Here is a 49,443-nt window from a genome sequence, read left to right as displayed (position 1 = left end):
CCGATGGATCGATTGCACGATGCCTCGCGAACGGAGCGGATCGCCATGGCGAGCTGATCGACGCGCGCCTCGTTGCTGAGCGTCAGGCCGACGACGCCGAACCATTCGGACGCTACCAAAGCGGCGATCTCTTCCGGGCTGGAGGAGAGCCCGATCGACACCACCCAGCCGGCCCTGTGCAGGAACTGCTCGACGATCCGCACGCCGAACGTGTGCTGCTCTCCGGGTGCGCTCATCAGGAGCAGGCGGCGTTTCCCGTCGCTTGGGACCGCATCCCCGTCCACCCGGAACCGCGACACGAGACACTGTAGGCGGGCGACACCCGTCGTCACCTCGATGAAATCGCACAGATCGTCGTCCCACATGCGGCCCAGGAGGGCCGCGGAGGGCGCCAGCAGATCGAGGAACAGCCGATCGACGGGATGGCCTTCCGCCACCAGGGCCGAGAAAGCCTCGACCATGGGCGCATCATCCTCCGCAAGCGCCAAATCCGTGAAGGCCGCGACCTGCCCCACCTCTGGTTTGAACGTCGGTTTGGGCGCTTCCGAAACGAAACCGCGATGCAGCAGCATCAGCTGAGGGATGATCTCGGACTGGACGACTTGCCCCAGGGCCAGACACCGCTCGCGGGCGGCCGGGGCTGCCCGTTTGCGCGCATAGGTCGGGCGGGCTTCTGGCGTGCGCTTGGTCGCATGGGGGGAACTATCACCCCACGGATATTCAGACGAAGCAAGGTTCTGCATCGCCCCCCCTTTTGGCGTCACTGCGTCGACGGTCTCAATGGCCTGTCGATCGCGGGAAGCCATCAAAGCTGCCCGGGGTGGCAATGTAAAGACATGCGGCTCGCCGCCGCGTTGGTCTGTTGTCGCATCTGTGGCAATGTTCTGCATGTCGAACGACGACTATAAGAATTTATGCCTGCATGTCGAGGTCAGCCGGAGTCTTTACGGACGTCGGCTCTGGGCTTGGTCTATTTATGCTGGCGAGTACGAATACGCTGTCGATCGTTCTTATCCAATGTTTTCTAGCAGCGACCTCGCGATGAAGGTCGGAGTTACAGTAAGAAATTATATATATACCAAGTATGGCGTCAGCACGAGGACGCTACATTAGATATTTTTACATCGATTCAGACCGAATTTATGTATGTGTCCGCGCTAAAGTGACAAATTTGCGGCGCCTAATCTAGTGTTTCGGGGCTTCGAAATGGCCGCCTCGCGACGGAAGCATCGTGCGGCAGGGCAGCCGTGGAAGCAGAACCTGGGGTTTTGGTCCTGGACCCCTTATGCTCAGCACAGCCGGATACGAGAAGCCTGCAGCGGTGATCCGGTCCTACGGGGTGGTCCGGATCGAAAGTTAGTGCGCGGTAGGCAGGGCCACCACGGGTAGCTTGGCCGGCGGAGTTGGTCGGGCAAGCGCAGCTGGCCAAGCGGTAATGGCTGGGATGAACACCTCCAGGGCCGGCGGCCGGTATCCCAACGAGGCATGTAGGCTCACGGTGTTGTAGTGACGTCTCTAGTGCAGTGACGCGGACGAAGGATTCACGCACACGGTGAGACGTGCGAGTCTGGGCAATGGCTCAGACGGTATGCGTGCTCCTCGATGCGACTGAACCGCCCCGGGGTTCCCGGAGGCCATTTGGTTTGGGTCAGGCCGCCAAGGACTGGGCCTCGGCCTGGGCATAATAGCGCGCTTCGGCCTCGGTGGGAGGGACGTTGCCGATGGGTTCGAGTAGCCGGCGGTGATTGAACCAATCGACCCATTCGAGGGTGGCGAACTCGACCGCCTCGAAGGACCGCCACGGCCCGCGCCGATGGATCACCTCGTTCTTTAACAGGCCGATCACCGTCTCGGCCAGAGCATTATCGTACGGGTCGCCGACGCTGCCGACGGAGGGTTCGATGCCTGCCTCGGCGAGGCGCTCGGTGTAGCGGAGGCTCACGTATTGCGATCCGCGGTCCGAGTGACAGACGAGGCCGCTGCCGGCGAAGGGGCGGCGCTCGTGCAAAGCCTGCTCCAGGGCAGCGAGCACGAAGTCCGCTCGGGCCGAACGTGAAACGCGCCAGCCCACGATCCGGCGGGCGAAGACATCGATCACGAAGGCCACGTAGGCGAAGCCGCCCCAGGTCGCGACATACGTAAAATCCGCGACCCACAGACGGTTCGGGCACGCCGCCTTGAACTGCCGGTTGACCCGGTCGCGTGGGCAGGCCGCAGCCGGATCGGGGATCGTCGTCCGGACCGTCTTGCCCCGCACGACGCCCTTCAGGCCCATCGCTCGCATCAGCCGAGCGACGGTGCAGCGGGCGGCCACGACCCCGTCCCGGCCGAGTTGCCGCCAGACCTTGCGCACGCCGTAGACCCGGAAGTTCGCCTCATACACACGCCGGATCTCGATCATGAGCGTCGCGTCCCGCTTGGCGCGGGCCGGCAGCGTCTCGGGCGCAGCCCGTCGTGCGACATGGGCATGGTACGTCGACGGGGCGATCGGCAGGACCTTGCAGATCGGCTCGACCCCGTAGAGCATGCGATGATCGTCGATGAAGGCGATCATGACCGGGATCGGCGGTCGAGCTCCACCATCGCAAAATACGCGCTCGCCTTCCTCAGGATCTCGTTGGCCTGCCAGAGCTCGCGGTTCTCCCGCTCCAGCGCCTTGATCCGCTCGCGCTCGTCCGTGGTCGGTCCGGCCCGCACGTCTCGGTCGCGCTCGGCTTGGCGAACCCAGTTCCTCAGCGTCTCGCCCGAGCAACCGATCTTACCGGCGATCGACTGCATCGCGGCCCACGGCGAGCCGTGCTCGTCCTGATGCTCACGGACCATCCGGACCGCCCGCTCGCGGACCTCAGGAGAAAAAGGTGGGGTATGCTTCGTCATGGCTCCAGTCTCTCAAGAGTTGGAGCCTCCGGGAAACCCGGGGCAGTTCAATCAAGGCGCGCCGGCCCGCCGTGAATAGAGTTAGAGTTCTTGACGTTTCCGGATTCCCCACGATGCCGGGACCAATCCCATAGCAGGAAGGCCGGGAATGGGAGCACGATGGCGAAGAAGATCCAGTCGAACATTTGCGGCATGGTGTGGGCCTCCAATTCACTGGGTAAATGTCGCCCCTCGCCAGCGGTTCGCTTCGCCCCGGATGCAGGATTCGGATCGTGACTACGATCCGGCGATCGCCGGGGCCGAACTCAGCCCGGGCTGCATCGCCTTGGAATGGCATTCCAGTTCGAGCGCCACGATCCGATGGCTACGCGCCACGGCGATCAAGGCATCGGCTTCCTCGATTAAATTGACGGACCGAAGCTCGCTGGAAATTTCAGCGGCCTCGTCGGCGAGGTATCGGTGAACCACGGCGCTCTGTTCGAGCCTCAGCATCATTGACCGCAATGCGTCAGCCATGAACGATCCCCCTATCGTTCGATAACTTTCAAAGATGGGGGAATGTTCAAGTTTGCGTGGAATAATTGGTTGGCGGCTTGCCGACCCTCGTCGCCACGCCAACGGAAAAGGAATTCAACACTACGTCGTTTCGACACAGCTGCGCAGTAAAATGGCTGATCTTGTATGGAAAACAACCTGACCCTGTTGGCGAATTCCGAGCAGTGGTGAGCTGGGTGTAGGGTGGCTGTCCCGCCCGGAGACCGCTCATGTCGCTCCGCCCGCAATCCGTGCTCGCGCCGGTGCCTGAGGACACCTCTCGGATCGCCCAAACCGCGTTCCACCGCGGCAATCCCTACTGGTGCTGCGGGACCACCTCGGTCCCATCTTCGCCGACACGGCCTTTGCCGACCTCTATCCGGCGCGCGGCCAACCCGCCTACGCGCCCTGGCGTCTGGCCCTCGTCACGCTGATGCAGTTCCGCGAAGGCCTGAGCGATCGCCAGGCGGCCGAGGCAGTCCGGGCTCGGATCGACTGGAAGTACCTGCTGGCACTCGACCTCATCGATCCCGGCTTCGACCACAGCCTTCTGTGCGAGTTCCGAGGCCGGCTCCTGCAGCACGCGGCCGGCGAACGCTTGCTGGCCCGCATCCTCGATACCGCGCGCGATCAAGGCCTGCTCAAGGCGCGGGGCCGTCAGCGCACCGACAGCACGCACGTGCTCGCGGCAGTGCGGGATCTCAACCGGGTCGAGCTTCTGGCCGAGACGCTGCGCGCAGCCCTCAATGCCGTCGCGACAGTCGCCCCCGCTTGGCTGCGTGCTCTCGCCCTGCCTGAGTGGCACACACGCTACGATCATCGGGTCGAGGAAACGCGCCTGCCGGAGACCGGCGCGAAGCGCGAGGCTTACGTCCTCCGCGTCGGGGCGGATGGCTATCGCCTGCTCGACGCCGTGGACGACGCAGATGCGCCGCCGTTGTCCACGGCTTTCCCCGCCCTCGCCGTCCTCCGGCGGGTGTGGGCGCGCCACTTCGAGCGGGGGAGCGGCACGGACGGCGAGGCCGGCCTGGTGCGGTTGCGCGACGTGCGGGGTCGTGGTCCCGGCGACCGTGTCGAGTCACCCTACGACATCGACGCCCGGTTCCGGGCCAAGTCCGGAACCGACTGGACCGGGTACATGGTCCATCTGACGGAAACCTGCGACCCCGGCCTGCCGCGGCTGGTCGTCCACACCGACACCACGCCGGCCAACGTGCACGAAGCCGTTCGCACCGGCGCGATCCACGAAGCGCTGTCCGAGGCAGGCCTAGCCCCGTCCGAGCATCTGGTCGATGCCGCGTACGTGAGCGCCGAGCAGCTGGTGGTGGCCAACGCACGGCACGGGATCGCCCTGATCGGCCCGGCGCGGTCCAATCACAGTTGGCAGCGGCGCAATGCCGAGGCGATCCAGGTGGCGGACTTCGCCGTCGACTGGGAACGCCGCCGCGTGTGCTGTCCGGAGGGTCGTGAGAGCACGAGCTGGGGCGTGTACCGAGACACGGCGAGCGCTCGCCCGTTCATCCGAGCCGGCTTCAGCCCTGGCGACTGCCGTCCCTGTCCGGCCAAGCCACGCTGTACGCGGGCGACGAGCCGCCGGCTGACCCTGCACCCGCGTGCCGAGCACGAGGCGTTGGCGGCGGCGCGCCAGCAGCAACATAGCGAGCAGGGCCGACGCCTGTACGAGCAACGGCAGGGCATCGAGGGCACGATCTCGCAGGGCGTGCGCAGCTTCGGCCTGCGCCGAGCCCGCTACCGCGGACTGGCCAAGACGACCTTCCAGGGTGTGGCCACGGCCGCTGCCCTCAACCTGGATCGTCTCGCCGCGTGGTTCGGGCACAGACCGCTGGCTTCGGCGCATACCTCACGCTTCAGCGCTCTCGCCGCATAGCCGCCGACTTCGCCAACAGTGTCCGACCGTTTTCCCGACGATCCCCGGAGACGCGTGTCGGGCCGGCCAAAACGGCCGCAATCGTGTCGGAAAACCGTGTCGGCTGTTCAAGGGTCGGCATAACGTTCATCCCTTTACGGCGGCAGCAAGAATGCTGCGATATCTGGTTTAGCGCATCACGCGCCCGAAACCGGCCAGACGGCTTTCGGCCATACCCAGCCGGCCGGTCTGCGCCCGTTGCGGTCTTGAGAACGAGCTGTGCAGATTGCTGTAAGGGGACAAGGCTGCACCGTTTAGACGTCAGAGCTTTCGAGCGTATTCTTGCTGTCGGCCGGTGTCGGGATTTCACGCCAACCAACCGTCAGGACTGGTCTGCGCTCCTTACCAGTCGGCGCATTTGCCCATCATGCCTGTCGGCAGCCGAGGCCCGAAGGTGAGTGCCATCGGTCGCTCAGCCACCGCCAGTGCGCCGTCGATCCATGCGTAGAGATCGGTCCGCAACGCGGTCGGATCAGCCCCCACATCAGGTACGATGAAGGCTTTCAGACGGGAACCCTCATCCGGGCGCATCTGACGCACCGCCGCGTCGCGAACCCCCAGCCGCTCACGCAGGCGCGCCGCCACTCGGTCCGGGTACACGTTGATGCCGCCCACCTGTACGGCACCATCCTGTCGGCCTGCCAGCTCAAACCGGTTCCCATCTCGCAGCCGGATGCGATCGGGTAATGTGAGACGCCGTCCAGATCGATGGACGACCTCCGGAGCATCCTCGCTGATCGGCTCGACGAAATGCCAGTGCGGCATGAGAACGTACGAAACCTCGGGCCAGCGGCGCACGGCCACGCCGGCCGTCTCAGACGAACCATACACCTCCGTCATCGCCGACAGGCCGCGCTCGCAGAGCGCCGCGATCAAGTCCGGCGGACACGGGGCGGTGGAGACCACGCCAGCGACGTCCTCCGGCCAGCCGGGCAGCGAGCGCTCCAGCCAGCGCCAGCGGTCGGGAAACGTGACGACGAGATCCCCCGGCGCAAGGTAGCGAGTGATCTCAGCAGGGCTGAGCTTCGTCGCGTCGACATGGTCGACCCCCAGCGCATCGGGCAGGAGCGCGGCGAACAAAAAGCCATAGGCGTGGTGAGCCGGCACGAGGGAGACGACGCGCCGCCTGTCCCGGAACAGCTCCCCCAGGAACGCGGTCTCGGTGCGTAGAGCATCGGCCGTGTGCGAGCAGCGCTTCGGTCGCCCGCTCGTCCCAGAGCTCGAGAAGGTGATCGAAGCGACACCGGAGCTCCGGGCTGCCTCTACATGCTCAATCCAAGCCCCGAACGTGGCGTCCGCGAGCAGCCCGTCCTCACCGCCCGCCTCGTAGAGGTGGAACATCTCATTGACCGCGGAGGCCAGCCATAAACGCTCCAACGAGTCGCACCCTAACCCCTCTCCCGCTCCAGAGCTTATCTGCATGGTTTCGGGCCATGCGAGTGGCAGCTGCGCCGGAAGACGCGCGTCAGGATTACCGCGGCCGCGTGCTCTGAGAAGTTCAGTGATGAGCAGGCTTTGCAGGACCCTAGCCAGGGCGCTTCGCGATAGCATCACGGGATTACCAGCGTTCAGGCCGCTGCCTGATCTGAGTTTGACAGAGCGACCCGGTCGCGGCCCGCGCGCTTGGCACTGTACAGCGCACTGTCCGCGGCCGCGAGCAGGCCAGCCAAGGATGCGGCGGGATCGGTATCGAGCGCAGAGCAGCCAAAGCTTGCGGTGATGCACAGCTGGATCTCGCCCACATCGATCGGCTCGCGTGCGAGCGAGGCGCGCAAGCGTTCGGCCACAGCAGAGGCCGCCATCAGCGAGGTGCCTGGCAGAAGCACCACGAACTCCTCGCCGCCCATGCGGGCGAAGATATCCTCTGGACGCAGTTCCGCTTCGCAGCGGCGCGCGACTTCGCGCAGCACCACGTCACCGGCAGCGTGCCCGTGCTCGTCGTTCACGCGCTTGAAGTGATCGACATCGAGGACGACGAGAGCCAACGACCCGCCATCACGGAGTGCTCGTAGGAGTTGGCGTTCCGCTGTCTCGAAGAAGTGGGCGCGGTTGCTCGCGCCCGTGAGATGGTCGAGCGTCAGCATCCTGCGCAAGTCGGCCGCGTCACGCCCTTGGCGGGTCACTGCTCGGATGACGAGGGTATATCCCGCGGCAGCCCCCGCTGCCTCGTCGCGCACGGCAACCAAGCGCTGGCACCAGTAGCGACCGCCATCGGCAAGGGCGTGCCAGCCCTCATGCAGGTACCAGCCATCCCGTTGCGCCACGGCAATTGCCTCACCGGGCAGCGGCATCGCCGACGCGCGGTCCGGACGGTCGAACCACTCGAATGGTTTGCCGATGAGCTCGGCGTCCGTAAAGCCGGTCTGCCGTGCCGCTGAGGATGTGACCGCGTCAATGCACCCGTTCGCGTCGAGTGAGAGCACCGCGACATCATCGACGCCGTCGAGTAGGGAGGCGAACCAGGTCTCAGCTTGCTTCAATCGTCGCTCACGGGCGACCTGCTCGGTCACATCCGAGAGCGTAGCGACATACCGGTCCTGGGTCAGCTTCACGATGCTGCAGGCCAGGACGGTCGAGCGCTCCCCGCGTCCGGTCACGATGCGGTGGCCATCACAGACCGTACCCTGCGGCGGGGAGAAGTGCTGAACCAAGTTGCGCAGTTCCGGCGCGCAGCTGTCCATGACGTCAAATAGGTTGATAACGAAGGGCTTGCCTGCGATCGGCATCAGAAGGCCCATCGCGGCCGGGTTGACCATGCTGATGGCGCCGGCGGCCGAGAACTCGACGAGCCCGGCCGGGCAGGCATAGAGGAACTGCAGCAGGGCCGCATTCTCGGCTTCGAGATCTGTCGTCACCGCGGCCTCGCTCAGCGCTGGATCAGGATGAAGCGGCGATCGGCCCGCGGCGCCTTCATCAGCCGCAGCCGCACGGGTGTCGGACGCATGCGCAGGGTGAGCACGTAGTCGATGATCGCGTCGATCTCCGCCTCGTCCTCGAAGCGCTGCGCCACCATGAAGTTGTTCATGCACTGGGCGGTCACGGAGAAGTAGTGCGTGCCGATCACCCCATCGCGGTGAAGGCCGGCCAGTTGCGCCTCCGTGGCGTTGTAGGTCTCAACGATGCCCTCTGCTGACAGTCCGACGACCCCGAAAGGCAGCGTGTCGAGCTGATCCGCCTCAAGGGTGAGGAGCGTGTCGAGAGAGATGGCTTCGAAAGAGAGCACGGCAGCGCCTTTCAAATCGATCCGATGTTGCTCAGGCCTCAGGCTGCCCGCGTACCAACCTCACCATCCAGGGCAGCCTCAGTCCTTGACCAAGCAGAGCCTCGCTCCGGGAGCCATGCTGCCGGCAAGCTGGCCACGGCCGGTTTTGCGAACAGGTAGCCTTGGAACAGGTGAATGCCGGCCGCGCGTAGAGTGTCCAACTCGGCTTCTGTCTCCACGCCCTCGGCGATCACCTCGATGCCCAACTGGCGTGCAATCGCGACTACACCCGCGACGATGGTCTGGCGAGAGTGCGACACTGCGATGCCGCGGATCAGCTCCATGTCGAGCTTGATGAAGTCGGGCTGGAAGCTCGCGAGCAGGTTGAGCCCGGCGTATCCTGCACCGAAGTCGTCGAGCGCGGTGGCAAAGCCCTGTTTGCGATACTCGGTGACGATGCGCTGAACGTGGGCGACATCGGCCATGCGCTCGTTCTCGGTGAACTCGAACATGATCTTCTGATGTGCGAAGCCGACGCGGCGTGCAGCGTCCAGCGTCGCCCGGATGCACGCGGCTGGTTCGTAGACAGCGTTGGGCATGAAGTTGATGGACAGATGGGTATCAGGTTCGACAAACAGCGAGCTGGCGAGCTCGATCGCCTTCACGCGGCAGGCCTGATCGAACTTGTAGCGGTTTGCCTCATCGACCATCGCGAGGATCTGAGCGGCGCCCTGACCTGAGACGCCTCTGACCAAAGCCTCGTAGCCCCACACGCCATGTCGTTGAAGGTCGAGGATGGGATGGAACGCCATCGTGAACTCGAAGGGCAGCGGCTCACCAGCCTGGCAACCCTGGCATCCCCTTTTCATGGCTTAAGCTTCCCATGACCGCTTGAATCGGAACAAGCTAACAGCTTGACGGTTTCGCTGACGTGAATTTCCAATGAGCATCAAAACCCGAGCTAAGGTTCGCTATCGGGGCGCGCTCGCAAGGCTTTGTGCGTCAGGGTTGGGTCGGTAAAGGGCTGTCCGCTTTTCCGATGGCGCCGCTCCGAAGCAGACCAGCTTCTTTCGGCCAAACCCGGTCGGCGGCTTTGCGCCCTTCCGCGCTGTTCAAACGCTGTCGATCGTAACCCGCAAGCGGACGCCTGATCGATCGATTCAGGCCACCGCAGATCATACTTTCTCACTTTCTCCGACCAGATTTCCAATCAAGCTTCGGACCTGACCCTGCACTAATTTCGAACTCGGACCACCGCATAGGGGCAGGTCAGTTGACCGGGAGAAAGATCAAGACTGCTCCGTCCGACTAACATCGGGTAGATCAATCTATTGCAGTCGGAAGCGATTAACCCTGTCCCACCATACGATCCGCTGCTCGCTCGATCGCCGAATAGTCGATATGGCAGAGGCTTTCATTCAAGGGCCGTTCCAGGCGCGCTCGGCTTCCACCTGTAGGTGGGCGTCCCGCCACGGCGCAAGCGTGCCATGTGGACAATCACGATCGACGGTGGCAATCGTTCTGTTTCTGTTCTAGTGCTGGCTTTCGCCCATGATGAGGGTGAACTCCTGCCGCGACGCCTGCAGAGCATCTCGAAGCATTCGAGCCAGCCGCGTTGCCTTTCGATCCCGATATCCACGCCAGTTGCCGACGCTCATGCGTACGGCTGCGGGAGAAGTCGCATGTTCGTGCCATCGCATGCCATTGCACCATCGATCTCAAGTCCGCCGACCGACGAAGCCTCCGACCAACTCGCTCGCGCCTTCCTGCAGCAACTTGCGCAGGATGAGCGGCGGCGTCTGAAGGCGAATCATCGCTCCAATTCGTATGCACTCGAGGATGACGCTCCGCTGGATGACGGCGATGCCGTAGAGAGGATCGTCGCGCGGGACGAGGCGAACCGGACCGAGACGGCACATGTGCCCGTCCCGGCCGACCTCGCCGCGGTCGCCGTGATGCTCGCACGCGCAGTCGCGGCCGAGACAGGCCTCGTCCGCCGGCTGCGCCGCGAGGCGCCCGTGGTCACGCTCGCGACGAACGTCTCGGACCTCGTCGAGCCGGTCCGGATCGTCGCCGAGAAGTGCCTGTTCCGCTCGCAGACCAAGGTCGTGGACCTCGCCGTCGGGAGAACATGGCGCGAACTGACCCGACGCCATGCCGCTCTTTTCGTGTGCGACGGGATCGGTCGCGACGCTCGGCCGGAAAAAGGCAACGAGGTGATCGGCACCGCCTTGCACGTCCGGATTCCGATCGTCGGCATCGCGCCCGACCCGAAACGGCAGCTTCCGCGAGACCTGATGCGCTCCGCCGAACACCGGATTGCGCTACCCGGGTTGGATCAGGCCGGCCTCGCGCTCGTCGTCGAAGCCGTCGTCGGCGGCCTTCCCTCAAGGATGTTCGATCCGGATCTTCTGCGCATGATCGACATCTCCGACCTGCCCGTCGCGTTCCGCAGAACCGACACGCCGGACGCCTGCCTCGAGGCGCTCGAGCGGATCCTTGCCGCCAAAGCCAACTTTCTCGGCGACGGTCCGGCGCTGGAGGTGCTCGACGGCTATGGCGAGGCCAAGACATGGGGGTTGGCTGCCGCAGCCGATCTGCAAGCCTACCGCGCCGGACGCCTGGAATGGGCGGAGATCGATCATCGCGGGCTGCTCCTATCGGGTCCGCCCGGTGTCGGGAAGACGAGCTTCGCCAGAGCCTTGGCGAAGAGCGCGCGCGTCCCGCTGGTGGCGACGTCCGTCGCCGAGTGGAACGCCTCGGACTACCTGTCCGGGACGTTGCAGGCCATCCGCAAGGTGTTCGCCCAGGCCAAGTCGCAGGCCCCCTGCATCCTGTTCATCGACGAACTGGACGGCATATCCGATCGTGCTCAGATCCGGGGCGACCACGTCCAGTACTGGACGCAGATCGTGAACCTGTTCCTCGAGTTGCTTTCAGGCGTGGACGAGCGCCCGGGCGTCGTGGTCGTCGCCGCGACCAACCATCCAGGGAAGATCGATCCTGCGGTCAAGCGCGCCGGACGTCTGGACCGTGAGATCGAGATCGAGAAGCCTGATACGACCGCGCTGGCCCGTATCTTTCGCCATCATCTGGGCAGCGAAATCCTGTCCGATGCGTCGACGCTTCCGTTGGCGCTGGCCGCGCGCGGCATGACGGGGGCGGACGTCGAGGCCTTCGTCCGACGGGCCAAGGGAACGGCCCGTCGCAGGGACCGGGCTGTGACGATCGATGATCTGCTCGTCGAGATCCGACAGGGGCGTCGTCCGCCGATGGAAGCGGTGAGGCATCGCGTGGCCGTCCACGAAGCCGGCCATGCGGTCGTGGCTCGCGCTTTCGGCCACGGCGAAGTGACGGACCTCTCGCTCTACGACGACGGCGGGGAGGTGTGCCTCGAGTCCGTCGACGACGGTGCGGCGACACTGGAGCGTCTGGAAGCTGCCTTGTCTTTTCTTCTGGCGGGCAGAGTCGCCGAGGAGATCGAACTCGGCGCCGGATCCATCGGTTCGGGAAACGGTGCCGCTTCGGATCTCGCCGTGGCGACCAGGCTCGCTCGCGACATTGAGTTGCGATACGGCCTCGGCCGCCTCGGCAACATCCATCTTGAGACCGTCCCCGGCGAAATGGTCATGATCGCAGGACTTCTTCCGGCCGTGATGGAGCGCCTGCGTCGTGCAGGCGAACGGGCACACGCCGTCCTGGTCGCACACAGGGCTGCCCTGCAGGCGATCGCCCATCAACTCGACGAAAACAGCTACCTTTCGCGCGGCGAAATCGAGGTCACCTTGTCCGCCAATGGACTGGACGCAGTGCCGGGAATTGCCGAATTCCACCTGGATGACGAGGAGATATAGTAATGTTCGCGCTGCCACCATCCGACATGGATGTCGGTGATCTGCGATCACTTTCCGAAGCGATCGACATGCTGTGTGTGGTTCTTGACACCGATCGAGAGGCTCTCATCGAAGGATTGACGGATATCGTGAGGAGACGCGCGGGTTTCGAGGATTGTAGGCAAACGCTGGATCGACGCATTCGTCGCGAGTAGAACCACATCGATTCCCAATTCTTACATCATGCGTCATTCCAGAAAACTCCGTCGCGACCTTTGGACTTATCTGTCGCGACGGAATCGGTGGTCATTTGTTGAAATTTTCTCAGGTTAAGCGGCTTTTTACTGTATTTTACTGTCAAGTTTTATTTAAATATTTAGATATATCGCAATCATTTTGAATATATCGAAATCGGTAGGCGCAAGCTGACCTGCCCCTATGCGGTGGTCCGAGTTCGAAATTAGTGCAGGGTCAAGGTCAGGGTCAAACCCGCCCCTGACGATTCAGCTTGCCTCTGTCTTGACCTGCCGCATGGGACCGAAGGGGACAAATCGATCAGGATCGGGAGTCCCGCCGAGGTAAACACGATCGGCCCCTCAGTACCTCGTATAGGTTTCCGGTAGTTGTGTGCAGCCCCGCTACCCTCCGAGGAAAGAGCATCACCGCTACCGATGGCCGAATGGCGGCTTTCGATCGTCCATCGGATGTCGAGTGTTTCGTTCACATAAAACTAATGAAAGAGGCAAGTCTGGCCGCGATCATCGATCTTCATGCTGGCAGGTCGGCAGTTCTGTGGCTACCGTCCATCCCATGACAGGGATCGTCCATATCAACGAAGGGCTCCTTAGCGAGCGCTTTCGCCGCGCCTGAAGGCCGGTCGACGATCCATGAAAAGATCGCGGCCGGCTCTCGAAGCCCGGTACAGCGCTCTCCGAAGATCCTTCCACAACTTGATCGTCGCCTTTCGCCCGATGGCGTGATGCGTCGGTTCGGAATTCGACATGGAGGAGGCACCAATGACGATCAGCAGTGCAAGCAAGACCCTTCGACCCAGCGAAACGGCCGACGAAATGACTCGCGGTGATCAGACGATTTCGAGGTTGCAGGAGTATCATCATGCATGCGCGTCACCACGCCGATCAGCCGGCGGAGATCAATCGACCCGATAGCGATCGCTCCTGGCCAATGGATCAGGAGGGTCGGGGATTGGGACGAAAGGGTATCTTCCCACCGGCAGGCTCGATGCCGTTCCCGCCGTAATAGCCGTTGCACACCATTCAAGGATCCGGCCAGACGCTTCCGACGGGGCCGGATCCTCCGATCGCAACGCTTCGTTCGCCAAAGTCGAAGCTTGCGGGAAGGCTTAGCGCGCCTGCAAGGAACAGGATGGCATCGAACATGTCGAGAAGGAGCGACAACATCGTTGCCCAACGAAGCGAATGCCCTCAAGCCCGTGCCGCTTCGAGGCGGCCCCTATAATGACGGCGAACCGGCCTACGGGTTGTTCGAGCGGCTGGCCAGGCGCGCCGGCGTGCCTCCCATGGACATGGCGCTCGATCACGAGCTTCGTTGGAAGTCCATACTGAAGGGCAGAGCGGTCGATCAGGTCGCCGCGCTGGCAGACGTCGAACCTGTCCGACTGCGACGCTCGACCCTGGTGCTCTCTTCCCAGCAGACCGTGCAATTGGGTGACACGGTCATGGACCGTCGTCTTTGGGATTATGATCGAAACGTCCATTGTCCCGAATGCTCCCGCCTGGACAGGGCCGCGGACATCGAAAGCATTCCGCTCGGAGCCCGCAGGCGGGTCTGGTGGGACTGCCTGGCGATCCGCTTCTGCCATGACCACCAGCGTCCCCTGGAACCGCGACCGTCTTCCGATGAAGAATTCAAGGCCGCAGAACTCATTGCATCGACTCCCCCGGATGCTTCGGTCGATGCCACGTGGGAGGCCTATCTCGTCGGCCGGCTGGGCTTCGGGCCGAGTATTCCAAAACGGTTGCTAGACGAACTGACCGTTGTCGACGCCTTGGTTTCGGCGGCACTCTTCGGATGGATCGCGCTGCATGGAAAAAGGGAGCACTTCGACAAGACCGTGGCCTTCCGCGACGCCGACGTGTTCCGTCGTGGATTCGAGATCCTCGAAAGCGAAGGCAGCCTGTCGACCTTCCTGGACGCACGGTGGCTGGAGACGAGCATCGAGAGCGCACGTCTGTCGTTGAAGGCCATCTACGGCGAACTTCACACCTACTATCTCGAGGGTGTCAAACGGCCTCTCGGGTTCTGCGGCGAAGACCACGCACCGCTTCGCGACAGGATCGTCGAACACGCGCTTTCCAGACTACCTCTAGGCCCCGATCCGAAAATCTTCCGAACCATATATCCCGGACGGGGCCTGCCGCCGATGCCGGCATCCCGCGACAAGAACTATGCCTGGGAGCTGCCCTTTTTCAGAATCGCGGTTGCGCTGGGTCTTCTAGATCCTGCGTGGGCGTATATGGAGTGGCGGATGATCGGAGTGCCGATCCATGTGATCGAACAGGTCGACGCCTTCACTGCGTCGACCGACACGTCAGCTAAGGTCGGTTCGATGCTCGGCCTCAGCGGCGACGAGATGGATCGGCTCGTCGCAAAGAGGCAGATCGTCCCAGTCCTGCGAACCAATCTCATGCATTACAATGAGTTCTACTTCGAGAAATCGGTTGTCGCACATTTCCTCGACAGGCTTACGAGAATGGCACCGGTGATATCGGACATTCCCGCGAACAGCCTACTATTCGAAAAGTGGCGACGCCTACGGCGGATGTCACGAATCCGCGTCGTCGAGGAGCTACTCGCAGGACACATCTCCGCCGTCGGTAGACTCTCGGGAGCCAACGGACTGGACGGCATCATCATGCCGGACAGCTGTTAGCTGGTCAAAATGTACGACTGTTGTAATCCGCCCTCTAATGTCAATTTTCATGCCCATCCCTCACAACGCATTGCATTCGCGCAGTGTAACGCTGTTTAATTCTTATGAAATCATTCGAAATGATATCGATCATATCTTGGCATAACCAGGCATTTCCGCAGATTGCGATCCTTAAAACGTAGATTGTAATGCAAAATCGTTGTTGAACGTCTCTCTGTCCTAATCCTGGCCTACCCTGGCAATCGTCGCACGCTCGAAGAATCTCGGTCCGATCCGACCTGCTCTCTCAAATTCGATTGCTGGAAGACAGTTCGCGGCGCGCATCCGCTCAAGCACGACCGTAGTACTCGTCCGCCATATCCGGGCAACCTCCGAAGCTGAGACGTATCGTGCCGCGAATGCCTCGACGATGTCGGATCGGACGAGCTTGCGGTTTCCCTTCACGCTTTCCGACGGGATATGACCTCCGGCGATGAGGCCTGCCATCGTGGCTTCCCGAAGTCCGAGCCGACGCCTGGCGGCCGACACGGTCAGATGCGAATCTCGGTACGCATCATCGAACGATCGATGTATGTCCGCTCCGAGGACGATGGCTTTCAGTCCGGTCTCTCCGACGATCACCGCGCAAGGCTCCGTCAGACCGTCGAGAATCCGCCGGCACAGCTCGACCATTCCGCAGGTTCTACTGACGGAAGGGAGACTTCGGCCGCCGGCCGGCATCCGGTCGACTGAAATGGCGGACCTCGTCAGCCTTCTCGGAAGGGCATCGACATCGTCGGGATCGAACACCGTGGCATTGCCGAACGCCTGCCGTCCCAGGTCGGAACGAGGAAGAATGCCGCCCGATGCGAGGGCCAGAACGGATTTCGCATTGATGCCGAGCCGGGAAGACGCGGTCGGAACGTCGATCAGCCGGTCCAGAAGTCGCCGAACTTCCACGACTTGGCCACGATCCACGGTATGGCGGATATGCCGAGGTCCTTTCTGCGGCAGAAGACCTGTAGTCTCGAGAACGCGGCGCGTCGGAGTATGGCTGAGATCGAGTAGCTTGCCGGCCGCCCGCAAATTCACCCGTCCGATCGTCGGACTATGGGATCCGTCGCCTCGCCGCTCCATCCAGAGGAAGTGCCGTCCTTGGAAGACGGCGGCTAACCGATCCATGACCCAAGCCCGTGCCGGGGAGGGTCCGAGGTTCCTGAGCCAAATGTAGAATGATCCGAGCGCGGATTTGAACGCGTCGGTCCGACCGGTGGCGTCGAGATATTGCCCCAGCGCCGCCTCGACTGCCCGCTCGCCGAGGATGCACATCTCCATTCCGGCCACCATGAGGGGCACCCGGTCGAGTCGGGAGACGTCCGTCAGACGGACGAGCGATCCGGGCTGGGCGATGCATCCGAGACGTTGCAGAAAGACGATCGCATCGCCGAGTGTCAGGTCGTCGAGGATCGGCATCTGCGATGATGGAAGCGCGGCCAAGCGTCCGACGATGTAGCTGTCGACGGAAGCAGATCCGAATGCGCCGCCCGCGCTCGGCGAGATGATCAGATCGGCGCCGCATCTACAGGTCGTGAGACCACCGCTCTCGAAGTCGCCTGGGCGTCCGCAGGCGTGGCAACGATCCGTAAGTCTCGTCAGATGGAACGGACAGGCGGACACGGCTGCAACCGACCACCAGCATCGTATGTGTGGCCCGTCTTCCCGCGCTTGGATACGGTCCTCGGCCCAACAGCTCGGGCAAAACCTTTTTCGACCGAAGACGAGGTGCGGCCGATGGAGGACCTGCCCGCACAGCCGATAGCGGCCCGGTCCGCAGAGCCGCGGTGTGGAGAAGGCGAGCTGTGCGAGATCCGCCTGCCCGTGACGGCAGGCGAAATCGAATCCCATACCGTTCGCGAGACCCGAAAGACTCGCGCCGACCTGCGAAAGTTTGCAGCCGCGCCATGCATATCCGTTGGCCTCCACGAGCCGAAGCACGTATCCATGTGCTGGCTCGTGGAGCCGGTGACGGGGTCTCAACGGGAAATACATCCTCGCTCTCCCGTCATGCGGCCGCGGCGCCCTTTGCCGTGCGGGATCGTGCGGATACCTTTTCCACATGGCCGCGCTCGGCCTTCCCTCGGGCGTTCCCCGCCGAAACCGCGCGACGGTCCCTCCCGCCCGCGCTGCCCGTGTCGGCGGCCTCGCGCTCGACGAGCCTTTCTCCGACCGGTTCAAGCTGGGCCTCCTCGTCGCCGACGAGCGCTTCCCGGAAGGGATTCGTCGCGTCCCCCGGCAGGCTCGTCTCATCGTAGACGTGCGCCAGGAAGTAGTCGTCGATACGCGCGATGCCGCGCTCGAGGCCGTACTCCAGGGCATTGAGCATCAGACGGGCGCAGAAGCCGATCAGACCACCCGTCGCGCGATGGATCCGAGCGGCGCGCGCCGGATCGTCGAGGTACGATGGCTCGGGCAGATCCATCGCGGCCTCCCAGCCGCGCAGGAAGGAGCGGAACTCCTCCTGCTCGACTCTGCTCTCGCCCCAGCCGAACGGGGCGAGCGGGAAACGGACCTTGCAGCGGCGGTTGAGCTGCGTGCTCCGGTCGACGGGTTTCGATGCGAGCCCCATTCCAGCGATCACGATATGGACCTTGGTGGACACGAGGAGGTCCTTGACGAGTTCGGAGAGGGCTTTGACGACCCTGTCGCGATCCTCGTCGACGCAATGGTGAAATTCGTCGAGGATCAACACCTTGGTCTTCTGGCCCACGATCTGAGCGCGCAGGCGGCCGAGGATCTGGTGCTTGCGAAGCTGGTCAGGGGCCTGTGCGCCGTAGGCGCGCAGGATCGCAGCGGCCAGCGCCGATTGCGACTGGGTACTCGGCACGCTGACGTAGACGATGGGGCGCTCGTCGCCGCTCGGGCCATCCGAGAGCACGAGCCCGTCGAAACCGATGCCGGCACTGCGGCCAGTCTCCCGGCGGATCCGCCCTCGTTCCTGCTCGATGAACCAACGAACGAGCGTCGTCTTGCCCGATCCGGACTCGCCGGTCAGCAGCATGATCTGGCCCGGATTTCCGCGTTCGGCCGATCGGCGCAGCCGATTCAGATGCTCCAGGCCGTCGACGAGGTCGGCGTGGTCGGGCACCAGGGCACGGGATGCCCGCGCCAGGATGGCTTCGGCTGCGGGGGCAAGATCAGTAGAAGCGGACATAGGACGCCTTTCTTGCCACCTGGGGGGACTCGCCGGACGACGGGAGAGCCGCCTTCGGGAGCATGGGTGCGCGGCGTCGAGCCACGCGGATCTCGGCCGCGGTGGTCGGCGCCGTGGGCGCTCCGCCGATCGCGGGAACAGTGGGGATCGGCCCGGTGCGTGAAGGACCAGGGACGGGAATGGGCGGCAGCCGCGGTCGCGGCTGCTGCCGCCGGGAGGTGGGACGAGGCGCTAAGGCATTCGGGCCGTCAGTCAGCGAAGGCATGGGGCCGAGGTCCATGGCCTCGGTCTTCTGCGCGGCCATCGGATCACGAACCTTGACGGTCCTTCGCGCCTCCTGAGCCGCGACGCGCTTGGCGAGGCGGCTCCTGAAGACTTCTTCCGTCCCCAGTTTCAACGCGCGCGTCGTGGCATCCAGAGCTGCTCGATGCTTGCGCCTGTGCACGCGCTTGTCGGCGTTGCGTCCGGCGCGAATCAGCTTGTGCTCGTGCTTCGTACGCCCGTGCGCGTCGGGATCGTTGCATTGCAGCGTGATCCAGCGGCCGCTTCCGGGTTCGAGAAGATAGGCACGACCGACATCGAGCGCGTCGATGCCGATGTCGAACTTCACGCCTTTGAGCTTGCGCTCCCAGAGGAGCTCCTGCAGCTCCTCGGAGCCGGCCCCGTAATGCAGCCCCTCCCATTCGACGCCGGTGTGCTGGACGGTGCGCCTGCAGCGTGTCGAGATGAGCGAGATCAGCTGATCGACGTCGTCGACCCATTCGACGCGTTTCCGATCGACGAGCTTGTTCCACCTGTCCAGCGGAGATCCGCCGATCCCCTCGTGCCAATCGATCATGTAGTAGTCGACGAGGAACTTCGTCACGACCCAGATGGCCTGATCCATCGTGAGGATGGCGTTTCCGGAAGGGTCGTAGTCGACGCGGCGGCCGCCGTCCTTGAACAGGCGACCCGGAATGCCGTCGAAGATCGCCTGCTTCGCGGTCCTGAAAAGTCGCTCGACCGCACCCTTCAGATCGGGATGGCCGGCGGGCGTATGCATGAGCCGGATCGCGAGCTGCGACGTAGCCGTGACGAGGCTCTCGGAACGGTAGTCGGCTCCTTGATCCGTGAACACCAGTTCCGGCTTCAACGTGCAGGGCCACGGGTTGACGATGTCGTGCATCGTCGCCACCCAATCCTTGGGCAGCATCGTCATGCGCAGGGTTTCCTGGATGGTCGCCCAACCGCGTTCGAGACCGACGTAGAAGCCGAGCGGGGCACGCGTCGCCAGATCCACGGCCAGGGTGAACTGGACGTGCTTGTAGGCGATCGACTGCTCCGGATCGCACAGCACGACCGGCAACTCGGTGGTGTCGATCTGGATCGCCTCGCCTGGCCTCGTGTATCTGCGTCCCGCCTGCTTGAGCCGGAGCGTGCGATCGGCCGTCTGGGCATCGTCACGGTAGGTGATCAGGTCGCGTCGTCGGACCCTGTCGATCAGCCGGTAGAACGATTTGATGTCGGGGACGAGCGTCTCGATCGCATCGGGATCGAGGTTTCCCGCCTCCCGAAGATCCTTGTCGACACCGGCCTCGCGGAGCTTGTTGCGGATGGCGTCGGATACGATTCCGAACAGGCCGGCCACCGCCGGGCGTTCGGGCTGCAGGAAGTAGAAGGCGGCGTACTCGTTCATCACTTCGACCGCGATCTTATGATGACGCGTGCCCCAGCGGCCCTGATGATGGTATTGAGGAATGAGGGCGCAATAACAGCGACCGCTTTTACGATACCGCGCGTACCAATCGAGCAGCGCGGCACCGCTACAAGGCATGTCGTCCTTCGGTTTGTTCCTGATCTGCTTCGCAACCCGCTCGCAGAGGCGATCGAGGCTCGCCGCCGTCAGGATGATTTTTGATTTCGGCTTGATACGCGCCGGGCGGAACAACGACCTGCGTCCGACCTCCCGGAGGGACAGGGCGAACTCGAGCGCCCGGATGAATTTCATCCGATAGCGGGCGACCTCCTGCTGGTGCTCCGAGAAAACGGAGATGTCCTTGCGCATGTCTGCGACGAGCTTGGCGGGGAGGCCAGCCATGCCCGCGCGGGTGATCGTCAGGCGACGGTCGCTCCAGAAGCGCGTGATGTCGCTCCATGTGAATGGACGGCTGTTGCCTCCGGCATGCGGTCGTAGGGCGATGCCGTTCTCGAGCAGGAGTTCCGGATCCCAGCGCTCGCCGTCGAACACGATATAGTCGCCTGGATGAAGCCGGAACGGGGGCATCGAACCTCTCTGTGATGCGTCGGGAACGGTCCGGCGGCGAGCATCGTATGCGTCAATGCTCGGCCGGTGCGAAGCGAGCCGCCCCTGATCCGTCAGGGGCTTCGAAGGACCGGATGGACGAGCGCGCGCTCGTCGATCTCGACATCGAGGTCCAATCGGACCTCCGACCGCACATGCAGACGCAGGACGGCCATATCCGAAGCCGTGCCGATGCCGGCCGCCCTGCGGATCTCGCCCATGGTCGGAACCGAGCCTTCGGCCTCGCGGAGGACGGCCCGCACGCGGTCGAGCGCACCGACATCCTCCATGGGCCCGGTATGCGGGAAGAGCATCTTCGCGTTCGCGAAGCGCGGCTCTTTCCGGATCTCGATTTCGGTCATCACCTCGTACAGGAAGCCGAGGCGTTCGAAGTTGCGGCGTATCAGGATAATGTCCTCCTCCAGACGCTCGACGTATTTCTTCGGCTTCACCTGCACGAATGTACGGGCGTTCCGATCGGTTCGCTTCGCCTCGAAGTCCGGAATGTGGGTACGCCAACGGCTCTTTCTCGGATCCCACCACCTGAGCTTCTCCGGCTGGGGACGGACCATGGTCGTCACGCCGTCGAAACGCGCCTGGACGACGAAGTCGTGCTCCAGCAGGGATTCCACCTCGATGATACCTTCGTAATGCTCGCCGAGACTGGGCCCCATCAGGTTGCCGAGATCGAACCAGGGTATGACACCGGTGAAGCTGCCCCTGTTCGTCTTCTTGTCGGCTTTGCGGACGCCGTTGATCCGCTTGAGCTGCTTGGTTCTGAAATCGAAACCCATCGCCTGATCCCCGTGCGCGAAGCATCCGGATGCCTCGCGCCGGTGGATCGGCGGGAGGGAGGAGTTGTTCGGGAGGCGGCTCGCCGTCGGCGTGGCCCCGATCGGCTACGCGTCGAAGAACTGCGGTGCGAGACGGCCACGGAACGACGCCGACGGCACCCGCAGACGGCGCGGACCGAAGGTGCGGCGTGTGCATCCGGGCAAGGAGCGGCCTTCTCGGGCGGAGTTACTGCTCGGTCTGCCGATGCGGAGGGTGATGCCGTTTCGATGGCCGCGCATCGGATCGATCGGGAGCGACCGACGGGCGAAGGCGGTCGACACCGACACATGAGTGCTCATGCAGACAACTCCTTCGCATGGACGCCGGGAATGGCTCAGAAAGGCGGCTGAACGCCGGATCGACGGCCGAAGGTCTGCCGAGATCGCGGACGGCTAACAGATGGGCGCCCTCTGAGGTGATCGAGGCCCCAACGGGTGGAACTCGGCATTCGCGGCCCGATGCCCTCGCGTGTCACGCCGACGACGTGACGGGCGGCATGGCCGTCTCCTCCCGACCAGGAATTCGGGAGATGCGTGCGACGACCCCGGATTGAGGCCGGGGTCGCCGATATTGGAGGGCGATCAGAAGAAGCCGCCGTCCGAGCAGGGCTTGCGTCGAGGATTGATCGGTCGATGCAAGTCCCGGAAGACATCGCCATCGACACGATCGAAATCGGGGTCGACGCAGTAATCACGCCCGTCATTCGAGAAATCTTTCGGATCAAATCCGAAGACGTCGAAATGGACGATTTTGGTGTCGGTACGCATGCAAGCCTCCTTGCGTTGTCGTTACTGGAATGCGCCAGCAGTAGAGCCCGCTCGTCTTCGGGCGAAACTCGGACAGAGGGAGTATCCTTGCGGATCTCACCCCCATCACGCGCTCGATCTGAACCGGAGTTCGGATTCGTCAGCCTCGTTCGAGCGCGATCGGGCCGGTGAGCGGGATGAGCGCGAATTTGGAAATGAGCATCGACATGTCAGCATCTCCTTTCCAGCTCGAGTGGAACCGAGACGTGGAACCGATCTGGATTCCGCGAGATGCGGAAACCGGGTCCTCGTCGGATTCCCGGCGGCTCCTCTCGCGAGGCGCACCCGGGGGATGTGTGCCGACGAGCCGGAAGTTCGATGCGCTCGGCGTGTTGCGACCAAGAGCAAAGGTCGGAACCTCGGTCCCGACACGGGCATATGCCCGCTTCCGACTGTTGGGCTCTCGTGAGGAAGTATCCGCGGGGCACATCGGCTCGCCGCGGTCGATCAGACCGAACGAACCGTTATGCGGCACGGACTCCCGTAAGGAGCCCTCTCGAAATAAGTTCGATCATCGTTTTCATACGCTCTAGTTAGCCCCTCCATACGCAAACTGCCAAGGTCGAGTTCCCCGGATCGACGTCGCGAGGAAGACGGGTTCGATGTTCGGTAAATTCGAGCGATACACCACCTAAAATATTTCATTTCAAATTGTCAGCATTGATCGTTAGCGCCGATCGCCAGTCCCGGGCCGGAAGCGGTCGGGGCAGGAAGTTTGTTTGGAACAGTCGTCCGGCGCCTGACGGGCGTGCTTGGCGAAAGCGGCCCTCGGAGGTCCACATCGACGAGGCCGGCGCATGCCAGCGCAAGAACGGCTTCGGTCGGGTCGACATCCCCGCCGCGAACGAGATCGGCGGTCTTGGCCAGCGTCGAGCCGTCGGACTGTTCCTCGAGAGATCGAAGGATACGCAGGCGGTTGCCCGGCGAGACCTGATGCCGCCGCGTCGACCAGACGGCGCGTGCGTCCGAGCATCTCGGCTCCGCGAGCACCACCGACCGCGGAAGAATCGCTTCTTCGAGACCGGCGATACCGAGCCCTCGCACGATCGGCTCCCGAACGGCGGTAATCAGTCGTCTCACGGCGTCGATATGGATTATGATCGAAAAGACGCTGCCGTTGCCGACGATGCCGGTTACCGGTTCGATGGACTCGATCCTTGAATCCAAGCTCACCTGAATCAGCAGATCGCGGTGCCAACGCGCCGGATAAACGATGGGCGTCGACGTCTTGAACGATCGAAAGCCGGGACGGCCCGTGTGAGCAACGTTCGATGCGCTAACGTGTGCTTTGTCGTGCGAGAGCGGCATGGCCACAACTCCGCCTTCGGCCATACGTCGCCGCGGGAACCGGAAGGCTTCGGCTCCGCCGGCAGTCGGCGTTCGTGAGGGGGCTGCATCTTGGCCTCGTCCGGAGAGGTCGTGTTCGTGGACCTGGCTCGACTGGCCGCGACATCCGCTCTGCGTCGGAATTTATCGAAGTGTGGAGGCAATTATTGCCCAAATCAACCCAATGATCGCCCACATCGAACAGCGGGAAATTCGGGCAAACACTCACCAAATCGATATTTCATTCAGCAATTCGCAGCATATTCATGCGTCGAGCCCGTCGTCGTCGGCGTTCGCGCCCCGCCGTTCCCCGACCCATGTCGAAAGGACGTCGAGGAACTCCCCTTCACGTTCGGGGACGATGGTGGACAGAAGGCGCTCCATTTCGGCTTCGACGGCACGACGAAAGGCTGCGGGGTCGGCACCAGCAGGTCCGAACGGCATCTCGGTGATCGTCAAGACGTCGAGGAATTGAGCGATTTCGTTCGGTGGTCCGTCGCTCGCCCAATAGTGGACGGTACGCAACGCGACGCCAAGTTCGGCCGCGAACGCCGTCTGCGTGCGCCCAAGCAACTTCAGCCTTGCCTTGAAGGAGCCGCCATCCATCCGCGATGCCAGAAGAAGACGCTGCCGGAGCCGTACCGAAGGAGTGGTCGGCAGAACATGCCATCGCCGCGCAGTCGACGCCAGGGATGTCGTGCCCTCATGGCGGAAGGGCGAACGGGCCGGCCCCGGACACTCGGACGCCCTCCGTCCGGCTACTTGGTCTCATGGCGCAGCGGACGCCGTTCACAGCCGGCCAACCGGTCGGGGAACGGGCATAAGCATCTGGCAACGATCACGTTTGCGATTTTCAAGACCACGATTCACCCTTGTGATTCGGCTATTCGAAGAAGTGAACGATGTTCGAGGCCACGAGGGCGATGCACGATGCCCGAGAGAGCGAAGCGGCGGCGTCGGAGCCGCAGATCGCGTTTGGGTCGAAGACCGGAGCGCGCTGGATCTCCCTGACCGCCATGTGCAGCCTGGCCAATGTCAACTGCTGCTCGATGGCCTCGGACGTCTGGCAGTCGCTCGTCGAAGCGACGCGTGCCGACGGCGTAGCCAAGCTCGGCGGCTGTCCCGTACGCATGTCGCTGCGGACGATCAGGGGCGTCGACCGCTGGTGCATGAACGACGTCGATGCCCGCGCGACGGCGATGGCGTTCAACCTGCGGATCCAGGAAGTCAGGAGAGCCGAGGCGCGGAACGGCGGCTTCCGCCGCGGCGCCGTCGATCACGATTGGCTCGATCGTGCCGCGGTTCTCAAGCTGCTCGGCAAACCGACCGACGATCCCGACTTCCAGCAGGTCTGGTTCATGCTGGCATACTCGAAGCGGGACGGCCGAGATCCGCACCTCGTCGATCGCGTCGTGCGCCTGCAGATTCTAGCGGTCGAATGGGGACGCCGCCTCCACGTGCATCGCGGCGACGTCGAACTGATCGGAAGAGTTTCCGAGCGCAGCTTCCGCGACCAGTTCCTTCAGCCCGATCAGATCGCCGCCCTTCTGGCGCAGCTCTACGAGGCGGAACACGGGCGCATCGCCCGCGAGGTCGCGGACTCCCTCGTGGCGATGTACGAGCGCACGGGACGCGTTCATCTCGAAGGCGTTCCCGTCAGGCTCGGATCAATCCCGAAACGGCCGCCCGGCGTCACGACCTGCCTCCACGTCTCATCCCTGCCGGCGATCGAGCGGGCAGTGTGCAATCTCTACGACGAGAGAGTTCTGGCCGAGGCCGGCAACGACATCGACCGCGGCGGCGTGGATGGCGACTTCGACAACGATACCTGGACGTACCGTCCCTGATCCTCGTCGTCGCCCCACGTCGCCCTGCTCGACGACGCGGCCCATCCTGTCGCCGATCGCAAAACGAGGCGACGGCAACTACAGGCGCGGACGGATGGCGGGCGAGCCAGCGCTCGATCGTCCGGCGCCCATCGAGCGGCGATGCCAGCAGTCGACGGGTCGCATGCCGCGGGCACGCTCAGCTCGGCACGAGGGCATTTCGGTCCGATACTCTATTGCCACGCGCCCGATCGGCGGCTCGCGGTGAAGCCAGCAGCGCAAGTCCAGCGTCCGGGCAGGAGGTGGATGGGTTTACGCGGTTTCCGATCGACGAAGCTCGCACCGGACGTCCAGCTTGCAAAGCGCCCTGTCATCAAAGCCGACAAAAAAATTTTTCCTAGTTAGGCTTCGGCAAAGGCTGGGATGCCGGCGACGGGTCTGTAGCGCGGATCGAATTGGTCCAGTGCGTTCAAGCAGTCGGTCGGTGGCCGGCATTTGGCGAGAGGCCCCTCTGGTGCTCAGCTTCGACATAACCAAGGTTGAAGTGCGCCACGAGGCAGCGATCACGCCTCGCCTTCCGCCAAACCGGACTGAAAGCCAGGGTCGCGGAGGAGCGATCAGACCCTGTTTCGGCCTGGTCTCGCCGCGCAAAGGGTGAGGCGAGCAAATTTGTTTGAGAACCGAGACAAGCTTGTCTGAGAAAGCAGAAACTTTTCCGTCAAACTACACTCGGCACCGTCGACGGAATCGTCGCGGATCTCGGCATCGCCGAACAGGGCGTAGACCGGCACCGAGCCTCGGGGCGGCTCGTCGTGCAGCCGGACCCGGCCGCCCAGCAGGACGGCGAGGCCGGCATCGGCGGCGAAGCGGGCGATCAGGCCGGCGCGGAGCGCCAGCAGGGGGCTCGGGTCGTTCACGACGCGCCCTCCCGCGCCAGTTCCTCGACATGGCAGATCAGGTCGCGACCGAGCGCGTCCGGCTCGGTGACGGCGCGGATCGCGAAACGGCGGGGGCCGGCGGCGAGGCGCATGGTCGGGTCGAGGGCGGGCCGCCCCCGCAGGGTGACTCGATAGGCGGCGAGCGTGTCGGTCCGGCCGCCCGCCGGGCGTTCGACCACGCCGGCCGGGGCGATCGCGCCCCACAGGACCGGGCCGGCCACGTAGCGGCGCAGGACGCCCCCGAACCCGTCCGGCTCCTCCAGGGGCCGTTCGAGCACGAAGCGCCGGCGCCGCGCCCCGAGCGGCGGCCGTGGGGGCGTGGTCGGCATCGGCGATGCTCCGGTCGGTCTCGATCGGATCGGGGGCCGCCGGCTCACAGCCGCATCCGGCGGAACGGCGCGGCGAGGTCGGCGGCGTCGGTGCCGGCGGCATCCGCCTCGTCGCCCCGATGCTCGTAGCGGGCGGCGGCCAGCCGCAGGATCGCGAGGCGCAGGGGCGCCGGAAGCGGCGGGCCGTCGCCCCCGAACCCGGCTGCGACCTCGATCAGGATCGTGCGGCCGGCGGGATCCGGCACCGCCGGATCGACGCGCAGGCCCGGCGCCTCGACCGGGTCGGGCCCGAGGCGGAGCAAGCCGGCGGCGAGTTCGGTCACGCCGCCCGCCGCCTCCGCGAACCCGGCACGGACGACGGCCACGAGGGGGCTGAGCGGCAGCGGCAGATGCCCGTCCGGCGGCCAGGCGGCGAGCGCGATCCGGTAGCGGCCCGGGACCAGGACCCGGCGGGCCTCGATCTCCAGGCTGGCCCGGACGGCGGTGATCAGAGCCTGGAGGAGCCCGTCCTCGGTGCCGTCGTGGTCGGAATCGAGGCGCAGATAGCCGCGCAGGTCGGCCACGCTCACCGGCTCGACGGCCGGTCCGTCGGCGCGTATCGGAATCATCGCGCGTCCCTCTCACAGGTTGTCCGATGCTGGTCCCGAAGCGTCGCCCTGCGGCCCTGCCCGCCCTGGCGGCGGCCCTGTCGCTCGCCGCGTTCCCGGCCCGCGCTATCGTGGGCGGCGCGGAGGCGCCCGCCGGCGGGGCCGTGATGGTCCTGTCGTCGAACGGCGGCGTCTGCACCGGCGTGGTGCTCGCCCCCGACACGGTCCTGACCGCGGGCCATTGCGCCGCCGCCGGCTTGGAGCACCGGGTCCATTTCCGCGACGCCGCCGGCGAGCCGGTCCTGGTCGCGGTCGCGGCGCGCGCCGTGCACCCGGGCTACGATGCCGGCGCGGCGGCGGGCCGGCGGCGGTCGATCGACCTCGCGCTGCTGCGCACCGCGACGCCGCTGCCGCCGCGCTTCGCCCCGGTCACCCTGAGCGCGGCGATGCCGCGGGCCGGCGAGAGCCTCACCCTGTCGGGCTACGGCGCCGGCAAGCCCGGCGACCCGCGCTCCACCGGCACCTACCGCAGCGTCGCCCTGCCGGTGATCGAGCCCTACGGGCCGAGCCGCATCCTGGTCTGGTTGCGGCGCGACGCCGCGTCACCGGCCGGCGGCTGCCAGGGTGATTCCGGGGGCCCGATCGTGGGACCGGAGGGCGGCGTGCTGGCGCTCGCCGCCTGGATCGGCGGCGCCTGCGGCGGTCTCACCCAGGGCGTCCTGGTCGGCCCCCAGCGCGGCTGGATCGACTGGGTGCTGGGCGGCTGGAGCCGCAGCGCGCGCTGGGACGGTTAGAGCCTCCGCGGGGAACCTCAGCTTGGCCGGGCCATTGGCTTGCTCTAGGCTCACAGGGCGCCGCACCCTCGCCGACGGCGTCCCACACCGCGCCCACGGCGCGCCCCCGGAGTTCCCGATGTCCCCTCGCCCGTTCCGCCAGGCCGGCCTTCGCGAGCGTGTCTTCGGTGCGGGCCTGAGGACGGGGCTTCTCGGCTCGGCCCTGCTCGGCGCCCTGGCGGCCCTGCTGCCGGCCCCCGCCGGCGCGGTGATCAACGGCACCACGACCCGCAATCCGGAAGGCGCCCGCAGCTTCGTGGTGCGCATCGAGAGCACGGAGGGCGAGATCTGCTCCGGCACGTTGATCGCCCAGGATCTCGTGCTCACCGCCGCCCACTGCGTGATGCGCCCGGCGGGCTACACGGTCATCAGTGTCGATCGGGGCTTCCGCCAGCATCGGACCCAGGTGATCGCCGCGACGATGCACCCGGACTTCGTGCCCGGCACGACGCCGGAGGACCAGCCGGGCGTCGACCTCGCCCTGCTCAAGCTCGAATATCCCCTGGGCGCCGACTACGTGCCCCTCGACCCGCGCGGCGCCGCCTCCATCGATACGGGCGCGGCCGTGGAGATCGCGGGGTACGGCGTCGTGGCGGAGAACCGGCGCAACACGGCCCGCACCCTGCGGCTCGCCCATCTCGTCTCGATCGGCTCGCTGCAGGTCGCCAACCGCGTGACCGTGGTGACCGACCGGCGGCGCATGGCCGAGACGTCGGGCGCTGGCGCGTGCCTGGGTGATTCCGGCGGCCCGATCCTCGCCGGCGGCCCCGGCGGCTACAGGATCGTCGGCGTGGTCAGCTGGTCGAGCGGCGCCCTGCAGCAGGGCGCCCGCCGGACCGCCTGCGGGGGCTTCACCGCGGTGACGCCGGTGGCCGAGCATACCGGCTGGATCGCCAGCCGCTCGGCGGAATTCGCGCGGATCCAGGTCGGCGACGCCCCGGCCCGGGGCAACCGCTCCGACTGGATGGCGAACCCGGCCCGGCGCCGCTGAGTGCGGGCGGCCGCCGCTCCGGGGCCGCGGATCGGCCGGCACCGTCCCGTGGAGTTCTCGCGACGGCCGGGAACCCGGGGGCGCATCGGCACTTTCGCATCCATCCGAACGCAGGTTCACGGAGCACGATACATGGCTGACACAGGCAAGGGCGATACCCCCCGCCCGCACAAGACCCGCAACGACACCGACTCGAACGCCAAGCGCGTCTCGGTCGAGGCCCTGAACGCCCGGCTGGCGGACGGCATCGATCTCGCCCTGGCGGTCAAGCAGGCGCATTGGAACCTCAAGGGTCCGCAATTCATCGGCATCCACGAGATGCTCGACGGCTTCCGCACCGAGCTCGACGACCTCAACGACAAGGTCGCCGAGCGCGCGGTGCAGCTGGGCGCCACCGCCCTCGGCTCCACCCAGGTGGTCGCCGAGCGCACGAAGCTTCCGGCCTACCCGACGGGCATCTACGCCATCGCCGACCACGTCGCCGCGCTGATCGACAGCTACGCCGCCTACGCCAACGCCGTGCGCGAGAACATCGACGAGACCGACGAGGCGGGCGATCCCGGCACCGCCGACCTGTTCACCGAGATCTCGCGGGCCGTCGACAAGCAGCTCTGGTTCCTCGAAGCCCACGTGCAGGAGCCCACCGGTGCCCTGCGCGACGGCAACGCGGGGCGGTGAGCCGATAGCGCTGCGTCCCGTCCTGGCCGGGCTCGACCGAAGCCGGCCCGGACGTGACACGCGTTTCCCTCCCCCTTCGTGGGGGGAGGGAAACGCGCGCGTGCTGCGCGCGCGGGCCCTCAGCCGAACTTCAGCAGCTTGAGCGCGTCGAAATCCTGCACCCCGCCGCCGACGCGCTTGGTGGTGTAGAACAGCACGTAGGGCTTGGCCGAGTACGGATCGCGCAGCACCCGCATCCCGGTGCGATCGACCACCAGGTAGCCGCGGCGGAAGTCGCCGAAGGCCACCGACAGGCTGCCCGCCGCGATATCGGGCATCGCCTCGGCCTCCGTGACCGGGAAGCCGATCAGCGTCGCGGCCCGGCCGGCGGCCAGCGGCGGCTGCCACAGGTAGTTGCCCTCCGCGTCCTTGAACTTGCGGATGGCGCTCTGCGTGCGCCGGCTCATCACGAAGCCGGCATTCTGGCGGTAGCCGGCCCTCAGGCCGTAGACCAGGTCGAACAGCACGTCGGCCGGGTTCGTGGACGGGAAGGCGCCGGCCGCCCCGGTGGAGACGAAGCCGAGCTTGCCCGGCACCCAGGCGGCGTTGGCCACGGTGTCGTAGTTCAGGAAGCCGCGCGGGCGGCTCGCGCCGTTCCCGGTGACGAAGGCGACGCCCTCCTGCTCGGCGAAGGCCATCTCGACCTCGGCCGACAGCCACGCGTCGAGGTCCACCACGGCGTCGTCCAGCAGCGTCTGGGTCGCGGCCGGCATGGCGTAGAGTTCCATGGCGGGGAACGCGATCTCGGAGAGCGCCGGACCGTCGGTCTGGGGGCGCGGCGCGGTCTCGGCGACCCAGCCGGTGGCGGCGGCCCCCACCGCGACGGCGCGCTTGTACTGGGCGGCGGAGATCTGCTGCACGCTGGCGATGGACCGGATCGGCGAGACCTGCGCGAGGCGGCCGAGCACGGTCCGCTCGATCGTATCGGGCACGAGGTAGCCGCCATCGGGCCCGGAGCCGGCCGACAGGGCCTTGGCCTCCAGGCGCTTGAGGCCGGCGCTCTCGCCCGCCCGGACGTAGAGGTCGAAGGCGGCCTTGTGCTCGCTCGCGACCGCGTCCTGCCGCAGCCCCGGCTGGTCGAGTGGCGGCCGGGCCCGGTCGAGGCCGATCCGGTCCAGCCGGGTGCGGGCGGCGTCGAGCGCCGCGTCGATCCGGGCGAGCTTCTCCTCGGTGAGCACGTCGGCGCCGAGGCGCCCCTCGATCTGGCCGAGCCGGGCGTCGTTCGTCTCCTTGAAGGCCTCGAAGGCGGCGGCCAGCTCGTCGAGCGCCGGCTGGACCGGGTCGCCCCCGGGCCGGGCGGCCTTGTTCTCCAGGCCGGGGAGCGCGCCCCTGGTTTCCGGGGCGGCGCTCGGATGCTGGGCGGAGTTCGACATCATCGGATGACCTCGTGGCTGCGGGTGGCGGATCGGAGCCGGACGCCCGGCCTCGGTCGGACGGCGGGTTCGCGCGGGCGGAACGGGGCGATCCGGCGGGCGAGGCCGCGGATCTCGGCGGCGCCGGAGCTCGGCCGCGCGCTCGGGCTCGCCCGGGCCCCCGGCTGCAGCGGGAAGGTCACGAGCGAGATCTCCCACAGGTCGACCTGCTGGAGCCGGCGCTCGCCGCCCAGGCCCCTGCGGGCCAGCAGCGTGCGGAAGCCGATCGACAGCCCGTCGAGGGCGCCGCCGCGCATCAGCGCGTCGATCTCCCGGGCGCGCTGCACCGCGAGGTTGAGCTGCCCTTCCGCAAACAGGCCGCGGGTATCCTCACGCAGGGACAGCCAGCGGCCGATCGGCTCGGCCGGGTCGTGCTGGAACAGCAGGCGCACGCCCGCCGCCCCGCGCCGGGCCAGACTCGCCGCGAAGGCGCCGGGCACCACCACGTCGCGCCCGAGATCGGGCACGCCGAAGACGCTGGCATAGCCGGTGAAATGGCCATCCATCGCAAGGCTCCGAGAAACTGAACCGCCGCGACAGCGGCGTGCGCACGACAAGGCGGCTGCGGGGTCTGCCCGCGCCCGCCGGGGGCTCAGGCCCCGGACTCTGGGACCGGCATCTCCGGCGGGTAACCGACCGCCTCGCGCTTCTCCGCGGGCGACAGGAACCCGGCGGCCTCGACCCGGCGCCACAGGGATTCCCGCTCGGCCGACAGCGCCTCGATCCGGTCGAGGTCCGGTTCCAGGTCCACCGCCCCGTAAGCGGGCTCCAGCCAGCCGGCCAGCGCCTGGGCGGTGCGGGCGGCGAGCGGGATCAGGGTCTGGCGGTAGAGCGCCCGGTTGGCCTCGGCGTAGTTGGCGTGGGTGTTGTCGCCCGGCAGCCCCAGCAGCAGGGGCGGTACCCCGAAGGCCAGGGCGATCTCCCGGGCAGCGGCGTTCTTGGCCTCGACGAAGTCCATGTCCTTCGGCGACAGGGCCAGCGGCTTCCAGTCGAGGCCGCCCTCCAGCAGCAGCGGCCGACCGGCATTGGCCGCGCCCTGATAGTTCGCCTCCAGCTCGGCCTTCAGGCGGTCGAACTGCGGCTCTGTGAGCGTCGCGCCGGCGAAGACCAGCGCCCCGGAGGGCCGGGCGGCGTTGTCGAGCAGCGCCTTGTTCCAGGCGCTCGCGGCGTTGTGGATGTCGAGCGCGGTCGCGGCCGCCTCGATCGGGGCGAGGCCGCCGTAATCGTCCTCCGGGTGGAACAGGGCGAGCGCCAGGATCGGCGCCACCTCGGGCGCGCCCGGCGCGGGCAGGTCAAACCGGCGGCTGCGCCCCCCCGCGGTGTAGATGTAGGCCGCCGGCCAGCCGTCCGGGCCCGGCAGCATCCGCATCCGGCCAGGCCGCAGAGCCTGCAGCGCGGCGACCCGCCCGTCCAGGCTCACCGCCTCCAGGTAGGCGGTCCCGGTGAGCAGCAAGTCGGCGTAGACGGTCTCCAGGAGGCGCGCGCCGCTCTCGCGCGGATTCGGCCGGGCGAGCAGCGCCAGCAGGTCGGCCGCCCCTGCGGCGCCCGGTCCGGTGGCGGCGAGCGGCAGGCTCGCGGCGCTCTCGGCGATCAGCCGGACCGCCCGGTGGACCACCGGGTTGCCCTGGTAGCCGGCCCGCGCCAGCGCTGCGGGGTCGCGGGGCGTCCAGCTGGCCCGGCCCTCCGCGTAGAGGGCGAAGGCCGGGGCGGCCTTGGTGGCGAGCCCCGGTGCCGCGGGGCCGCCGGTGGCGCGGCGTGCGACCCGCGCCAGCCGTTCGAGGAGGGTCGACATGCCGGTTCGTTCTCGCGCTACGATTCCGAAATCCGAGCCGTGCGGCGGCATCCCAGGAAGCCCCTGAGCCCCGGGAGCCCGATGCCGTCGAGGCCGCTCGCCGGGCCGCTTCCGGCCCGACCTGCGCCGATCCTGCCCGCGGCGGCCGGCGTGGCGGCATTCGGCGCCCGGGCTGCTTGGTCCCGATCGGCGCTGCGGATGCACCCCACCCGATGCCTCCACCGTGTCCACGGCGCTACAGCACGGGAGCGCGGCATCGTGTATACAACATCCAGTTCGCTCCTGAGACCGCGAACCGACTTCCGGCGCGCTTCCCGCAGGGGCGCGCCGCATTGTTTTGGGGCGGCCGACGGCGGAGGCCGCAGGGGATCCTGACCGGCCCGGCTGGGTCTGTCCGTCGGCCTCAGAGCCGACGGATCCGTGGCTCGCGGCTCCCGTCGAGCAGCAGGTGGGTGACGGCCCAGACCAGGGCGTCGAGCCGGTCGGGCGAAGTCCCGCTCGACAGGCCGTCCCGCCCGAAATCGCACATCTCGTCCTCCAGCGCCGGGAAAGCCCCGACATGGTGGACCAGGCCCCGGGCGTAGAGCAGCGAGACCGGCTCCGCCCGCAGGAACTTGCCGCGCGTCGCGTGGACCGGCGTCACCGGCACGGCGGGGTCGCACTGCGCCAGGACGGCGGACGCCATCTCCCCGTCCTGGTTGACCTCGACCACCAGGGCATCGGCCTCGAGCCGGCGATAGAGCGCCAGCGCGGTCCCGGCCCAGGCCTGCGGGCTGGCGCGGGCGAGGCTCGCATCGGCCAGCACGTAGGCGTGGGCGCCGGCACGGCCGGCCGCGACGATGCCGCAGGCGTCCGAGCGCGCCCCCGAGGCGGCGGGGGGATCCACCGCCACGACGATCCGGCCCAGCTCCGGCGCGGCGGCGATGCGGGCGGCCTCGAGGGCGGCGCGCGCCCACAGGGCCTCCTCCCGATCGGCGATGAGTTCGCCGTCCAGTTCCTGGCGGCCGAGCCGGGTGCCGGCGTAGCGCCCGACCACGCGCTCCAGGAAATCCGGGGCGAGGTGCGCGGCGTTGTCGCGCGTGCGGGCGCGGCTGACCACCGTGCGCGGGTCGGCCAGCAGCCGCCGGATCAGCGGCACCGGGCGCGGCGTCGTGGTGACGAGGTTGCGCGGGCGCGCGCCCAGCCGCAGCCCGAATTGCAGCATGTCGAAGGTGGCCTCGGGCCGGCGCCACTTGGCGGCCTCGTCGCACCAGGCGGCGCCGAATTGCGGGCCGCGCAGTGCGTCGGGCTCCTCCGCCGAGAACGCGAAAGCGACCGCGCCGTTGTCCCAGGCGAGCCGGCGGCGGCTCGGGGACCAGAGCGGGCGGGGCCGGCCCCGCCGCGGCAGGCTGAGGATGCCCGAGGGCCCCTCGATCATCACGTCGCGCACGTCGAGATGCGTTTCGCCCACCAGGGCGATGCGCCCGACCGGCTCGGGCGTGAAGGCCGGGTCGCCCCGGGCGAGCGCGTCGACCCATTCCGCTCCGGTGCGGGTCTTGCCGCTACCGCGGCCGCCGATCACCGCCCAGGTGGTCCAGATCGCATCCCCGACCGCCCCGGGGGCGGGATCGGCCGGCGGCAGCTGGTCGGGCCGGGCCTGGTGCAGCCAGTCGCCCGCGAGGGCGGCGAGCAGCGGCGCCGGCAGGGTGGCGAGGAAGTCAGGCAGCATCCCGGCCGCCGACAAAGCCAGCATAGCGTCGCGCGATCTCCGCCCGCAGGGCCGGCAGGTCGCGTGCGGTGCCGCCATCGCCCCCCTCCCCCGCGTTCCCCCCGCTCGCCGGGGCGACCTCGTCGAGCAGTCGCTTCAGGCCGCCGAGGTCGCGCAGGACCCGGGCGGAATCGAGCACCGCCGCCCCCTCCCCGTTCAGAGCCGCGTCGAAGGCGGCGATCTGCCGGGCGATGTGGGCGCGCAGATGCGCCCGCAGGGTCGGCGCGTCGGCCGCCGAGGCGGGGTCGAGCAGCGCGGGGTCGGCGGCCGCCTCGGCGGCATCCGGTGAGGGACCCGGCGGCGTCGCGCCGCAGGCCGCGACGAGCTGGACGGCCACGGCCCGCCCGACGCCCGACGCCTCGGCGACGTCGCCGGGATCGTTCCGAGGCTCGCTCAGGAGCCGGGCGACAGCGGCGCGGCGCGTCTCCGTCCAGCGCGCCGCCAGATCACGCCGCCAGCGGGGCGGCCTCAGCCAGCCGGACCGGGCGTTCCAGGTGTAGACCGTCCTCGGGTTGACGCCGGTGCGCGCGCTGATCGCCTCGATGGACAGGTCGGTCTCGACCAGGAGCCGCTCGACGGCCGCGCGCCGCTCGGCCGGGAGGGCACCGAGTGACCGCATCGCCGCCGCTCCGCATACGTCTCGACCGTGCCTTCCTTGTACCCGAGGAGCGCGACGGTGTCAATCCAAAAATTCCTAATTTCGGATTAAAGGCCGGATTGGTCGCGCGGTGCGGCGCGACGAATGTGGCGCGTGACGTGGTGTAGCCGGACACCGCGTGGCTGAAGCCGCTCGACCCGATGCCGCCGAGGCCATGGCCGCCGCCCCGGGCGCCGGCGCCCGCGGTCGTCGTCAGCAGGGCGGTCACGATCAGGACGGCTCTCAGGGAGCGAACTCTAGGTTGTGCTGACTGCCATCAGAAAAAAACCGAAGCGCGGCGGCAAAATGCTATCTCCGGTTAGTCTTAAATCTCCTCCACGTTGTCGATCGTTCGTTACGGGCCGAGCCCGGGGTTATCCGTCGATCCGTGATGCCCGCTGCGGCGGGATGAACGCCTCGTCCTCCCGGGCGGTACATCTATTGGGTCACCCGGATCGGGGTTCAGACACGGCATTCGTGCGCAGACCTGCATATTGCGCATGGAATCCTGAGCTTTCGTAACCTGCTCCGCAAAAATCGGGGATTGCTCGGGCGGCGACGGCAGCGCAAAACTGAACCGATGGTCGAATCAGAAAAGACATAAGCTGGTTGCAGGGGGTGAGGTGTTCGTTCTAGTTTTGGCTACCCTGGCGGGTGGCATTCTCACCTTCGTGGCCGCGTGGCCCTGGTTCGGCCTGGGTTCGATCCTTCTCATGCCCCTCGGCGCGGGGAGCGCGGCGGCGTTCATGGGGCTGCTCCTCGCCCGCCTGCGGAGAAGGGACTCCTCTGACGGACGCACGCGCCCCCTGGGCTGGCAGGCCGAAGGGCCGCGCGCTTCGGTGAACGACGACCTGCCGGTCCAGCGCCGTCGGGCGTGATCCGGAGCGCCCGCCGCCTGCGCCGCCTCAGGCCCGATGGCGCAGGGACGGCGCGAAGCCGAAACGGGCGATCTCCTGATGCAGGCTGACGAGGGGCAGGACCTTCGCGGCCGCCCCGCGCTCGATCCCTCCCTTTTGCCTGCGGAAGACGACGCGATTCTCCTCAGCCCGCGCCACGGTGAGCGCGCCGGCGCATCGCGCGGCCGTGCAGCTCGGGCACGATCCGCCAGACCTTCTGAGCCTCGCGGGTCGTTTCGACGAACGCGTCCGGGACAGGCTGCGGCACCCCGGTAAAGCCGCACATGGGAAGCTTCCAAGCGGGCCATTCAGCCCTTAAAGGATCCCCGCGCCGGGCCGAGAGCTTCGGCACGGCCTGCATCGTGCCCGGGATCCCGGAATCGGATGATACTCCAGCGCTTCATGTGGACGGCAGCGGCAGCGGCAACTTAGGACCGGAACGGTGACCTTACCGGCACGTTGACCGGCGCCATCCGCACGCGAGCACGTCGGCTCACAGACTTCGTCAGGGCGATTCAGGTACAGAATGGTCGGTCAGCCACCAGATAGCGGAACGGCTGAGCCGCCGCCCGCGAATCCCGCAGGGGAATCCGAGGCGGCGCCGGGGGCGGCCGATGCGGTCGCCCTGAGCGACAGCTTCAAGCGCTTCGCCGACGTGGTGCCACTGATGTTGTGGCGCTCGGACCAGCATGGGCACGCCATCCACCACAACGAATGCTGGCTGGAATTCACCGGCCGGCCGTTCGAGGCGGAACTCGGCCTCGGCTGGCGGAGCGGCCTGCATCCCGAGGATTTCGAGCGGCATGCCCAGATCGTGGCCGAGGCCTTCGAGGCGCGGGAGCCGTTCACCGTGGAGTTCCGGCTGCGGCGGCATGACGGGGTCTATCGCTGGCTGCTCGACACGGCCCGTCCCCTCGTTGAGGACGGCCGCTTCCAGGGCTATCTCGGCTCCTGCTTCGACATCACCGACCGCAAGCACGCGGAGGAGCATATCGAGCACGCGCTGGCCGAGAAGGAGGCGCTGCTCGCCGAGGTCTATCACCGAGTGCGCAACAACCTGCAGGTGATGGTCAGCCTGATCGGCCTCTACGGCCGGGCCGCGCCCGATGCCTGCCGCGGCAGCTTCGAGGCACTTGGGCAGCGGGTCCGGGCGATCGCGCTGGTGCAGCAGCACCTCCACGAGGCGCCCCACATCGCGTCGATCGACCTGCGCGACTACCTCCATCGCCTCGCCTCGGGGCTCGGGCAGCTCCGGCGGGCCGGACGCATCGGAGTCCAGGTCGGCGGCTCCGGGACCGGGCTCGTGGAGCCGCGCATCGCCAACGCGCTCGGCATGATCGTCGCCGAGATCGTCGCGGAGTGCCTGGACGCCACCGCCGAGCACGTCGCCTGCTCGATCGCCCTCGAGATCGAGGCCCAGGAAGGCATGCCCCTGCGCGTGTCGATCGTCTCCGGCGTGAGCGAGATGGCCGCCACCGGGCGGCCGAACGTGCCCAAGCTGGGGCCGCGACTGATCGCCGCCTACGCGGCGCAGGCCGAGATCGCGGTGACCGGCGATGCCAGCCCGGCGACCCCCCTGATGCTGACGCTGCCCCCGACGCACCCCGCCCCGGCGCCGTGAGCGCGCCCCCGCGACCGATTCGCCATGACGGCGCCGGAGGCTTATAGCGGCGCCGGCCAACCCCATATCCGGCAGACCATGCTTCCCCCAATCGATACCATCGTCGAAGACTTCGCGTTCATCGACGATTGGGAAGAGCGCTACCGCTACCTGATCGAACTCGGCCGCGCCCTGCCGCCCGCGGACGCGGCGCTGCACGCCGAGTCCAACAAGGTCCAGGGCTGCGCCAGCCAGGTCTGGCTCGACCTCGACGTCGACCGCTCCGGCCCCGAGCCCCGGCTGCGCATGCGCGGCGACAGCGACGCCCATATCGTGCGCGGCCTCGTGGCGCTGATGATCGCGCTGTTCGACGGCAAGACGCCCCGCGACGCGGCCGCGACCGATGCCTTCGCGCTCTACACCAAGCTCGGCCTGGGCGAGCACCTGACGCCGCAGCGCTCCAACGGCGTGCGGGCGATGGCCGACCGCATCCATCGCGACGCCGTTCGGTTTGCGGGCGCGCAGGGGTAGCGGTCGAAATCTGACGCTTGGTATCCACTCACAAGGGCCGCTCACGGCCCAACCCGGCCGTCACACCGCCCGTCAGGTGACGCTACAACGGACGTTCGTGAGGCGGCGTCGACGGCTGCGTGCCCATCACAGCCATCGCCCAGTCCTCCCGTGAACTCAGCCCGCGGACATGCGGCGGGCGTCCCCGTTGCGGGTGCGCGCGAAACAGCGCCCGACAACTCGGTGTCGAGCGCTTTGATTCCTCAACGCGTGGCGTAGGGTGACAGGGCAACCAGTTGCCCGCGCGTCTTTGGGCCGCCGGTGAAAGCACCGCCATCGGTCACCACGTAAAGCGTGCTGCGGTCCGCGTCGGTGATGCCGAAAACAGCGTCAGTCGCGCCGATGATCTGTTGACGGGCATCGGCGACGATCGACCTGCGGCCATCCGGCGCCACTCGCACCAGCGTATTATAAGGGTGCGTGGTGACAAACAGGGATCCGTCCTGCCCGATAGCAAAATCATCGCCTGGGATACCCCGCGCAAGTTCCACGGGACCGCTGAAAACGCCGGCCTTATTCATTTCGAACCGCAATATTCTCGCACTGTCCGATACGGTGACGATCATAGTGCGGCCTGAGAAATGCAGACCGTTGCCTCCCGGTGCCAAGGCAATGAAGGGCCGCGCTGACAATGACGGGTGCTTCAGAGCGGGCTCCGCGTGGCCGGTGATTGGATTGATCCGCCAAACAAGGCCGAGTGCGCTGTCGGGTGAATACAGATTGCCATCCGGCCCGAAATCAAGACCGTTTGGCCATGCGCCTTGCGGCAGGTGGACAAACATTTCACCGCGGCCATCCTGGTCAATGCGCCAGATACCGGGTGTCACGCCGTTACTCGGCATATAGAGCGTGCCATCCGGCGCCACAGCAAACGCCCCGGCCGCGGAGCCGGTTGGGGTCGTGAACAAGATCCGCTCCGACCCGTCTGGCCGGCGGGCGATGACCTGGCCGTGTGCCTTATGGAAATAGTCGGTCCTGGAAAAATCTAGACCGATATTCGCAGCAAGGTAGAGCGTGCCGTCCGAACCAACGCGCACACTTTCGAACCAGACGCCTTCATCGTAGGTTTTCACAACGTGGGCTTGGACGGGTTCGTATGGAAGGTCGTCTGCTTTAGGCAGCAGCATGATTTTCAATCCTAAGGGTTGCAGGCCCGCAATCAGCAGTGACGCCAGCGCAATTCCGGTGACCAGTGGCCAGACGTTCCGGGAGCCCCGGATGACGGCATAGAGGCCGAGAGTTACTGCAGTTGAACCGGAAAATACGGCGGCAAAGAAAGCGAGGAACGGAATAAATATTGATAGACCCAGCGCAAAACCTGGTATCAAAGCCAAAATTGCAAACAGAACTCGGGCGGACATTGCGGACGGGAAGTGCCTCAGTGCCGTGAGAGCGGCATGAGGCCGGATCAGGAAACACGCGGCCGTCGCAAAGAGCGCGAACGCCGTGAGCGCCTCGGTGATGAAAGTGAAAACAAGCATGGCTAAACTCCGGTAGGAAGCTATGTTTTTGAAGGGATTGCCGCATAACCGTAGGAAGCTACCGAATTCGTTGCGGGGCTTCAGCGTGCGGCTTGCTTTAAGGCGCGATGACCCTGTCGAGGTTTGTTTCGATGCGGACCAATGCGTTTAGAAATGCCCCGCGTTCGTCGTCCGTGAATCCGTCAAACATCTGTCTGACCAAGGCCTCACCCGCGGCACAGAATTTGTCTGATGCACAGAGCTGCCTTGCCTGGCTGGACATATGAATTGTTTTGATGCGGGCATCAGGCGTGTCGGAGCGGCGCTCGATATGACCCTCTCGTTCCAGAACATCGAGAATGTTGGTCAGGGTCGGAGAGGCTATGGATAGACGCCGCTGCAAGTCCCGATGTTCAAGTCCATCGTTGTGCATCAAGAGCTGCAGTACGTCGAACTGGCCACCCGTAAAATGAAACGGCTTTACCGTATGCTCCAACGCTCTGCGAAGAGACAGGTAAGCGCGCTTCAATGCCAGGGTGGGGTGCGACATGAACGGTAGCTTCCTACTAAGCGGCACCTCTGTCAAGGGCATGTCGCCACTGTTGATGTTGCCCCCCGGGTCGGAGGCCTGCAGGCGGGCTCTAACGAGGCAAGGCGGACGTTGAAGGGTGTGCCGGCCGCGATGTCGGCCTGGTCGTCCGGTCCCTTGAAACGAGGCGGCCAGGTCTCGGCCAGACCCGGCCGTGGCTACAACGTCCGGTAAGCGCCGCATCGATCGAAAACTGGACAGTCGCGAAACCATACGCACCGGACCTCGGGAACGGGTACCAAGGGTCAAATTTCGACCCCTAGACCATCCTCGGTCGCCCGGCGCCTCGGGATGCGGCCGGTGCTCACGCCCGCCAGAGCCGCATCCGCCCGCGCTCCGGCCCGGTCGCCTCCCGTTCCAGCCCGTAATGCTCGGCGAGCCGCCCGAGGGCGATGCGCGCCACGACCTTGGCCGAGCGGGCCGGCCAGCGGCGCTCCGCCTCGATCCGCTCCAGCCCCTTGAGGAAACCGCACAGGTCGATCAGCAGCCCCGACAGGTCGCTCCCGACAGCATCGAGGGCTCCGCGCACCCGCTGCCGGGCCGCGATCACGTGGTCGGCGGCGGCGGCCGGATCGCGCGCACCGCCGTCGTCGATCCGGGGCGCCCCGAAATCCGTCCCCATGCGCGGCAGCATCGCCGCCGTGGTCATGTCCCGGCGCAGCCGCTCGCCGGCCTCGAAGGAGGCCGCGTCGATCAGTGGCGTGCCGTCGCCACCCCGGCGCCGGACCATCCAGGCGAGCGGGTTCTCGGACGCGTTCCGCAGGGCCGGCTCCGAGCCGCCGCCCTGGACCACGGTCAGGTCGTGGTGCTGCGCCAAGTAGGCCATCCCGGCGGGCGCCTGCTGGCGGCGCAGGCGCGCCCGTCCGGCGGCGCTGATCGTCAGCCGGGTGCCGCCGGGATCCCAGGCCGCCAGGTCGGACGCCGCCAGCACCCGGGCCGCCGCCTGCGCGAAGCGCCCGCTCCCGACCGAGATCCCGTCGCCGCCCCGGCGGACGAGGAGGCCATCCTCGGTGAGCGGGTCGGGCATCGCGTAGGCCCCCGCCTCGTCGAGGCTCGTCAGCAGGCGCGCGGCCTCTGCCGGCAGGACGCCCGGGCCGGTGGCGACCCCGGCGGATTTCCGCGCCCCGACATCCCCGGCCCGGGCGACCCGCGCTCTTATGTTCATGTTTTGTTCCTAGGCTGCCGCTCAAACCGACCGACCGCGCAACCATCGCAGGAATTTTCACAAAGTCAAGGTTTTTTTGCCTAACATGGCGTCCGGTCAGCGCGGGCGTGCTCGGTCCGGTGGCCGGCGAAGGATCTCGGCGACCTCATCTTCAGGCTTGCCGCGGACCGCGTAGCCCATCTCTTCGAAGCGATCGATCAGCGTCTCGCTGTCGGAGGCAGAACGCGCGGCCCATTCGGAGAGGGCCACGTTCATCCGCTCGAGATTCTCCGCGGGATCACCGTCCTGCGGATCGGGAGAAGCGATCATGCACGGCACCTCGGCGTCGGTCGGGCGAGTTCGGCCGCATCGCATACAACGTGCGGAGACTCACCAACGCCCGACCGCGCCCGGGTATCCCGGGACCGTGCCGATCGCTTCCCCCGGCCTACCGGCCGCCCTCAGGCGGCGGCCTTGTAGGGGTCCAACCGTCCGAGTCCGGTCGCCTTGGCGAGATCGGAGCGGGTCTTGGCATAGTTCGGCGCCACCATCGGATAATCGGCCGGCAAGTCCCACTTCGCGCGGTATTCCTCAGGGCTCATATTGTACCGGGCCCGAAGATGCCGCTTGAGCGACTTGAAGGTCTTGCCATCCTCAAGGCAGACGATGTGGTCTGGTGTGACCGACTCCGCGACCGGGATGACCGGCTGCGGCGTCTCCACCGCGCGGGTCTCGGTGACCTGCCTCAGCGCTGTATAGACGCTGCCGAGGAGCGGGCTGAGATCGTCCGCCAGGATGGAATTGTTGCTCACATAGGCTGCCACGACCTCGGCCGTGACGGCGACAAGATCGAGCTTGATGCGGTTCTCGTTCAATGCGAAGCCCCCAGATGTAGCGTGGACAGCTGTATCCGCTGACACACAGATTTCGAGCCTATTCAGGCTCGCATTCCGAGGCGGACAGGACGCAGAAGCAGCCTAAAAGGCCCCAGACCACGTCTTGATCCCATCCGTCCCGTATAGCCCTATACGATTTTTGGTTTCGTGTCTCAAGACATGATAATGTTACGAAAATATGGACGATCCTCGCATTTGGCGACAAAACTGATTTAACGCTTAAATCTACAAGTAGTCTCGCCCCTCGATCGATGCTTACTTAAAGTGAGCGACACGCCGCCGGGCCGGCGGCTCGGCGGGGTCCCGGATCGTGACGGCTTGCCTCGCGGCCCCCGGCGCGACACATGGCCAGACCCAGACGTGACGGGACCCGGCGGGAGATACGATGACGGAGATCGGGCGCGGCTTTCATGCTCACCAGACCGGAGCGCCGGTCGCGGAGACCCGGCCTCGGCGCTTCGGCGTCCACGGGCGGGAGATTACCGACGACTACGCGTGGTTGAAGGCGGCGAACTGGCAGGAGGTCCTCAAGGACCCCTCCGCGCTGCCCGAGGACATCGCCGCTTATCTCAAGGCCGAGAACGCCTTCGCGGAGGCCGCGCTGGCCGGCACGGCGGCGCTGCGGCGCGATCTGGTTTCCGAGATGCGCGGGCGGATTCAGGAGGACGAGAGCGGCGTGCCGGACCCGGACGGGCCCTACGCCTACTACACGCGCCACCGCGAGGGCGGCCAGCATCCGCTGGTCTGCCGGCGGCCGGCCGCCTCGCCCAAGGTGCCCGAGACCGGCCCCGACCCGGACGAGACGATCCTGATCGACGGCGACCGCGAGGGCGAGGGGCTGCCGTTCTTCGAGATCGCCGCCGCGGTACATTCCGACGACCACGCCCGGCTCGCCTGGAGCGCCGACACCAAGGGCTCCGAACTCTACACGATCCGGGTGCGCGACCTCGCCACCGGCCTCGACCTCGACGACCGGGTCGAGGCGACCTCCGGTGAGGCGGTCTGGGCCGGGGACGGCGACAGCTTCTGGTACGTCGCCCTCGATGCCAACCACCGGCCGGCCAAGGTGATGCGCCACCGCCTCGGCACGGCGCAAACGTCCGACGAGACCCTCTACACGGAGCCGGATGCCGGCTACTTCGTCCATATCGGGCAGACGCAGTCCGGCGCGTTCCTCGATGTGACGGCGAGCGACCATGAGACCTCGGAGGTCCGGCTCCTCGACCGGCACGCCGACTCTACCCGCCTGCGCCTCGTGCAGCCGCGGGAGCCGCTGCTGATCTACGCCGTCGAGCATCGCGGCGACCGCCTGTTCATCCGCACCAACGCCGACGGGGCCGAGGACTTCAAGATCATCACGGCGCCCCTCGACGACCCGGGCCGCGCCAACTGGACGGACCTCGTGCCCCACCGCCCGGGCGTGATGATCCGCCATCTCCACCTGCTGGCCGGCCACCTGATCCGGCTCGAGATCGAGAACGCGCGGCCCCGGATCATCGTGCGCGACCTCGGCGACGGCCGCGAACACACGGTCGCCTTCGCCGAGGAGGCCTACGCCCTCGGCCTGCAGCCGGGCCACGAATTCGACACGGCCACGATCCGCTTCGTCTACTCCTCCATGACGACGCCGTCGGAGACCTGGGATTACGATTGCCGCAGCAGAGAGCGCGTCCTGCGCAAGCGGCAGGCCGTGCCGAGCGGGCACGACCCGGCCGCCTACGTGACCCGCCGGCTGTTCGCCACCGCGTCCGACGGCGAGCAGGTGCCCATCTCGCTCCTGCACCGCCGGGACCTGGAACTCGACGGCGGCGCGCCGCTCCTGCTCTACGGCTACGGCTCCTATGGGACGCTGATGCCGGCCGGGTTCCGGACCAACCTCCTGAGCCTGGTCGACCGCGGCTTCGTCTATGCCATCGCGCATGTCCGCGGCGGGACCGAGAAGGGCTGGCGCTGGTATCTCGACGGCAAGCGCGAGAAGAAGCCCAACACCTTCACGGACTTCATCGCCTGCGCGCGGGCGCTGATCGCGGCCGGCTACACGGCCGAGAAGCGCATCGTCGCCCATGGCGGCTCGGCGGGCGGCATGCTGATGGGGGCGGTCGCCAACCTGGCGCCGGAGCTGTTCGCCGGCATCGTCGCCGACGTGCCCTTCGTCGACGTGCTCAACACCATGCTCGACGCGGAGCTGCCCCTGACCCCGCCCGAATGGCCCGAATGGGGCAATCCGGCCGAGAGTGAGACGGCGTTCGAGACTATCCTGGCATACTCGCCCTACGACAACGTCGCCGCCCAGGATTACCCGGCGATCCTGGCGCTGGGCGGCCTCACCGACCCGCGGGTCACCTACTGGGAGCCGGCGAAATGGGTTGCCCGGCTGCGCACCACGATGACCGGCGGCGGCCCCATCCTCCTGCGCATCAACATGGAGGCCGGCCACGGCGGCGCCGCCGGCCGCTTCGACCGGCTGGAGGAGGTGGCGCTGATCTACGCCTTCGCGCTGATGGCGGTGGGGAAGGCGTAGACTGCTCGCCGCCGAAGTGGCAGCCGGTTCGTTTACGGCCGCGCTTCGGCCGGCGCAGGCTCGCCCGCCGGTGTCCCCTCACCCTGCGCCCGCGTCCGGGCCTGCCGGGCGGCCTCGTCCGCCGCAGCCTTCTCGGCGGCGGCCTTGAGGGCAGCGGCGCGGGCCCGGTCCATCTCGATCCGGGCCCGGCGGCGCTGCCGCTCGACCTGATCGGCCTCGGTCAGCTCGATGGTCTCCAGCTCGCGCTGCAGCACGAAGGCGGCGAGCCCGGTCGACAGGGCGCCGACGTCGAGCACCCGCTCTGGCGCGCCAGGCGGCCCGTTGAAGCCGAGCTGGACCGCGGGGGGACCGGCGCTCCAGCCCCGGGGGACCGGACCTCCGGACAGCAGCCCGCGCACGTCGAGGCGATTGCCGCGCAGGTCGTAGCCGAGGGTGCCCGACCAGCGGGCCGGGCCGAAATCGATATCGAGGGGGCCGGCCCTCAGGAGCCCGCCGACGATCGTGGCGGCGCTGGTCGCGGGCGCCCGCGCCTGCGCGCCGCCCTTTGAAAGCTCCTCCGAGACCAGGGCCTGGAGCCGGCCCTCCCGGAGAGGATCGTCGATCTCCGCCGCACGCGACAGGGCGCGGCCGAGGGCCGACGGAGCGGCCTCCGGGACGCTCAGATCCTTGAAGCCGAGGGTGCCGCTGCCGGAGAGGCTCTCGGCGAGGCCCGACACGGTATCGGCAGTGGTGCTGAAGCGCAGGGCGGCCGTCAGGCGGCCGCCGATCGGGCTTCCGCCGGCCAGCGCGGCGATCGACAGGTCGTCGAGGGTGCCCTCGCCCGCGATCGCGGCGGCGGGTCCCTGGCGCGTGATCGTGGCCGAGCCCGCGATCCGGCCGCCGGCGAGCTTCGCCGTGAGGTCCCGCAGGGTCAGCGTCGCGTCGGCGAAACCCAGGGCCGCACTGGCATCCGTGGCGGTGAGGCCGCGACCGAGATCCAGGGCCGCGACCCGGGCATTGAGCGCGACCAGCGGACGGGGTGGCGGGGGCGGCCCGAAGCGGTCCCCGCCGGCCGGATCCGGCGGCAGCAGCAGCGCGGCGGCCAGTTGCGGCACCGACAGGCGGTCGAGGCTGACATGGCCGCGCATGGGCCCGCCCGGCGCCCGCGCCAGGTTCCCGCTCAAGCCCGCGCCCGCGACCCGGCCGGTGATCGTGGTGCCGATGTCGCCCCCGTCCTTCGAGAGCGTGAAGGTCAGGTCGGCCGGCCACGCGCCCGGCGCCAGCCTGGCGGCCCCGGCGAGGGTCAGGAACGGGGCGAGATCGGCCGTGTCGGCACGGAGCTCGCCGGCGGTCGGCAAGGCGTCGGGGCCGATCAGGATGGGTCGGCCGGTCGCGAGCCTCAGGCCGGCGACCGTCCCGTTGAGGGTCAGGGCGAGCACGTTCGGAGCGGGCCGCTCGGCGCTCAGGTGAAGTTCGGCGGCCTGCCGCAGGCCGGCGATGTCGGTGCGACCGAACCACACGCCCGCCCGGGGGGCGGTCAGGGTCGCGGTCCCGCCCTCGGTCCGCGTTCCGCGGCTCGCGAGCGTCATGTCGAGGGTGCCGCCGCCGGCGCTGCCCCGGGCCTGCGTGCGCAGGACATCGGAGGCGCCGGCCTCGCGGTCCAGGGTGACGGCGAGATCGAGGGGCGCCTCGCGCAGGAAGGCGGGCAGCAGGCGGATCTCGCCGAGCCAGACCCGCTCCAGTAGGCCGAGCAGCGGTGCCGCCACGGGCGCCCTCAGCCGCCCGAAGACGCGGCCGGTCCCATCTGCGCCGATCCGGCCGGTGAGCTTGGCGCTCGCGCCCGCGAGATCCGCGACGTCGAGGCTGTCGACCACGAGGCTCGATCCGTCCGACTGGATGCTCGCTGCGATCGTGCCATTCCCGGAGCCGGCCTGTCCGAAGCGCACGTCGCGCGCCTCCAGGGTCAGGGCGAGGTCATGGTCGCGCAGGCTGCCGAGCGCCGTCCCGACGGGCGGCAGGGCGGCGATGTCGATGCCGCTCGCTCGGATCTGCGCCTCGAAGCGCCCGCGCGCGCCCGCCTCCGCGGCCGTGTAGCGGGCGTTGCCGGTGATCCGCGCCGACCCCAGCCCGAGGCGCAGGTTGCGCAGAGACAGGCCCGAGGCCGCCGCGGAGAGGTCGGCGGCGGCCTCGACCCGGCGCCCGTCGAGGAGCGCGACCAGGGGGCCTTCCACGTCGAGCCGGCGCAGATAGCGCCCGAGCGGGTCCGAATCGGCCACGACCAGCGCCACAGGACCGGTCAGGCGGAACGGCGACGCCTCGACCTGCCCGCTCACGGTCACGGTCGCCTCGCCGGGGCCGACGGCGGAGAGGCGGCGCAGCAGCACGCCGCCGGCGCGCTCGACGGTGCCGGCGAGCGCGAGATTCGACCATTCCTCGCCGCCGAGCGCCGCGCTGCCCACCGCGAGGTCGAGGTCGAGCATGGTCGGCAGGCCGCTTCCGAGGCCCGGCAGGCCGCGGGCGATCAGGTTCTGGCCCTCGGACGAGGCCAGGAAGGCGTCGAGATCGAGGCGCCGGGCCTCCAGGTTCAGGCCGGCGCGCCACTGGCGCAGGTCGAGACGGCCGGTCCCGGCGAGCCGGAGCGCGCGTCCGCCCGGATCGATCGCGAGGTCGACGCCCTCGAACCGCACCTGCGTGCCGCGGGCCTTGAACGTCCCGCCGAGCGAGAACGGCATGTAGGCGCCCGCCGCCTGGGTCGGCGGCCCAACCACGAGGCGGGCCCAGCCCTCGGCCTCGAGCAACGCGGCCCCGTCGGCCTCGGTGGGGACGAGCCCGAACCGGGCATCCGCCTCGAAACGGGGATGCGCGTCACCGCCGCCCGAGATCTTCACCGCGAGCCGCCCATCCGGCCCCGGCGTTCCGCTGACCGCCCGGAACGGAATGCCGCCGCTCGATCCCTCGATCCTCCATGGTCCGATCAGGGCGGGGGCCTGCAGGTGCAGGTCCTGGACGTAGAGCTGATCGGTCCGGCCCGTGGCCGGCACCTGCGTCGTCACGAGGAATTGTTGGACGTGCAGGTCCTCGATGGCGAGGTCGCGGGCGCGCAGCGCCTCGCCGAGATCGGGCGGCACCCGCAGGGCGTCGCTCGCGGCGACCGGGAGCTTAATCTCCGCCCGGCCGATCCGCGTCTCGGTGAAGCGGAACTCGCCCTTCAGGAGCGGCGCCAGCGCGATCTCGGCCTTGACGAAGCGGGCGTCCAGGGCCGGCCGGCCCGGGTCGGTCCCGAGGTGCAGCCGATCGATGCGCAGCCGCGGCGAGGGCAGAAGGCGGACCTCGATCCGCCCGTCGGTCCTGGCCGGCACGCCCAGGGAGCGGGCGAGCGCCCGGTCGACGAGCGCCCGCTGGGCCGGCCAGTCGACGAAGGGCGGGACGGTGAGCGCCGCGACGAGAACCAGGATGACGGCGCCCGCCAGCGCGGTCAGAAGATCACGCACCGTTCCCGTTCCGCACTCTTTCCCGCACGAGCCGGCCGCCGCGATGCCGCCCCGCGTGCCCCCATGGGCAAGCCGATACGGCCATAGCACGATAAACCGCGGAGGGCGCCAGCCGTGATCCTCTCGGTCAAGGGCTGCTTCGCGGCGGGCTCCGTGCCGGATCCCGGATCAGGTTCCGCTTCGCTCCACCTGTCCGGGTACGGGTCGCGTCTGCCCCGGCCTCCCCTCGTGGGCGCATGCGGCGAGAGCGGAACGCGACCCGGACCTTAGGTGTATGGCGGCCAGGACGTGCGTGCTGTCCGTGCGCTGCCGACCGCGGGCCTTCAGCAGCCCACCGTCGCGGGCCGCGTCCAGCAACCGGGTGAGCAGGCGCTCGCCCGCCTCGCATTGGAGCAGGCGGCTCCGGAACTCGCACAGGACGGAGAAGTCGAAGCCCGCATCCGCCAGATCGAGGGCGAGCAGATACTTCTAGTCGATCCGACCACGCACCGCCTCGGCCGCTCGCCGGTCGCTCAGCCCCTCGCGGAACTGCATCAGCGTGACGAGCGCGAGGCGCCAGGGCGCGTAGGCTGGCTTGCCAAGCTTTGGGTAGAGATCGGCGAAGTCGGCATCGGCGAATAGGGCGACGAGCCGGTCGCGCAGGAGCATGTACGGGTTGCTGCGCCGGAATGCGGCCCGCGCGATCCGGGCGGTATCCTTGGGCACAGGCGGCAGCGGTTGCGAAGGGAGCGACATGGGCGGCCTCCGGGCTGGGAAGCCATCTC

39 protein-coding genes, 4 pseudogenes and 1 other annotated feature are annotated in these 49,443 nt (G+C 67.4%); of the genes and pseudogenes, 12 read left to right on the top strand and 31 right to left on the bottom strand.

What is annotated here, in order from left to right:
* The 4 genes and pseudogenes from Q8W67_RS15405 to Q8W67_RS15390 all read right to left on the bottom strand — a co-directional run.
* The coding region (locus Q8W67_RS15405) for a B12-binding domain-containing protein (RefSeq protein ID WP_305547002.1) at positions 1 to 890 on the bottom strand (890 nt) is incomplete at its 3' end.
* A 466-nt stretch (positions 891 to 1,356) separates the two neighbouring features.
* Positions 1,357 to 1,515, bottom strand: a pseudogene (locus Q8W67_RS15400) (IS3 family transposase); the annotation flags it as partial.
* Positions 1,516 to 1,648: 133 nt separating this feature from the next.
* A protein-coding gene (locus tag Q8W67_RS15395; RefSeq protein WP_305547000.1) for an IS3 family transposase occupies positions 1,649 to 2,877 on the bottom strand; the annotation gives its coding sequence in 2 pieces (ribosomal slippage) (positions 1,649 to 2,589 and positions 2,589 to 2,877; 1,230 coding nt in all).
* Positions 2,480 to 2,596 (bottom strand) — a sequence feature (AL1L pseudoknot). Its footprint overlaps the gene before it by 117 nt.
* A 276-nt stretch (positions 2,878 to 3,153) precedes the next feature.
* Entirely contained in the window at positions 3,154 to 3,393 is a 240-nt protein-coding gene (locus Q8W67_RS15390) for a hypothetical protein (protein ID WP_305546998.1), read from the bottom strand.
* A 248-nt stretch (positions 3,394 to 3,641) separates the two neighbouring features.
* Here Q8W67_RS15390 and Q8W67_RS15385 point away from each other — a divergent pair.
* Positions 3,642 to 5,299: pseudogene (locus Q8W67_RS15385) on the top strand (IS1182 family transposase).
* Positions 5,300 to 5,680: 381 nt separating this feature from the next.
* On the opposite strand, the gene Q8W67_RS15380 reads toward Q8W67_RS15385, so the two are convergent.
* The 4 genes from Q8W67_RS15380 to Q8W67_RS15365 all read right to left on the bottom strand — a co-directional run bounded on the left by Q8W67_RS15380 (position 5,681) and on the right by Q8W67_RS15365 (position 9,409).
* Positions 5,681 to 6,679 (bottom strand): AMP-binding protein, encoded by a 999-nt coding sequence (locus Q8W67_RS15380; RefSeq protein ID WP_305546996.1) that lies wholly within the window; start codon positions 6,677 to 6,679, stop codon positions 5,681 to 5,683.
* 227 nt (positions 6,680 to 6,906) lie between these two features.
* A complete protein-coding gene (locus tag Q8W67_RS15375) occupies positions 6,907 to 8,193 on the bottom strand; it encodes a sensor domain-containing diguanylate cyclase (protein ID WP_305546994.1) in 1,287 nt (428 codons plus the stop codon).
* 11 nt (positions 8,194 to 8,204) lie between these two features.
* Positions 8,205 to 8,561, bottom strand: coding sequence for a hypothetical protein (locus Q8W67_RS15370; protein WP_305546992.1), 357 nt, complete (start codon positions 8,559 to 8,561; stop codon positions 8,205 to 8,207).
* 38 nt (positions 8,562 to 8,599) lie between these two features.
* On the bottom strand, positions 8,600 to 9,409 hold the full coding sequence (locus Q8W67_RS15365) for an EAL domain-containing protein (protein ID WP_305546990.1): 810 nt from the start codon (positions 9,407 to 9,409) through the stop codon (positions 8,600 to 8,602).
* A gap of 813 nt (positions 9,410 to 10,222) precedes the next feature.
* Here Q8W67_RS15365 and Q8W67_RS15360 point away from each other — a divergent pair.
* The 3 genes from Q8W67_RS15360 to Q8W67_RS15350 all read left to right on the top strand — a co-directional run bounded on the left by Q8W67_RS15360 (position 10,223) and on the right by Q8W67_RS15350 (position 15,287).
* Positions 10,223 to 12,394 carry an AAA family ATPase gene (locus tag Q8W67_RS15360; protein WP_305546988.1) on the top strand — a complete coding sequence of 724 codons (2,172 nt, stop codon included), beginning with the start codon at positions 10,223 to 10,225 and terminating at the stop codon, positions 12,392 to 12,394.
* Between the two features lie 2 nt (positions 12,395 to 12,396).
* A complete protein-coding gene (locus tag Q8W67_RS15355; protein WP_305546986.1) occupies positions 12,397 to 12,588 on the top strand; it encodes a hypothetical protein in 192 nt (63 codons plus the stop codon).
* 1,208 nt (positions 12,589 to 13,796) lie between these two features.
* On the top strand, positions 13,797 to 15,287 hold the full coding sequence (locus tag Q8W67_RS15350; protein WP_305546984.1) for a hypothetical protein: 1,491 nt from the start codon (positions 13,797 to 13,799) through the stop codon (positions 15,285 to 15,287).
* A gap of 219 nt (positions 15,288 to 15,506) precedes the next feature.
* Here Q8W67_RS15350 and Q8W67_RS15345 read toward each other — a convergent pair whose 3' ends face one another.
* The 7 genes from Q8W67_RS15345 to Q8W67_RS15315 all read right to left on the bottom strand — a co-directional run bounded on the left by Q8W67_RS15345 (position 15,507) and on the right by Q8W67_RS15315 (position 24,330).
* A complete protein-coding gene (locus Q8W67_RS15345) occupies positions 15,507 to 17,261 on the bottom strand; it encodes a hypothetical protein (protein ID WP_370693887.1) in 1,755 nt (584 codons plus the stop codon).
* A 67-nt stretch (positions 17,262 to 17,328) separates the two neighbouring features.
* Complete coding sequence (locus Q8W67_RS15340; RefSeq protein WP_305546980.1) at positions 17,329 to 18,411, bottom strand: ATP-binding protein; 1,083 nt, start codon at positions 18,409 to 18,411, stop codon at positions 17,329 to 17,331.
* Positions 18,412 to 18,460: 49 nt separating this feature from the next.
* Positions 18,461 to 20,740: a hypothetical protein gene (locus Q8W67_RS15335; RefSeq protein ID WP_305546977.1), complete on the bottom strand. Its 2,280-nt coding sequence runs from the start codon at positions 20,738 to 20,740 to the stop codon at positions 18,461 to 18,463.
* Between the two features lie 92 nt (positions 20,741 to 20,832).
* On the bottom strand, positions 20,833 to 21,552 hold the full coding sequence (locus tag Q8W67_RS15330) for a hypothetical protein (protein ID WP_305546974.1): 720 nt from the start codon (positions 21,550 to 21,552) through the stop codon (positions 20,833 to 20,835).
* 621 nt (positions 21,553 to 22,173) lie between these two features.
* Positions 22,174 to 22,359 (bottom strand): hypothetical protein, encoded by a 186-nt coding sequence (locus tag Q8W67_RS15325; RefSeq protein WP_305546972.1) that lies wholly within the window; start codon positions 22,357 to 22,359, stop codon positions 22,174 to 22,176.
* 693 nt (positions 22,360 to 23,052) lie between these two features.
* A complete protein-coding gene (locus Q8W67_RS15320) occupies positions 23,053 to 23,706 on the bottom strand; it encodes a hypothetical protein (RefSeq protein WP_305546970.1) in 654 nt (217 codons plus the stop codon).
* 282 nt (positions 23,707 to 23,988) lie between these two features.
* Positions 23,989 to 24,330 carry a hypothetical protein gene (locus Q8W67_RS15315; RefSeq protein ID WP_305546968.1) on the bottom strand — a complete coding sequence of 114 codons (342 nt, stop codon included), beginning with the start codon at positions 24,328 to 24,330 and terminating at the stop codon, positions 23,989 to 23,991.
* Positions 24,331 to 24,626: 296 nt separating this feature from the next.
* On the opposite strand from Q8W67_RS15315, the gene Q8W67_RS15310 reads away from it, so the two are divergent.
* Complete coding sequence (locus Q8W67_RS15310; RefSeq protein ID WP_305546966.1) at positions 24,627 to 25,571, top strand: hypothetical protein; 945 nt, start codon at positions 24,627 to 24,629, stop codon at positions 25,569 to 25,571.
* 707 nt (positions 25,572 to 26,278) lie between these two features.
* On the opposite strand, the pseudogene Q8W67_RS15305 reads toward Q8W67_RS15310, so the two are convergent.
* The 3 genes and pseudogenes from Q8W67_RS15305 to Q8W67_RS15295 form a co-directional block, all read right to left on the bottom strand.
* Positions 26,279 to 26,467, bottom strand: a pseudogene (locus Q8W67_RS15305) (DUF3168 domain-containing protein); the annotation flags it as partial.
* Positions 26,464 to 26,817 (bottom strand): head-tail adaptor protein, encoded by a 354-nt coding sequence (locus Q8W67_RS15300; RefSeq protein ID WP_305546964.1) that lies wholly within the window; start codon positions 26,815 to 26,817, stop codon positions 26,464 to 26,466. The gene Q8W67_RS15300 and the pseudogene Q8W67_RS15305, both read right to left, overlap by 4 nt.
* A 44-nt stretch (positions 26,818 to 26,861) precedes the next feature.
* Positions 26,862 to 27,425: a hypothetical protein gene (locus Q8W67_RS15295; RefSeq protein ID WP_305546962.1), complete on the bottom strand. Its 564-nt coding sequence runs from the start codon at positions 27,423 to 27,425 to the stop codon at positions 26,862 to 26,864.
* A 26-nt stretch (positions 27,426 to 27,451) separates the two neighbouring features.
* Between Q8W67_RS15295 and Q8W67_RS15290 the strand changes: the two genes are divergently transcribed.
* The 3 genes from Q8W67_RS15290 (at position 27,452) to dps (ending at position 29,906) form a co-directional block, all read left to right on the top strand.
* The gene (locus Q8W67_RS15290) at positions 27,452 to 28,198 is read left to right on the top strand and encodes a trypsin-like serine protease (RefSeq protein WP_305546960.1); all 747 of its coding nucleotides are present in this window, start codon (positions 27,452 to 27,454) and stop codon (positions 28,196 to 28,198) included.
* 118 nt (positions 28,199 to 28,316) lie between these two features.
* Positions 28,317 to 29,228, top strand: a complete 912-nt coding sequence (locus Q8W67_RS15285) for a trypsin-like serine protease (protein ID WP_305546958.1) — start codon at positions 28,317 to 28,319, stop codon at positions 29,226 to 29,228.
* Positions 29,229 to 29,360: 132 nt separating this feature from the next.
* Positions 29,361 to 29,906, top strand: coding sequence for a DNA starvation/stationary phase protection protein Dps (gene dps / locus Q8W67_RS15280; protein WP_305546949.1), 546 nt, complete (start codon positions 29,361 to 29,363; stop codon positions 29,904 to 29,906).
* Positions 29,907 to 30,025: 119 nt separating this feature from the next.
* On the opposite strand, the gene Q8W67_RS15275 is transcribed toward dps, so the two are convergent.
* From Q8W67_RS15275 to Q8W67_RS15255, 5 genes are all read right to left on the bottom strand, one after another.
* Positions 30,026 to 31,318 carry a phage major capsid protein gene (locus tag Q8W67_RS15275; protein WP_370693889.1) on the bottom strand — a complete coding sequence of 431 codons (1,293 nt, stop codon included), beginning with the start codon at positions 31,316 to 31,318 and terminating at the stop codon, positions 30,026 to 30,028.
* Positions 31,318 to 31,863, bottom strand: coding sequence for an HK97 family phage prohead protease (locus Q8W67_RS15270; protein ID WP_305546943.1), 546 nt, complete (start codon positions 31,861 to 31,863; stop codon positions 31,318 to 31,320). The genes Q8W67_RS15275 and Q8W67_RS15270 overlap by 1 nt, the downstream gene beginning before the upstream one ends.
* An 86-nt stretch (positions 31,864 to 31,949) precedes the next feature.
* A complete protein-coding gene (locus tag Q8W67_RS15265; RefSeq protein WP_305546941.1) occupies positions 31,950 to 33,149 on the bottom strand; it encodes a phage portal protein in 1,200 nt (399 codons plus the stop codon).
* Between the two features lie 403 nt (positions 33,150 to 33,552).
* Entirely contained in the window at positions 33,553 to 34,857 is a 1,305-nt protein-coding gene (locus Q8W67_RS15260; protein WP_305547014.1) for a DNA-packaging protein, read from the bottom strand.
* Positions 34,847 to 35,515 (bottom strand): hypothetical protein, encoded by a 669-nt coding sequence (locus Q8W67_RS15255; RefSeq protein WP_305546939.1) that lies wholly within the window; start codon positions 35,513 to 35,515, stop codon positions 34,847 to 34,849. Before Q8W67_RS15255 ends, Q8W67_RS15260 begins: the two co-directional genes overlap by 11 nt.
* A gap of 641 nt (positions 35,516 to 36,156) precedes the next feature.
* Between Q8W67_RS15255 and Q8W67_RS15250 the strand changes: the two genes are divergently transcribed.
* Positions 36,157 to 36,411: a hypothetical protein gene (locus Q8W67_RS15250; protein WP_305546937.1), complete on the top strand. Its 255-nt coding sequence runs from the start codon at positions 36,157 to 36,159 to the stop codon at positions 36,409 to 36,411.
* A 163-nt stretch (positions 36,412 to 36,574) separates the two neighbouring features.
* Here the strand turns inward: Q8W67_RS15250 and Q8W67_RS15245 are convergent, their stop codons facing one another.
* Positions 36,575 to 36,715: a hypothetical protein gene (locus Q8W67_RS15245; protein ID WP_305546935.1), complete on the bottom strand. Its 141-nt coding sequence runs from the start codon at positions 36,713 to 36,715 to the stop codon at positions 36,575 to 36,577.
* A gap of 240 nt (positions 36,716 to 36,955) precedes the next feature.
* Between Q8W67_RS15245 and Q8W67_RS15240 the strand changes: the two genes are divergently transcribed.
* Both Q8W67_RS15240 and Q8W67_RS15235 read left to right on the top strand, forming a co-directional pair.
* Positions 36,956 to 38,050, top strand: a complete 1,095-nt coding sequence (locus Q8W67_RS15240; protein WP_305546932.1) for a sensor histidine kinase — start codon at positions 36,956 to 36,958, stop codon at positions 38,048 to 38,050.
* 78 nt (positions 38,051 to 38,128) lie between these two features.
* Positions 38,129 to 38,560 carry a SufE family protein gene (locus Q8W67_RS15235; protein WP_305546930.1) on the top strand — a complete coding sequence of 144 codons (432 nt, stop codon included), beginning with the start codon at positions 38,129 to 38,131 and terminating at the stop codon, positions 38,558 to 38,560.
* Between the two features lie 242 nt (positions 38,561 to 38,802).
* Here Q8W67_RS15235 and Q8W67_RS15230 read toward each other — a convergent pair whose 3' ends face one another.
* The 5 genes from Q8W67_RS15230 to Q8W67_RS15210 all read right to left on the bottom strand — a co-directional run bounded on the left by Q8W67_RS15230 (position 38,803) and on the right by Q8W67_RS15210 (position 42,667).
* Positions 38,803 to 40,080, bottom strand: coding sequence for an SMP-30/gluconolactonase/LRE family protein (locus Q8W67_RS15230; RefSeq protein ID WP_305546927.1), 1,278 nt, complete (start codon positions 40,078 to 40,080; stop codon positions 38,803 to 38,805).
* A gap of 97 nt (positions 40,081 to 40,177) precedes the next feature.
* Positions 40,178 to 40,609 (bottom strand): MarR family winged helix-turn-helix transcriptional regulator, encoded by a 432-nt coding sequence (locus Q8W67_RS15225; RefSeq protein ID WP_305546924.1) that lies wholly within the window; start codon positions 40,607 to 40,609, stop codon positions 40,178 to 40,180.
* 343 nt (positions 40,610 to 40,952) lie between these two features.
* On the bottom strand, positions 40,953 to 41,813 hold the full coding sequence (locus Q8W67_RS15220) for a DUF6456 domain-containing protein (RefSeq protein WP_305546920.1): 861 nt from the start codon (positions 41,811 to 41,813) through the stop codon (positions 40,953 to 40,955).
* A 96-nt stretch (positions 41,814 to 41,909) separates the two neighbouring features.
* On the bottom strand, positions 41,910 to 42,068 hold the full coding sequence (locus Q8W67_RS15215) for a hypothetical protein (RefSeq protein WP_370693886.1): 159 nt from the start codon (positions 42,066 to 42,068) through the stop codon (positions 41,910 to 41,912).
* Positions 42,069 to 42,253: 185 nt separating this feature from the next.
* Positions 42,254 to 42,667 (bottom strand): MucR family transcriptional regulator, encoded by a 414-nt coding sequence (locus tag Q8W67_RS15210; protein ID WP_305546916.1) that lies wholly within the window; start codon positions 42,665 to 42,667, stop codon positions 42,254 to 42,256.
* 406 nt (positions 42,668 to 43,073) lie between these two features.
* Between Q8W67_RS15210 and Q8W67_RS15205 the strand changes: the two genes are divergently transcribed.
* Positions 43,074 to 45,209 (top strand): S9 family peptidase, encoded by a 2,136-nt coding sequence (locus tag Q8W67_RS15205; RefSeq protein WP_305546914.1) that lies wholly within the window; start codon positions 43,074 to 43,076, stop codon positions 45,207 to 45,209.
* 32 nt (positions 45,210 to 45,241) lie between these two features.
* On the opposite strand, the gene Q8W67_RS15200 is transcribed toward Q8W67_RS15205, so the two are convergent.
* Positions 45,242 to 48,679: an AsmA-like C-terminal region-containing protein gene (locus Q8W67_RS15200; RefSeq protein WP_305546912.1), complete on the bottom strand. Its 3,438-nt coding sequence runs from the start codon at positions 48,677 to 48,679 to the stop codon at positions 45,242 to 45,244.
* Positions 48,680 to 48,946: 267 nt separating this feature from the next.
* Positions 48,947 to 49,414 (bottom strand): annotated as a pseudogene (locus Q8W67_RS15195) (transposase); the annotation flags it as partial.
* Positions 49,415 to 49,443: the final 29 nt, after the last annotated feature.

It is taken from the genome of Methylobacterium sp. NEAU K (assembly GCF_030700285.1).
GTDB lineage: Bacteria > Pseudomonadota > Alphaproteobacteria > Rhizobiales > Beijerinckiaceae > Methylobacterium.
Note: the sequence above shows the minus strand (reverse complement) of the source record. Positions and strands in the feature narration are given on the sequence as shown.

Bases quoted from the DNA above. Each gene is read 5' to 3' on its own strand.
- Q8W67_RS15390 (WP_305546998.1), bottom strand. From the start codon at position 3,393: ATGGCTGACGCATTGCGGTCAATGATGCTGAGGCTCGAACAGAGCGCC.
- Q8W67_RS15380 (WP_305546996.1), bottom strand. From the start codon at position 6,679: ATGTTCCACCTCTACGAGGCGGGCGGTGAGGACGGGCTGCTCGCGGAC.
- Q8W67_RS15365 (WP_305546990.1), bottom strand. From the start codon at position 9,409: ATGAAAAGGGGATGCCAGGGTTGCCAGGCTGGTGAGCCGCTGCCCTTC.
- Q8W67_RS15360 (WP_305546988.1), top strand. From the start codon at position 10,223: ATGTTCGTGCCATCGCATGCCATTGCACCATCGATCTCAAGTCCGCCG.
- Q8W67_RS15355 (WP_305546986.1), top strand. From the start codon at position 12,397: ATGTTCGCGCTGCCACCATCCGACATGGATGTCGGTGATCTGCGATCA.
- Q8W67_RS15335 (WP_305546977.1), bottom strand. From the start codon at position 20,740: ATGCCCCCGTTCCGGCTTCATCCAGGCGACTATATCGTGTTCGACGGC.
- Q8W67_RS15330 (WP_305546974.1), bottom strand. From the start codon at position 21,552: ATGGGTTTCGATTTCAGAACCAAGCAGCTCAAGCGGATCAACGGCGTC.
- Q8W67_RS15325 (WP_305546972.1), bottom strand. From the start codon at position 22,359: ATGCGTACCGACACCAAAATCGTCCATTTCGACGTCTTCGGATTTGAT.
- Q8W67_RS15320 (WP_305546970.1), bottom strand. From the start codon at position 23,706: ATGCCGCTCTCGCACGACAAAGCACACGTTAGCGCATCGAACGTTGCT.
- Q8W67_RS15315 (WP_305546968.1), bottom strand. From the start codon at position 24,330: ATGGATGGCGGCTCCTTCAAGGCAAGGCTGAAGTTGCTTGGGCGCACG.
- Q8W67_RS15310 (WP_305546966.1), top strand. From the start codon at position 24,627: ATGTTCGAGGCCACGAGGGCGATGCACGATGCCCGAGAGAGCGAAGCG.
- Q8W67_RS15300 (WP_305546964.1), bottom strand. From the start codon at position 26,817: ATGCCGACCACGCCCCCACGGCCGCCGCTCGGGGCGCGGCGCCGGCGC.
- Q8W67_RS15295 (WP_305546962.1), bottom strand. From the start codon at position 27,425: ATGATTCCGATACGCGCCGACGGACCGGCCGTCGAGCCGGTGAGCGTG.
- Q8W67_RS15290 (WP_305546960.1), top strand. From the start codon at position 27,452: ATGCTGGTCCCGAAGCGTCGCCCTGCGGCCCTGCCCGCCCTGGCGGCG.
- Q8W67_RS15285 (WP_305546958.1), top strand. From the start codon at position 28,317: ATGTCCCCTCGCCCGTTCCGCCAGGCCGGCCTTCGCGAGCGTGTCTTC.
- dps (WP_305546949.1), top strand. From the start codon at position 29,361: ATGGCTGACACAGGCAAGGGCGATACCCCCCGCCCGCACAAGACCCGC.
- Q8W67_RS15275 (WP_370693889.1), bottom strand. From the start codon at position 31,318: ATGTCGAACTCCGCCCAGCATCCGAGCGCCGCCCCGGAAACCAGGGGC.
- Q8W67_RS15270 (WP_305546943.1), bottom strand. From the start codon at position 31,863: ATGGATGGCCATTTCACCGGCTATGCCAGCGTCTTCGGCGTGCCCGAT.
- Q8W67_RS15265 (WP_305546941.1), bottom strand. From the start codon at position 33,149: ATGTCGACCCTCCTCGAACGGCTGGCGCGGGTCGCACGCCGCGCCACC.
- Q8W67_RS15260 (WP_305547014.1), bottom strand. From the start codon at position 34,857: ATGCTGCCTGACTTCCTCGCCACCCTGCCGGCGCCGCTGCTCGCCGCC.
- Q8W67_RS15255 (WP_305546939.1), bottom strand. From the start codon at position 35,515: ATGCGGTCACTCGGTGCCCTCCCGGCCGAGCGGCGCGCGGCCGTCGAG.
- Q8W67_RS15245 (WP_305546935.1), bottom strand. From the start codon at position 36,715: ATGTGCGGCTTTACCGGGGTGCCGCAGCCTGTCCCGGACGCGTTCGTC.
- Q8W67_RS15240 (WP_305546932.1), top strand. From the start codon at position 36,956: ATGGTCGGTCAGCCACCAGATAGCGGAACGGCTGAGCCGCCGCCCGCG.
- Q8W67_RS15235 (WP_305546930.1), top strand. From the start codon at position 38,129: ATGCTTCCCCCAATCGATACCATCGTCGAAGACTTCGCGTTCATCGAC.
- Q8W67_RS15230 (WP_305546927.1), bottom strand. From the start codon at position 40,080: ATGCTTGTTTTCACTTTCATCACCGAGGCGCTCACGGCGTTCGCGCTC.
- Q8W67_RS15225 (WP_305546924.1), bottom strand. From the start codon at position 40,609: ATGTCGCACCCCACCCTGGCATTGAAGCGCGCTTACCTGTCTCTTCGC.
- Q8W67_RS15220 (WP_305546920.1), bottom strand. From the start codon at position 41,813: ATGAACATAAGAGCGCGGGTCGCCCGGGCCGGGGATGTCGGGGCGCGG.
- Q8W67_RS15215 (WP_370693886.1), bottom strand. From the start codon at position 42,068: ATGAACGTGGCCCTCTCCGAATGGGCCGCGCGTTCTGCCTCCGACAGC.
- Q8W67_RS15205 (WP_305546914.1), top strand. From the start codon at position 43,074: ATGACGGAGATCGGGCGCGGCTTTCATGCTCACCAGACCGGAGCGCCG.